This is a genomic window from Bartonella vinsonii subsp. berkhoffii ATCC 51672 (assembly GCF_902825225.1).
GTDB classification, from domain to species: Bacteria; Pseudomonadota; Alphaproteobacteria; order Rhizobiales; family Rhizobiaceae; genus Bartonella; species Bartonella berkhoffii.
Map to the genome: position 1 here is coordinate 1 of NZ_CADEAK010000007.1, position 57,671 is coordinate 57,671.

At 38.7% G+C, this 57,671-nt stretch carries 54 protein-coding genes, 1 tRNA gene and 3 pseudogenes (1 of these 58 running past the window's edge); 46 read left to right on the top strand and 12 right to left on the bottom strand.

Features of this window, described 5'->3' with window-relative positions; translation table 11 throughout:
• The 32 genes from J7R10_RS04635 to alaS form a co-directional block, all read left to right on the top strand.
• Nucleotides 1–86: EF-Tu C-terminal domain-related protein (locus J7R10_RS04635; RefSeq protein WP_483416251.1), on the top strand; the 86-nt coding region annotated here is incomplete at its 5' end.
• 64 nt (nt 87–150) lie between these two features.
• Nucleotides 151–459, top strand: a complete 309-nt coding sequence (rpsJ, locus tag J7R10_RS04640) for a 30S ribosomal protein S10 (RefSeq protein WP_004855744.1) — start codon at nt 151–153, stop codon at nt 457–459.
• Nucleotides 460–486: 27 nt separating this feature from the next.
• Complete coding sequence (gene rplC, locus J7R10_RS04645) at nt 487–1,227, top strand: 50S ribosomal protein L3 (RefSeq protein ID WP_010705106.1); 741 nt, start codon at nt 487–489, stop codon at nt 1,225–1,227.
• Complete coding sequence (rplD, locus tag J7R10_RS04650) at nt 1,227–1,847, top strand: 50S ribosomal protein L4 (protein WP_026501320.1); 621 nt, start codon at nt 1,227–1,229, stop codon at nt 1,845–1,847. Before rplC ends, rplD begins: the two co-directional genes overlap by 1 nt.
• Nucleotides 1,844–2,137, top strand: coding sequence for a 50S ribosomal protein L23 (locus J7R10_RS04655; protein WP_010705108.1), 294 nt, complete (start codon nt 1,844–1,846; stop codon nt 2,135–2,137). The genes rplD and J7R10_RS04655 overlap by 4 nt, the downstream gene beginning before the upstream one ends.
• 21 nt (nt 2,138–2,158) lie before the next feature.
• Nucleotides 2,159–2,992 carry a 50S ribosomal protein L2 gene (rplB, locus tag J7R10_RS04660; RefSeq protein ID WP_010705109.1) on the top strand — a complete coding sequence of 278 codons (834 nt, stop codon included), beginning with the start codon at nt 2,159–2,161 and terminating at the stop codon, nt 2,990–2,992.
• A 15-nt stretch (nt 2,993–3,007) separates the two neighbouring features.
• Entirely contained in the window at nt 3,008–3,286 is a 279-nt protein-coding gene (rpsS, locus tag J7R10_RS04665) for a 30S ribosomal protein S19 (protein WP_004855734.1), read from the top strand.
• Between the two features lie 2 nt (nt 3,287–3,288).
• A complete protein-coding gene (rplV, locus tag J7R10_RS04670; protein ID WP_010705110.1) occupies nt 3,289–3,678 on the top strand; it encodes a 50S ribosomal protein L22 in 390 nt (129 codons plus the stop codon).
• Nucleotides 3,678–4,388 carry a 30S ribosomal protein S3 gene (gene rpsC / locus J7R10_RS04675; protein ID WP_010705111.1) on the top strand — a complete coding sequence of 237 codons (711 nt, stop codon included), beginning with the start codon at nt 3,678–3,680 and terminating at the stop codon, nt 4,386–4,388. The genes rplV and rpsC overlap by 1 nt, the downstream gene beginning before the upstream one ends.
• A 36-nt stretch (nt 4,389–4,424) precedes the next feature.
• On the top strand, nt 4,425–4,838 hold the full coding sequence (rplP, locus tag J7R10_RS04680; protein WP_010705112.1) for a 50S ribosomal protein L16: 414 nt from the start codon (nt 4,425–4,427) through the stop codon (nt 4,836–4,838).
• A gap of 13 nt (nt 4,839–4,851) precedes the next feature.
• Nucleotides 4,852–5,052: a 50S ribosomal protein L29 gene (gene rpmC, locus J7R10_RS04685; RefSeq protein ID WP_010705113.1), complete on the top strand. Its 201-nt coding sequence runs from the start codon at nt 4,852–4,854 to the stop codon at nt 5,050–5,052.
• A gap of 11 nt (nt 5,053–5,063) precedes the next feature.
• Complete coding sequence (gene rpsQ, locus J7R10_RS04690; protein ID WP_010705114.1) at nt 5,064–5,303, top strand: 30S ribosomal protein S17; 240 nt, start codon at nt 5,064–5,066, stop codon at nt 5,301–5,303.
• 145 nt (nt 5,304–5,448) lie between these two features.
• A complete protein-coding gene (gene rplN / locus J7R10_RS04695; protein WP_004859184.1) occupies nt 5,449–5,817 on the top strand; it encodes a 50S ribosomal protein L14 in 369 nt (122 codons plus the stop codon).
• Between the two features lie 12 nt (nt 5,818–5,829).
• The gene (gene rplX, locus J7R10_RS04700) at nt 5,830–6,144 is read left to right on the top strand and encodes a 50S ribosomal protein L24 (protein ID WP_010705115.1); all 315 of its coding nucleotides are present in this window, start codon (nt 5,830–5,832) and stop codon (nt 6,142–6,144) included.
• Nucleotides 6,137–6,694, top strand: coding sequence for a 50S ribosomal protein L5 (gene rplE, locus J7R10_RS04705; protein WP_010705116.1), 558 nt, complete (start codon nt 6,137–6,139; stop codon nt 6,692–6,694). Before rplX ends, rplE begins: the two co-directional genes overlap by 8 nt.
• A 24-nt stretch (nt 6,695–6,718) precedes the next feature.
• Entirely contained in the window at nt 6,719–7,024 is a 306-nt protein-coding gene (gene rpsN / locus J7R10_RS04710) for a 30S ribosomal protein S14 (RefSeq protein WP_010705117.1), read from the top strand.
• A gap of 14 nt (nt 7,025–7,038) precedes the next feature.
• Nucleotides 7,039–7,437, top strand: coding sequence for a 30S ribosomal protein S8 (gene rpsH, locus J7R10_RS04715; RefSeq protein WP_010705118.1), 399 nt, complete (start codon nt 7,039–7,041; stop codon nt 7,435–7,437).
• A gap of 38 nt (nt 7,438–7,475) precedes the next feature.
• Nucleotides 7,476–8,009 carry a 50S ribosomal protein L6 gene (rplF, locus tag J7R10_RS04720; RefSeq protein WP_010705119.1) on the top strand — a complete coding sequence of 178 codons (534 nt, stop codon included), beginning with the start codon at nt 7,476–7,478 and terminating at the stop codon, nt 8,007–8,009.
• Between the two features lie 12 nt (nt 8,010–8,021).
• A complete protein-coding gene (gene rplR, locus J7R10_RS04725; RefSeq protein WP_010705120.1) occupies nt 8,022–8,384 on the top strand; it encodes a 50S ribosomal protein L18 in 363 nt (120 codons plus the stop codon).
• A 107-nt stretch (nt 8,385–8,491) separates the two neighbouring features.
• The gene (rpsE, locus tag J7R10_RS04730) at nt 8,492–9,040 is read left to right on the top strand and encodes a 30S ribosomal protein S5 (RefSeq protein ID WP_010705121.1); all 549 of its coding nucleotides are present in this window, start codon (nt 8,492–8,494) and stop codon (nt 9,038–9,040) included.
• Nucleotides 9,041–9,071: 31 nt separating this feature from the next.
• Nucleotides 9,072–9,278, top strand: a complete 207-nt coding sequence (gene rpmD, locus J7R10_RS04735; protein ID WP_010705122.1) for a 50S ribosomal protein L30 — start codon at nt 9,072–9,074, stop codon at nt 9,276–9,278.
• Between the two features lie 20 nt (nt 9,279–9,298).
• A complete protein-coding gene (rplO, locus tag J7R10_RS04740; RefSeq protein ID WP_010705123.1) occupies nt 9,299–9,766 on the top strand; it encodes a 50S ribosomal protein L15 in 468 nt (155 codons plus the stop codon).
• Between the two features lie 166 nt (nt 9,767–9,932).
• Nucleotides 9,933–11,279, top strand: coding sequence for a preprotein translocase subunit SecY (secY, locus tag J7R10_RS04745; RefSeq protein WP_010705124.1), 1,347 nt, complete (start codon nt 9,933–9,935; stop codon nt 11,277–11,279).
• The gene (locus J7R10_RS04750; protein ID WP_010705125.1) at nt 11,276–11,854 is read left to right on the top strand and encodes an adenylate kinase; all 579 of its coding nucleotides are present in this window, start codon (nt 11,276–11,278) and stop codon (nt 11,852–11,854) included. The genes secY and J7R10_RS04750 overlap by 4 nt, the downstream gene beginning before the upstream one ends.
• Nucleotides 11,855–12,032: 178 nt before the next feature.
• A complete protein-coding gene (gene rpsM / locus J7R10_RS04755) occupies nt 12,033–12,401 on the top strand; it encodes a 30S ribosomal protein S13 (RefSeq protein WP_010705126.1) in 369 nt (122 codons plus the stop codon).
• Nucleotides 12,402–12,526: 125 nt separating this feature from the next.
• Nucleotides 12,527–12,916: a 30S ribosomal protein S11 gene (gene rpsK / locus J7R10_RS04760; protein ID WP_010705127.1), complete on the top strand. Its 390-nt coding sequence runs from the start codon at nt 12,527–12,529 to the stop codon at nt 12,914–12,916.
• Nucleotides 12,917–13,008: 92 nt separating this feature from the next.
• A complete protein-coding gene (locus tag J7R10_RS04765; protein ID WP_010705128.1) occupies nt 13,009–14,022 on the top strand; it encodes a DNA-directed RNA polymerase subunit alpha in 1,014 nt (337 codons plus the stop codon).
• A gap of 32 nt (nt 14,023–14,054) precedes the next feature.
• Nucleotides 14,055–14,483: a 50S ribosomal protein L17 gene (gene rplQ, locus J7R10_RS04770; protein ID WP_010705129.1), complete on the top strand. Its 429-nt coding sequence runs from the start codon at nt 14,055–14,057 to the stop codon at nt 14,481–14,483.
• 272 nt (nt 14,484–14,755) lie between these two features.
• Nucleotides 14,756–16,150: a DegQ family serine endoprotease gene (locus tag J7R10_RS04775; RefSeq protein WP_010705130.1), complete on the top strand. Its 1,395-nt coding sequence runs from the start codon at nt 14,756–14,758 to the stop codon at nt 16,148–16,150.
• A gap of 8 nt (nt 16,151–16,158) precedes the next feature.
• Nucleotides 16,159–17,478: a replication-associated recombination protein A gene (locus J7R10_RS04780; protein WP_010705131.1), complete on the top strand. Its 1,320-nt coding sequence runs from the start codon at nt 16,159–16,161 to the stop codon at nt 17,476–17,478.
• A 245-nt stretch (nt 17,479–17,723) separates the two neighbouring features.
• Entirely contained in the window at nt 17,724–18,767 is a 1,044-nt protein-coding gene (recA, locus tag J7R10_RS04785) for a recombinase RecA (protein WP_010705132.1), read from the top strand.
• 194 nt (nt 18,768–18,961) lie between these two features.
• On the top strand, nt 18,962–21,625 hold the full coding sequence (gene alaS / locus J7R10_RS04790; RefSeq protein ID WP_010705133.1) for an alanine--tRNA ligase: 2,664 nt from the start codon (nt 18,962–18,964) through the stop codon (nt 21,623–21,625).
• A gap of 94 nt (nt 21,626–21,719) precedes the next feature.
• Here the strand turns inward: alaS and J7R10_RS04795 are convergent.
• Nucleotides 21,720–23,511 (bottom strand): annotated as a pseudogene (locus J7R10_RS04795) (glucan ABC transporter ATP-binding protein/ permease).
• 201 nt (nt 23,512–23,712) lie between these two features.
• On the opposite strand from J7R10_RS04795, the gene J7R10_RS04800 reads away from it, so the two are divergent.
• Together J7R10_RS04800 and J7R10_RS04805 are read left to right on the top strand one after the other, a co-directional pair.
• Nucleotides 23,713–24,696 carry an RluA family pseudouridine synthase gene (locus tag J7R10_RS04800; protein WP_010705134.1) on the top strand — a complete coding sequence of 328 codons (984 nt, stop codon included), beginning with the start codon at nt 23,713–23,715 and terminating at the stop codon, nt 24,694–24,696.
• A 1,342-nt stretch (nt 24,697–26,038) separates the two neighbouring features.
• Nucleotides 26,039–26,821, top strand: a complete 783-nt coding sequence (locus J7R10_RS04805; RefSeq protein WP_010705135.1) for an ATP12 family chaperone protein — start codon at nt 26,039–26,041, stop codon at nt 26,819–26,821.
• A 40-nt stretch (nt 26,822–26,861) separates the two neighbouring features.
• Here J7R10_RS04805 and J7R10_RS04810 read toward each other — a convergent pair whose 3' ends face one another.
• The 4 genes from J7R10_RS04810 to uvrA form a co-directional block, all read right to left on the bottom strand.
• A complete protein-coding gene (locus J7R10_RS04810) occupies nt 26,862–27,407 on the bottom strand; it encodes a hypothetical protein (RefSeq protein ID WP_010705136.1) in 546 nt (181 codons plus the stop codon).
• A 157-nt stretch (nt 27,408–27,564) separates the two neighbouring features.
• Nucleotides 27,565–28,974 (bottom strand): type I glutamate--ammonia ligase, encoded by a 1,410-nt coding sequence (gene glnA, locus J7R10_RS04815; protein ID WP_010705137.1) that lies wholly within the window; start codon nt 28,972–28,974, stop codon nt 27,565–27,567.
• Between the two features lie 61 nt (nt 28,975–29,035).
• Entirely contained in the window at nt 29,036–29,374 is a 339-nt protein-coding gene (locus tag J7R10_RS04820) for a P-II family nitrogen regulator (RefSeq protein ID WP_004861944.1), read from the bottom strand.
• Nucleotides 29,375–29,663: 289 nt separating this feature from the next.
• Nucleotides 29,664–32,576 carry an excinuclease ABC subunit UvrA gene (gene uvrA / locus J7R10_RS04825; protein WP_010705138.1) on the bottom strand — a complete coding sequence of 971 codons (2,913 nt, stop codon included), beginning with the start codon at nt 32,574–32,576 and terminating at the stop codon, nt 29,664–29,666.
• Between the two features lie 321 nt (nt 32,577–32,897).
• Between uvrA and ssb the strand changes: the two genes are divergently transcribed.
• From ssb to J7R10_RS04860, 7 genes and pseudogenes are all read left to right on the top strand, one after another.
• Nucleotides 32,898–33,416 carry a single-stranded DNA-binding protein gene (ssb, locus tag J7R10_RS04830; RefSeq protein WP_010705139.1) on the top strand — a complete coding sequence of 173 codons (519 nt, stop codon included), beginning with the start codon at nt 32,898–32,900 and terminating at the stop codon, nt 33,414–33,416.
• Nucleotides 33,417–33,632: 216 nt separating this feature from the next.
• Nucleotides 33,633–36,419 carry a DNA gyrase subunit A gene (gene gyrA, locus J7R10_RS04835; RefSeq protein WP_010705140.1) on the top strand — a complete coding sequence of 929 codons (2,787 nt, stop codon included), beginning with the start codon at nt 33,633–33,635 and terminating at the stop codon, nt 36,417–36,419.
• An 18-nt stretch (nt 36,420–36,437) separates the two neighbouring features.
• A complete protein-coding gene (gene coaD / locus J7R10_RS04840; protein ID WP_010705141.1) occupies nt 36,438–36,956 on the top strand; it encodes a pantetheine-phosphate adenylyltransferase in 519 nt (172 codons plus the stop codon).
• Nucleotides 36,946–37,539, top strand: a complete 594-nt coding sequence (locus tag J7R10_RS04845) for a peptidylprolyl isomerase (RefSeq protein ID WP_010705142.1) — start codon at nt 36,946–36,948, stop codon at nt 37,537–37,539. The genes coaD and J7R10_RS04845 overlap by 11 nt, the downstream gene beginning before the upstream one ends.
• 19 nt (nt 37,540–37,558) lie before the next feature.
• A complete protein-coding gene (locus J7R10_RS04850) occupies nt 37,559–38,077 on the top strand; it encodes a peptidylprolyl isomerase (RefSeq protein WP_010705143.1) in 519 nt (172 codons plus the stop codon).
• Nucleotides 38,078–38,841: 764 nt separating this feature from the next.
• Nucleotides 38,842–39,960 (top strand): tRNA guanosine(34) transglycosylase Tgt, encoded by a 1,119-nt coding sequence (tgt, locus tag J7R10_RS04855; protein ID WP_010705144.1) that lies wholly within the window; start codon nt 38,842–38,844, stop codon nt 39,958–39,960.
• Between the two features lie 687 nt (nt 39,961–40,647).
• Nucleotides 40,648–41,827 (top strand): annotated as a pseudogene (locus J7R10_RS04860) (MFS transporter).
• 64 nt (nt 41,828–41,891) lie between these two features.
• Here J7R10_RS04860 and J7R10_RS04865 read toward each other — a convergent pair.
• The 3 genes and pseudogenes from J7R10_RS04865 to J7R10_RS04875 all read right to left on the bottom strand — a co-directional run bounded on the left by J7R10_RS04865 (nt 41,892) and on the right by J7R10_RS04875 (nt 45,487).
• Nucleotides 41,892–43,318, bottom strand: a pseudogene (locus J7R10_RS04865) (MFS transporter).
• A 120-nt stretch (nt 43,319–43,438) separates the two neighbouring features.
• On the bottom strand, nt 43,439–44,653 hold the full coding sequence (locus J7R10_RS04870) for an NADP-dependent isocitrate dehydrogenase (RefSeq protein WP_010705146.1): 1,215 nt from the start codon (nt 44,651–44,653) through the stop codon (nt 43,439–43,441).
• Between the two features lie 759 nt (nt 44,654–45,412).
• Nucleotides 45,413–45,487 (bottom strand) — tRNA-Glu (locus J7R10_RS04875).
• Between the two features lie 834 nt (nt 45,488–46,321).
• Between J7R10_RS04875 and J7R10_RS04880 the strand changes: the two genes are divergently transcribed.
• Together J7R10_RS04880 and glpX are read left to right on the top strand one after the other, a co-directional pair.
• A complete protein-coding gene (locus tag J7R10_RS04880) occupies nt 46,322–47,632 on the top strand; it encodes a homoserine dehydrogenase (RefSeq protein ID WP_010705147.1) in 1,311 nt (436 codons plus the stop codon).
• Nucleotides 47,633–47,779: 147 nt separating this feature from the next.
• Nucleotides 47,780–48,766 carry a class II fructose-bisphosphatase gene (gene glpX / locus J7R10_RS04885; protein WP_010705148.1) on the top strand — a complete coding sequence of 329 codons (987 nt, stop codon included), beginning with the start codon at nt 47,780–47,782 and terminating at the stop codon, nt 48,764–48,766.
• A gap of 140 nt (nt 48,767–48,906) precedes the next feature.
• Here glpX and J7R10_RS04890 read toward each other — a convergent pair whose 3' ends face one another.
• Complete coding sequence (locus J7R10_RS04890) at nt 48,907–50,013, bottom strand: branched-chain amino acid aminotransferase (RefSeq protein ID WP_010705149.1); 1,107 nt, start codon at nt 50,011–50,013, stop codon at nt 48,907–48,909.
• 301 nt (nt 50,014–50,314) lie between these two features.
• Between J7R10_RS04890 and J7R10_RS04895 the strand changes: the two genes are divergently transcribed.
• The gene (locus J7R10_RS04895; RefSeq protein ID WP_010705150.1) at nt 50,315–50,608 is read left to right on the top strand and encodes a hypothetical protein; all 294 of its coding nucleotides are present in this window, start codon (nt 50,315–50,317) and stop codon (nt 50,606–50,608) included.
• A gap of 168 nt (nt 50,609–50,776) precedes the next feature.
• Here J7R10_RS04895 and J7R10_RS04900 read toward each other — a convergent pair whose 3' ends face one another.
• From J7R10_RS04900 to J7R10_RS04910, 3 genes are all read right to left on the bottom strand, one after another.
• Nucleotides 50,777–53,251, bottom strand: coding sequence for an SPOR domain-containing protein (locus J7R10_RS04900; RefSeq protein ID WP_026501324.1), 2,475 nt, complete (start codon nt 53,249–53,251; stop codon nt 50,777–50,779).
• A gap of 150 nt (nt 53,252–53,401) precedes the next feature.
• Entirely contained in the window at nt 53,402–55,159 is a 1,758-nt protein-coding gene (gene argS, locus J7R10_RS04905) for an arginine--tRNA ligase (protein WP_010705152.1), read from the bottom strand.
• A gap of 30 nt (nt 55,160–55,189) precedes the next feature.
• Nucleotides 55,190–56,392, bottom strand: a complete 1,203-nt coding sequence (locus J7R10_RS04910; RefSeq protein WP_010705153.1) for a deoxyguanosinetriphosphate triphosphohydrolase — start codon at nt 56,390–56,392, stop codon at nt 55,190–55,192.
• Between the two features lie 110 nt (nt 56,393–56,502).
• On the opposite strand from J7R10_RS04910, the gene erpA reads away from it, so the two are divergent.
• Both erpA and J7R10_RS04920 read left to right on the top strand, forming a co-directional pair.
• A complete protein-coding gene (erpA, locus tag J7R10_RS04915; protein WP_010705154.1) occupies nt 56,503–56,826 on the top strand; it encodes an iron-sulfur cluster insertion protein ErpA in 324 nt (107 codons plus the stop codon).
• A gap of 61 nt (nt 56,827–56,887) precedes the next feature.
• Nucleotides 56,888–57,671 carry the 5' portion of a carboxypeptidase regulatory-like domain-containing protein gene (locus J7R10_RS04920; protein ID WP_245257366.1) on the top strand. The gene runs 197 nt beyond the window's last position, so the window shows 784 of its 981 coding nt (coding positions 1–784); its start codon is at nt 56,888–56,890; the stop codon falls past the right edge of the window.

Sequence of the window (57,671 nt, forward strand, 5' to 3'; positions counted from 1 at the left end):
TTGCCATGGAAGAAAAGCTTCGTTTTGCTATTCGCGAGGGTGGTCGTACTGTTGGTGCTGGTATCGTTTCTAAGATCATTGAGTAAGGAATGGTTATGAAAAACGTCTTTGTTGTAAGAGGCGTTTTGCGTGACAAGGAAATAAAAGAGCATGAACAGTCAAAATATCCGCATTCGCTTGAAAGCATTTGACCACAGAATTCTTGATGCGTCGACACGTGAGATTGTGTCGACTGCTAAGCGTACTGGTGCAAATGTCCGTGGTCCTATTCCGCTGCCAACGCGGATTGAGAAGTTTACAGTCAATCGTGGGCCGCACATCGATAAGAAGAGTCGTGAGCAGTTTGAAATGCGTACGCATAAGCGTCTTCTTGATATTGTTGATCCAACACCGCAAACAGTGGATGCGCTTATGAAGCTCGATCTTTCTGCTGGTGTGGATGTAGAGATTAAGCTCTGAGGTTTGAGGACAGAAGGAACAGACCCGATGCGTTCAGGTGTAATAGCACAGAAGCTGGGCATGACCCGTATTTATAATGAAGCTGGTGAGCATGTGCCGGTAACAGTACTTCGTTTGGAGAATTGTCAAGTTATTGCTCAGCGTACAGTTAAGAAGAATGGTTATACTGCTGTTCAATTAGGTGTAGGCTTTGCCAAGGTTAAGAATACTACCCAAGCTCTTCGTGGGCATTTTGCTAAGGCTTCGGTTGAGCCAAAAGCCAAAATAGCGGAGTTTCGTGTAAGTCCCGACAATCTTCTTGATGTCGGTACTGAGATTACAGTGGAACACTTTGTTCCAGGGCAGAGGGTTGATGTGACAGGTACGAGTATCGGTAAAGGTTTTGCTGGTGTTATGAAGCGGCATAATTTTGGTGGACATCGTGCTTCTCATGGTAACTCAATCACGCATCGTGCTCATGGTTCGACAGGACAGTGTCAGGATCCGGGTAAGGTGTTTAAAGGTAAAAAAATGGCTGGCCATATGGGACAGGTCCGTGTAACAACACAGAATATTGAGGTTGTTTCTACGGATGTTGAACGTGGTTTGCTTTTAGTGCGTGGTGCCGTTTCTGGCTCTAAGGGTGCTTGGATTTTGGTGCGGGATGCCGTAAAAAGACGTCTTCCTGATAATGCACCTAAGCCTGCTGGTATTCGCCATCTTGCGAAAGAAAAAACAGAAATGGTTGCTCCAGTGATGGAAACCTCTGAAACTGAGGGAGCCGAATGATGGATCTTATAGTTAAAACCCTTGATGGTAATGAAGCTGGTAAGTTAAAGGTTTCTGAGGGTATTTTTGGTCTTGTTCCGCGTGAAGATATTTTGCAACGTGTCATTCGTTGGCAGCTTGCGCGTCGTCAGCAGGGAACGCATCAATCACAGGGGCGGTCTGATGTGTCACGAACAGGGGCAAAGATGTTTAAACAAAAGGGTACTGGGCGTGCTCGACATTCATCTGCTCGTGTACCGCAGTTTCGAGGTGGTGGTAAGGCGCATGGTCCCGTTTTTCGTAGTCATGCATGCGATCTTCCTAAAAAAGTTCGTGCACTCGGAGTGCGTCTTGCATTGTCAGCAAAATTAAAGGCAAATGATTTAATTGTTGTTGATGATCTGAGCGTTAAGGATGCTAAAACAAAAATGCTTGCTTCCAGTTTTTCTAAGCTTGGATTCAATAATGCTCTCTTAGTTGGTAGCAAAGAGATTGATGTTAATTTTTCTCGTGCAGCATCTAATATTCCTAATATTGATGTTTTACCAATTCAGGGGATTAATGTTTATGATATTTTGCGTCGCAGCAAACTTGTTTTATCAAAAGCAGCTGTCGAGGCTCTTGAGGAGCGTTTTAAATGACAGATCTTCGCCATTATGATATAATTATTAGTCCAGTTATTTCTGAAAAGTCGACTATGATTTCTGAGTATAATCAAGTTGCTTTTAATGTTGCGCCGAAAGCAACAAAGCCTGAAATCAAAACTGCTGTTGAAGCGCTCTTTAGCGTTAAAGTGAAAGCAGTTAACACGATAGTCCGCAAGGGTAAAGTGAAACGTTTCAAAGGCATTGTTGGTCGGCAGAGTGATGTCAAAAAAGCGATCGTAACATTGGCCAGTGGTCAGTCTATCGATGTTTCGACAGGTCTTTAAAGAGGCTCGGAGATAAGAATAATGGCACTTAAGTACTTTAATCCTACTACACCCGGGCAGCGTCAACTTGTTATTGTGGAACGTTCTTGTCTTTATAAAGGTAAGCCTGTAAAAACCTTGACTGAAGGTTTATCATCAAAAGGTGGGCGTAATAATCGTGGTCGAGTTACTGCTCGTTTTCAGGGTGGTGGCCATAAACGTAGCTATCGGTTTGTTGATTTTAAGCGTCTTAAACATGATATGACTGCAAAAGTTGAGCGTTTGGAATATGATCCAAATCGAACTGCCTTTATTGCATTAATTCGCTATGAAGATGGACAATTAGCTTATATTATTGCACCACAGCGTCTTGCTGTTGGCGATTCGATTATAGCTGGTTTAAATGTTGATGTTAAGCCAGGGAATGCTATGCCACTTGATAATATGCCGGTGGGTACAATTATTCATAATGTTGAAATGAAACCGGGCAAGGGTGGTCAGATTGCTCGTTCAGCTGGTACTTATGCGCAGTTGGTTGGACGAGATCAAGGCATGGCCATTCTTCGACTGAATTCTGGAGAGCAGCGTTTGGTTTCTAGCAGCTGTTTTGCAACTGTTGGTGCTGTTTCAAATCCTGATCATGGGAATATTAATGATGGTAAAGCAGGTCGGTCACGTTGGCGTGGTAAACGCCCACATGTTCGTGGTGTTGCTATGAATCCAGTCGATCATCCACATGGTGGTGGTGAAGGTCGTACTTCAGGAGGGCGTCATCCAGTGTCTCCTTGGGGTAAACCTACAAAAGGGAAGCGTACGCGCTCCAGTAAAGCCACTGATAAGTTTATTATGCGTACGCGTCATCAGCGCAAGAAATAAGAGAGGTAGTCTGAGGTGGTTCGTTCAGTTTGGAAAGGTCCGTTTGTTGACGGCTATCTTCTTGGAAAAGCAGAAAAGGTCCGTGCAAGTGGGCGCAATGAGGTTATTAAAATATGGAGTCGTCGCTCCACCATTTTACCGCAATTTGTTGGCTTAACTTTTGGTGTTTACAACGGCAATAAGCATATTCCTGTTTCTGTTTCTGAAGAGATGGTTGGGCATAAGTTTGGTGAGTTCGCTCCCACCCGGACTTATTATGGGCATGGTGCAGACAAGAAAGCGAAGAGGAAGTAGGAATGGGAAAAGCTAAAGTTCCGCGCCAGCTTAAGGATAATGAAGCAAAAGCTGTCACACGGACGATTCGTGTTAGTCCGCAAAAGCTTAATTTGGTTGCTGCGATGATTCGTGGTAAAAAAGTGAATATGGCACTAGCTGATTTAACATTTTCACGTAAACGTATTGCTAGAACGGTGAAAAAAACTCTTGAATCAGCGATTGCAAATGCAGAGAATAACCACGACCTTGATATTGATTCGCTCATTGTTGCAGAAGCCTATGTTGGTAAGTCGATAGTGATGAAGCGTTTCCATGTTCGTGGACGTGGGCGTGCTAGTCGGATTGAACGTCCGTTTTCGCATCTTACTATTATTGTTCGTGAAGTTACCGAAAAAGTGGAGGCCGCATAATGGGTCAGAAGATCAATCCAATAGGACTTCGTCTTGGAGTTAATCGGACCTGGGATTCTCGTTGGTATGCTGATAGTGGTGAGTATGGACGTCTTCTTCATGAGGATTTAAAGATTCGCTTATATGTGCTTGAAGAGTTGAAACAAGCAGCTATCTCTAAGGTTGTTATCGAGCGTCCTCATAAGAAATGTCGTGTAACAATTCATTCGGCGCGTCCGGGCTTGATTATTGGTAAAAAAGGTGCTGATATCGAAAAGCTTCGTCGTAAGCTTTCAGAAATGACAAATGCTGAGACGTCATTGAATATTGTGGAAATTCGTAAGCCGGAAATTGATGCTACGATTATTGCACAATCTATCGCTCAGCAATTGGAGCGTCGTGTTGCTTTTCGGCGTGCAATGAAGCGGGCAGTTCAATCAGCTATGCGTCTTGGAGCAGAGGGAATTCGTATCAACTGTTCTGGTCGTCTTGGTGGTGCTGAAATTGCTCGTATGGAGTGGTATCGTGAAGGTCGTGTTCCGCTTCATACCTTGCGTTCTGATATTGATTACGGTACAGCAGAAGCTAAGACTGCTTATGGTATTTGTGGTGTTAAGGTGTGGGTCTTTAAGGGTGAGATTCTCGAGCATGATCCGATGGCTTCAGAACGTCGTGCTACGGAGGCTGATCATTCTGGTTCTTCATCGAATCGTCGCCGCGAAAGTGCTTAGTTTTTGTGATTGAACTAGAATTTGGAGTAGAGAGCAATGTTGCAGCCAAAGCGCACTAAGTTCCGTAAACAGTTCAAAGGCCGTATTCACGGTGTTTCGAAAAGTGGTACCGATTTGAATTTCGGTGCTTACGGTTTGAAGGCTGTTGAGCCGGAAAGAATTACTGCCCGCCAAATTGAGGCAGCGCGTCGTGCCATTACGCGTTATATGAAACGTTCTGGTCGTGTGTGGATTCGTATTTTTCCGGATCTTCCTGTCACATCTAAACCAACTGAAGTTCGTATGGGTAAGGGTAAGGGAAGCGTTGATTATTGGGCTACACGTGTTGCGCCTGGACGTGTCATGTTTGAGCTTGATGGAGTTCCTGAAGATATAGCGCGTGAAGCATTAAGATTAGGTGCTGCAAAATTGCCTATTAAAACGCGTTTCGTAAAGCGTATTGCTGAATAAAAGAGGTTAAGCGATGAGAGCCACAGAATTACGGGCGCAAACGCTCGACCAAATGAAAGATGAATTGGCTAAGTTAAAGAAAGAGCAGTTTAATTTGCGCTTTCAGAAGGCAACAGGTCAATTAGAAAAGACTGCACGTGTTAGGCAGGTTCGTCGTGATATTGCGCGTGTTAAAACTTTTCTTCGTCAGAAGATAAACGAAAGTAAGGTTTAAGGAAACAAGAGATGCCTAAACGCATTTTGCAGGGTGTTGTCGTTAGTGACAAGAGCGATAAGACTGTCGTTGTTAAAGTGGAGCGCCGTTATTCTCATCCACTTCTTAAAAAGACTGTTCGGCAATCTAAAAAGTATAAGGCGCATGACGAGAACAACCAGTTCAAGATTGGGGATCAAATTTCTATACAGGAATCTAAACCAATTTCGAAAGATAAACGTTGGATTGTTGTTAAAAGCAGTGTAGCGTAGTTCATTAGGTTTATTGTTGTAAAATTTGACAGTGGATTTATTTCTACTGGTAAATTTAGGGCAATAGATTTATCGTTATTTAGCAGGCAAATCCGGGGTGTTAGAGACATGACCGGATATAAATGTTAAGAGAAGGTGGCCAGTCATGATTCAGATGCAAACAAACCTCGACGTTGCCGATAATTCCGGTGCTCGTCGTGTCATGTGCATCAAGGTGTTAGGCGGTTCAAAGCGAAAATATGCTTCGGTCGGCGACATTATTGTTGTTTCGGTTAAGGATGCTATTCCTCGTGGCCGTGTTAAAAAAGGTGATGTGATGAAAGCTGTAGTGGTTCGTACTGCTAAAGATATTCGTCGCGCAGATGGTAGTGTTATTCGTTTTGATGGGAATGCTGCTGTTTTAGTGGATAATAAGAAAGAGCCGATCGGTACACGTATCTTTGGACCAGTTCCTCGCGAACTTCGTGGTAGGAATCATATGAAGATCATTTCCCTCGCTCCTGAAGTCTTATAAGGAGTGTGTGTTATGCAAAAGATTCGAAAAGGTGATAAAGTCGTTGTTTTATCTGGTAAGGATAAAGGATGTAGTGGTGAAGTAATTAGGGTGAATCCAAAGGAGAATAAGGCTTTTGTTCGTGGTGTTAATATGATTAAACGTCATCAGCGTCAAACACAAAAGCAAGAAGCTGGAATTGTTTCTAAGGAAGCTCCGATTCATCTCTCTAATTTGGCGATTGCTGACCCTAAAGATGGTAAGCCTACGCGTGTAGGTTTTCGTATGAATGCAGATGGTAATAAAGTTCGTTTTGCCAAGCGTTCGGGAGAATTGATTAATGGCTGAGGAAAAACAAACGCCACGTATGAAGGTGCATTATTTTGAAGTGGTTCGTAAAATCCTTCAAGAGAAATTTCATTACAAAAATGTGATGCAAATTCCGCGGGTTGATAAAATTGTAATTAATATGGGGATTGGTGAAGCAACTGCCGATTCTAAGAAGCCTTCTATTGCCGCTGAGGATTTAGGATTAATAACAGGTCAGAAAGCTGTTGTTACCCGTGCGCGTAATTCTATTGCGACCTTTAAGGTTCGTGAAGATATGCCACTTGGCGCTAAAGTTACATTGCGTAAAGATCGTATGTTTGAGTTTTTGGATCGTCTTGTTACGATTGCGCTTCCGCGGGTTCGTGACTTTCGTGGTCTGAATCCAAAAAGCTTTGATGGTCGTGGCAATTTTGCTATGGGTATTAAAGAGCACATTGTGTTTCCAGAAATCAACTATGACAAAGTTGATCAAATTTGGGGCATGGATATTATCGTTTGTACGACAGCAAAAACGGATGATGAGGCACGTGAGTTGTTGCGTGCTTTTCATTTCCCTTTTCGTTCGTAACGGCAAACGTAGCGAGGTAAGATTATGGCCAAAATAAGTGCCGTTGAAAAGAATAAGCGTCGTGAATTGATGGTAAAGCGTTATGCTGCGCGTCGTGCACGCTTGAAAGCAATAGTTATGGATCAGAAGGTTTCTCTCGAAGAGCGTTTTAAAGCTTCTGTTCAATTGGCAGAGTTGCCACGTAATTCTGCAAAAGTTCGCGTCCGTAATCGCTGTAAGGTTTCAGGGCGTCCACGGGCTTATTATCGTAAATTAAAAATGTCGCGAATTGCATTGCGTGAACTTGGTTCAGTGGGCCATATTCCAGGCATTGTTAAGTCGAGTTGGTAAGAGGAGATTATTTAATGTCTATATCAGATCCTCTTGGTGATATGCTTACGCGTATTCGTAATGCACTTGGTCGTAAAAAAAATAAAGTGGTTACACCTGCCTCTAAGCTTCGTGCACGTGTTCTTGATGTTCTTCAGTCTGAAGGTTATATTCGCGGATATAATCAAATCGATTTGGGTGATGGGAAGTCTGAAATTGAAATCGAGTTGAAATATTTTGAAGGATTAGCAGCTATTCGTGAAGTTTCACGAGTTTCAAAACCTGGTCGCCGTGTCTATGTTTCTGCTAAGTCGCTTCCTCAAGTGGCAAATGGTCTTGGTATTTCCATTTTATCAACTCCTAAGGGAGTTATGGCGGATCATGAGGCGCGTGAACAAAATGTCGGTGGAGAGCTCCTTTGTCGTGTTTTCTAATCAGTGTTAAGAAAACAGAAAAAATGTAGGTTAGAACAATGTCTCGTATTGGTAAAAAGCCCATTTCAATTCCTTCTGGGGTTACCGCAACTGTTGAAGGACAGCTGGTTAAGGCAAAAGGTCCGAAAGGTGAACTGAGCTACGTCGTTAATGATGAAGTTTTAGTGAAGTTTGAGGAAAGTTTTATATCCGTTTCACCACGGGATCAGTCAAAAGATGCACGCTCTAAATGGGGTATGTCGCGTTCAATGATTGAAAATATTTTTTGTGGTGTGAAAGATGGTTTTGAAAAGCGATTAGAGATCAACGGGGTTGGTTATCGTGCTGCTTTGCAAGGTAAGGATGTTCAGCTATCGTTGGGTTTTTCTCACGATGTGATTTATAAAGTCCCATCTGGGATTACTGTAACGATTCCTAAACCTACAGAAATTGTGATTTCTGGAATTGATAAACAGCAAGTTGGGCAAGTTGCAGCAGAAATTCGCGAATATCGTAGGCCTGAGCCTTACAAAGGTAAAGGCATTAAACATGCAGATGAGCGCATCTTTCGTAAAGAAGGTAAGAAGAAGTAAGGATTTTGTATTATGGTTTCATCTAAGGACATTATCCAACGTCGTGCGCGGCGTGTGCGACGGAGAATCAAAATGGTTTCTAGTGATCGTCCGCGGCTTAGCATTTATCGTTCAAATCAGAATATCTATGCGCAAATTATTGATGATTTACGTGGGTGTACACTTGTTTCGGCATCTACACTTGAGGGAGATTTAAAAAAAGTGTTAAAAAGTGGTGCCGATAAAGAGGCGGCTTTTGCCGTTGGTAAGTTAATTGCTGAGCGTGCAAAGCAAGCTGGTGTGAATCAGGTGGTTTTCGACCGTGGGGCATATGTTTACCATGGAAGAGTAAAAGCTTTGGCTGAAGCTGCTCGTGAAGGTGGTTTGAGTTTCTAAAATGCCTTATTTTATTTAATAAGGTAGTGGGGCTGTTTCGTATGAGTTCCTCTGGTTTATGATGGAACTTTATTGGCGTGCTTCCGGAAAAGAAAAAGGAATGAGGAATGGCACAAAAAGAACGTGGTGAGCGAGAAGAACGTGAAAATGAATTGGTCGATAGACTTGTTCATATCAATCGTGTCGCTAAAGTTGTAAAGGGTGGTCGACGTTTTGGTTTTGCCGCTCTTGTTGTTGTTGGAGATCAAAAAGGTCGTGTGGGTTTTGGCCATGGTAAAGCACGTGAAGTGCCAGAGGCTGTGCGTAAAGCTACAGAAGCAGCAAAGCGTGGAATGATTTATGTTCCGCTTCGCTCTGGACGTACATTGCATCATGATCTTGAAGGTCGTCACGGGGCTGGTCGTGTTTTGTTGCGTTCAGCTTCTGCTGGTACTGGTATTATTGCGGGTGGACCGATGCGTGCTATTTTTGAAACTCTTGGTATGCAAGATGTTGTTGCAAAATCGTTGGGGTCATCCAATCCTTATAATATGGTGCGTGCAACATTTGATGCTTTAGCGCATCAAATGCATCCTAGAGATATTGCAGCTCAACGTGGTATCAAATATTCAACTTTACAGGCACGTCGTCGGCATTTAGTCGATGTGGAAGGGTAGTTTCTGAGATTATCAGAAAAGGAATTAGAAAATGGTTCAGAAAAAATCTCAGAGTGGCAAAACTGTGACGGTAGAACAAGTTGGAAGTCCGATTCGGAATTCGCAGATTCAGCGTGCAACTTTAAAGGGTCTTGGATTAAATAAAATACGGAGACGGCGTGTTTTAGAAGATACACTTTGTGTGCGAGGTATGATTGCTCGTGTTCGGCATCTTGTTCGCGTTATAGATGAAGATTAAAGATTGCGGGAGTATAAAATATGAAACTCAATGAACTGCATGATCGCGAAGGTGCAACAAGAGATCGTAAACGTGTTGGACGTGGTATTGGTTCGGGTACTGGTAAGACTGGAGGTCGTGGTGTAAAGGGACAGAAATCACGTTCTGGTGTTTCACTTAATGGTTTTGAAGGTGGGCAAATGCCTATCTATCGTCGTTTGCCGAAACGTGGATTTAGGAACTTTTTTGCCAAAACTTACAATGAAGTTTCACTGGGACGTATTCAGTTGGCAGTTGATGCAGGGAAATTGAATATTGAAAAACCTATTGATATTATTGCCTTGAAAGAAGCTGATATTATTCGTCGTGTGAAGGATGGGGTGCGTCTTCTTTCTGGTGGTGAATTAAAAGCAAAAATTATCGTTCATGTTTCTGGTGCTTCTGAAGCTGCTCGTGTTAAGGTTGAAAAAGCTGGGGGGCAGGTTACTTTTCTTGAATCTACTCGGTGAGCTTATTTTGATATGAATGATATTCTAGGCAAGTTTTTATGCTTCCTTTAGAGTATCTTTTATGGAGAGTTGTTTGAGTTCTGCATTTTTTTATGTATAACGATATGGGTTTTAAAAGTTATATTTCTGTGCTTTAAAGAACTGGAGTGTGGATGGGAGAGGTTTTATGGCATCAGCAGCAGAGCAATTTGCTTCCAATATAAACTTTAGCACTTTTTCACGTGCAACTGAATTGAAAAAGCGCATTTGGTTTACCCTCGCGGCTCTTCTTGTTTATCGCTTTGGTACTTATATTTCCCTCCCCGGTATCAATATCGATTCTTTACGGCAAACATTTGAACATCACGCATCAGGTGTTTTGGGATTGTTTAATATGTTTGCTGGAGGTGCTGTTAGCCGCATGGCAATTTTCGCATTGGGAATTATGCCTTATATATCGGCATCAATTATTGTGCAGTTGCTAACTTCAGTTATCCCTTCGTTGGAAACTCTTAAAAAAGAAGGGGAACTCGGTCGTAAGATTATTAATCAGTATACTCGTTATGTAACGGTAGTGTTGGCAATCCTGCAGGCATTTGGTATCGCGGTTGCACTTGAATCTGGTATAGGAACAGGACTCCAAATTGTTGTGGAGCCGGGTCTTATGTTCCGTATTTCTTCTGTCATTACGCTTGTTGGCGGGACAATGTTTCTGATGTGGCTTGGTGAGCAAATTACGTCACGAGGTGTCGGTAATGGGGTTTCTCTTATTATTTTCACAGGTATTGTTGCTAATCTTCCTTCCACTTTTGCTCAACTTTTGACTGCTCATAGTCAGGCTGATTTATCAACTTTTTTATTAATAGGAATCGTTTTTATTGCAGTTTTTGTTATCGGAGTTATTGTTTTTGTAGAGCGTGCGCAACGGCGAATTCTTATTCAGTATCCGAAACGGCAAGTTGGTAATCAAATTTTTCAAGGTGATATGTCACATCTTCCTTTAAAGTTGAATACCGCTGGTGTTATTCCACCAATTTTTGCTTCATCTTTATTGTTGTTGCCTGCAACTGTTAATAATTTTTCTGACAAAATGCCCCAATGGGTTCAAGCTATCTCGTATTCGCTTGGTCATGGACAGCCCCTTTATATGATTGTTTATGCATTTTTGATGGCATTTTTTTGCTTTTTTTATACGGCTATTGTGTTTAATCCAAGTGATACAGCTGATCAATTAAAAAAGCATTCTGGTTTTATTCCTGGAATTCGTCCTGGTGAACGTACAGCTGAATATATTGATTATGTTTTGACGCGCATTACTGTTGTAGGAGCAATTTATATTATTTTAGTTTGTTTGCTCCCTGAATTTATGATCTCTGCACTACAGGTTCCTTTTTATCTTGGGGGAACGTCCTTGTTGATTGTTGTTACTGTGACACTTGATACAGTTGCTCAAATTCAGGGATATCTTGTTGCACACCAATATGAAGGATTGATTAAAAAGTCAAAACTTCGTGGAGGTAGAAGGAATCGATGAGAGTTATTCTTTTAGGACCTCCTGGAGCAGGAAAAGGTACACAAGCTAAAATGTTAGCTGAGGAGTATCGTATCCCTCAGTTATCGACCGGTGACATGTTGCGTGAAGTTATTACCAGAAAAACGGAAGTTGGCAAAAAAGCTAAAGCTATTATGAGCTCTGGTGCTTTGGTTTCCGATGACATTGTGAATCAAATTGTATCAGATCGGATTGATGAAAGTGATTGTGCAAACGGTTTTGTCTTGGATGGATATCCACGCACTGTGGGACAGGCAGAAGCATTGCAACAGATTTTGCAATCAAAAAATATGCAGCTTAATGCTGTTATCGAGTTGCGTATTGATGAAGGTGCGTTGATTGAGCGAATGAAGAAGCGCGTTGAGGAAACAATAGCAGCCGGTGAGCAGGTCCGTTCAGATGATAACCCTATTGCATTTGCAAAGCGATTAGTGGAATATCGTGAAAAAACAGTTCCCTTATCAAAATTTTATTCAAAGAAGGGGTTATTGAAGATAGTTGATGGAATGGTTGATATTACTGAGGTGTCACGTGCAATTAGAGAGCTTCTTCAATAAGGATTTTTTTTAGAAATAAATGAAAAGTGTTGACTTTTTCTACAAAATCTATCAAAAGAACTTTAATTTATTTCAGTGAAGTAATGGGATTCGGAATATGTTTATGCCGGATCGTTTTTTCTATAAGGTACATCAGGTATTTTATGGCTAATCGTCAATATAACCAAGGAGAATAGGCGTGGCTCGTATCGCTGGCGTCAATATCCCGACAAATAAGCGTGTAGTTATTGCGCTTCAGTATATCCACGGGATTGGACCAAAATTTGCCCAAGAAATTACTAAAAAGGTTGATATCCCCATGGGGCGTCGTGTGCATGAGCTTTCAGATGCAGAGGTATTGCAAATTCGCGAGGCGATAGATCAAGGCTATCAAGTTGAAGGGGATCTTCGCCGTGAGGTTGCTATGAATGTTAAGCGTTTGATGGACCTTGGTTGCTATCGTGGTTTGCGTCATCGCCGTTCTTTGCCTGTTCGTGGGCAGCGTACACATACGAATGCACGCACACGTAAGGGGCCAGCTAAGGCAATCGCTGGTAAGAAAAAATAAAATTCTTTTTTGAATAAAGGCTTTTATTTTTTTGGTATTCTGTTTCTTATTGAGTTTTTTTGATAAGAAAAAGAAGGTGGAGCTGCTGGTGTTACGGCAGTGAAGAGATCGTTGAAAGGAAGATTATGGCAAAGGAAGCCACACGTGTTCGTCGTCGTGAGCGCAAAAATATTTCATCAGGTGTTGTTCATATCAATTCAACATTTAACAATACAATGATTACGATTACTGATGTCCAAGGAAATGCCATTGCATGGTCGTCTGCTGGTGCTCAGGGGTTTAAAGGTTCGCGTAAATCTACACCTTTTGCTGCTCAGGTGGCTGCAGAAGATTGTGCTAGAAAAGCGCAGGAGCATGGTATGCGTTCGTTAGAAGTTGAGGTTTGTGGTCCTGGATCGGGGCGTGAGTCCGCTTTGCGTGCATTACAGTCTGTTGGTTTTGTTATTACTTCCATTCGTGATGTAACACCAATTCCTCATAATGGATGTCGTCCGCGAAAAAGACGGCGTGTTTAATTGGGTGTTTTTTTGTTGTCAGAGCTTTCTCTGATGTTCACATTGGCCGTTACGATTGAATGGTAGCGGAACTAAAGAACGGGAATAAAAATATGATCCAGAAAAACTGGCAGGAACTGATTAAACCCAATAAGGTTGAGTTTTGTGTACATGATAATCCAAATACTTTAAGCGTGATTGCGGAACCTCTTGAACGTGGTTTTGGCTTAACGTTAGGGAATGCACTTCGTCGTGTGTTATTGTCATCACTTCGTGGTGCTGCGATTACTGCTGTGCAGATTGATGGTGTGTTACATGAATTTTCGTCAATTCCAGGTGTTCGTGAAGATGTGACAGATATTATTCTTAATATCAAAGAAATTGCACTTCGTATGGAAGAAGAGGGACCTAAACGTGTTGTCATTTGTAAAGAGGGTCCTGGTGTTGTAAAAGCTGGAGATATCAATACTGTTGGAGATATGGAAATTCTGAATCCAGAGCATGTTATTTGCACTCTTGATGAAGATGCTGAGATTCGTATGGAATTTATTGTCAATACAGGGAAAGGTTATGTTCCTTCTGATCGTAATTGTGTTGATGATGCACGAATAGGTCTTATTCCAGTTGACAGTCTTTATTCACCAATTCGTAAAGTATCTTATAAAGTAGAGAATACGCGTGAAGGTCAAGTGCTGGATTATGATAAGTTAACGCTCACTATTGAAACGAATGGTGCTGTTAATGGAGAAGATGCGGTTGCTTTTGCCGCACGTATTCTTCAGGACCAATTATCATTATTTGTTAATTTTGAGGAACCGCAGAAGGAAGTTATTGAAGAAGCTGATTCGGAGCTTGCTTTTAATCCTGCACTTCTCAAGAAAGTCGATGAGTTAGAACTTTCGGTCCGTTCTGCAAATTGTCTTAAAAATGATAATATTGTCTATATTGGTGATCTTATCCAAAAAACAGAAGCTGAAATGCTTCGGACACCGAATTTTGGACGGAAGTCGTTAAACGAGATTAAAGAAGTTTTGGCATGTATGGGATTGCATCTTGGTATGGAAATTTCTGCATGGCCGCCCGAAAATATTGGTGATCTTGCTAAACGTTATGAAGATCAGTATTAAAATTTAAAATTTGAAATTTAAGGAGAAGACTCATGCGCCATAGTAAGTCAGGTCGCAAGTTGAACCGGACTGTCAGTCACCGTAAAGCGATGTTTGCTAACATGGCGGTTTCGCTGATTGAGCATGAGCAGATTGTGACGACCCTTCCAAAGGCTAAAGAAATTCGTCCGATTGTTGAAAAGCTCGTTACACTCGGTAAGCGTGGAGGTTTGCATGCACGTCGGCAAGCAATTGCAGCGCTTCGTGATTCCGGTAAAGTTGCAAAATTGTTCGATACACTTGCGTCGCGTTATGCATCGCGCAAAGGTGGGTATTTGCGTATTATGAAAGCAGGGTTTCGTGCCGGTGATAATGCACCCATGGCTGTTATAGAGTTTGTTGATCGGGATGTTGATGCGAAGGGCGCTGTAGATCGTGTACGCACGGAAAGTGCTGCAAATGAAAAAGAAGCTTCTTCATAAAGATAATATATTTTCTTTCTGTTAAGTTTTAAAGAGCCGCCTTTTAAGGGCGGTTTTTGTATGAGTCTTTCTGAATTTGTTTTTCTTAAAGAATAAATACAGGATGAAGATTATAAAATATTGAATTATTTTGTTTTTATAATATTTACTGTTCAAATAGTTGTTTTTCTTCTTTATTGTAAATATTAATAAAAACTCTTAACTTATTGAGAATGAGAGGAATCCTTATCTTATTAATATATAAGAGTGGTTTATTTTTTTAGGAGTGCGTTATGAAGTATTCTCTTTTGATGGGGCTTTTTTTTGCTATTATGACACAGACATCTTTTCGTTACGCGTGTGCTCAAATTCCTCAAACACAAAAAGAAATCACTCTTTCATTTGCTCCTTTAGTTAAAAAGACTATTCCGTCTGTTGTAAATATTTATGCAGCGCGACAAATCAGAGCGCGTTCACCTTTTGAAGGAGATCCATTTTTTGAGCAATTTTTTGGTCGCTTCCAAAATAATCGTCCCTTGCGTAGACAATCATCATTGGGGTCAGGGGTGATTGTTGATGCACATGGTTTGATTGTTACCAATTACCACGTTATTAAGGATGCAGATGAAATTAAAGTTGCTCTTTCTGATGGACGAGAGTTTGAAAGTAAGGTTAAGTTAAGAGATGAGGAAACAGATATTGCTGTTCTTGAAATTGATGCAAAAGGTGCACAATTTCCTATTCTTTCTTTGGGAGATTCTGATGCCGTTGAAGTTGGTGATCTTGTCTTAGCAATTGGGAATCCTTTTGGTGTTGGTCAAACAGTTACAAGTGGTATTGTTTCAGCGCAAGCACGTACACGGGTTGGTATTTCTGATTTTGACTTTTTTATTCAAACAGATGCTGCTATTAATCCAGGGAATTCTGGTGGAGCTTTAATTGATATGAAAGGGCAGTTGATCGGGATTAATACGGCTATCTATTCGCGTTCAGGTGGTTCTGTAGGGATTGGTTTTGCTATTCCATCAAATCTTGTAAAAGTGATGCTTGATACTGTTAAACGTGGTGGAAAATATTTTGTACCACCTTATATTGGTGTATCTTTTCAAAATGTTACACCTGATATTGCCGGTGGTTTAGGTTTAGAACGCCCCTATGGTGCTCTTATTATTGAAGTTATCAAAAATAGTCCTGCTGGGAAAGCTGGTCTGAAGGTAGGTGATGTTATTTTGAGTGTGCAGGGAGTGCGTGTTGATAGTCCAGATGGTCTTGGATATCGTTTGATGACAGCTGGTATTGGAGATAATCTTGTTTTAGAATATTTACGAAGTGGAAGGATTTTAAAAACACAAATAACTGTTTCATCAATACCGGAATCTGCATTTTTGAAATCCGAAAAAATTATTGGTGAAAGCCCTCTTGCTGGTGCTGAAATATTGGATTTAACACCACAAAATAGTCGACGTTTTCGTCTTCCTCTCTCTGCACGAGGTGTTGTGATTTCCAATCTTGATGAAATGAGCAATGCTGCTGGAATTTTTCGCCCAGGAGATATCTTGCGTGTTGTTAATGGCCATAAGATCCAAACAGTTGGTCAGTTGAAAAAGATTTTGATGCAAGGCCACCCAAATATTTGGCAATTAGAATATGAACGTGATGGTATGTATATTCGCCAGTTTATTCGCTGAGGTTTTTTTTGAATAAAGATTTTTTTACTTCGTCTTTTGATCACCAAGTTCATAAAAAACAACCACTTGCAGAAAGAATGCGTCCTCATTCTCTTCATGATGTTATAGGACAAAATCATTTGGTTGGAGAAAAGGGATTGCTTTCACGTATGCTGGAAGCCGGTTCAATGCATTCTATGATTTTTTGGGGACCTCCAGGGACAGGAAAAACAACGGTTGCACGCTTGTTAGCCATTGAAACAAATTTCGCTTTTGAGCAAATTTCTGCTATTTTTACTGGGGTTTCTGAACTTAAAAAAATTTTTGAAGGTGCTCAGGCTCGTTTTATGTCTGGAGTCCAGACGCTTTTGTTCGTCGACGAAATTCATCGATTTAATCGTGCGCAGCAGGATAGTTTTCTTCCTGTTATGGAAGATGGTACTATTATCCTTATAGGGGCAACAACGGAAAATCCTTCATTTGAACTTAATGCAGCGCTTCTTTCTCGTGCACGTGTTTTGACATTTCTTTCACATGACAATGAAAGTTTGCGTATGCTCTTGAAACGTGCAGAGGAAGTGGAAGGAAAACTTCTTCCTTTGGATGATGAGGCCAGAGATGTTTTGATCGGGATGTCTGATGGTGATGCACGAGCAGCGTTAACATTGGCAGAGGAAGTTTGGTGTACGTCGCAACCAGGGGAGATATTTGATGCTGTTGCGTTACAAAAAATCATTCAACGTCGTGCTCCAATTTATGATAAAGGGCGAGAAGGTCACTATAATCTCATTTCAGCATTGCATAAATCCGTTCGTGGATCTGATCCTGATGCTGCACTTTATTACTTAGCACGCATGTTTGATGCTGGTGAAGATCCTCTCTATATTGGGCGAAGATTGGTGCGTATGGCTGTTGAAGATGTTGGTTTGGCAGATCCGCAAGCTCTTGTCGTTTGTAATGCTGCTAAGGATGCTTATGATTATTTGGGATCACCAGAGGGAGAGTTAGCTTTGGCGCAAGCATGTCTTTATGTTGCGACTGCACCAAAATCAAATGCAATATATCTCGCGTATAAAGCAGCACTGCATTGTGTACGTAAAAACGGTTCTTTGCCTCCCCCTAAACACATCCTTAATGCGCCTACAAAATTTATGAAGGAAGAAGGGTATGGACATGGTTATCGTTATGATCATGATGAACCAGATGCTTTTTCAGGACAGGAATATTTTCCTGAAAAACTTGGGCGTCAGAGCTATTATAAACCACGAGAGCGTGGTTTTGAACGTGAGATTGCGAAGCGTCTTGAGTGGTGGAAGAAATTGCGCCAAAAACGGGCTCATCAGAAATAAAATTTAAATTGTTTCTTTTCTAGAGCAGAGATATAACTATACTAGGCTTTCCCCTTTATATGGGGGATTATGTTATAACATAAAGAATACGCCTTCTTTTTCTTATGGGGATGATATATTGGAGATACAATGTGAGAATGCAAATGGAAATAGTCTGTGAAAATCTCAATTCAAGACTTTAGTTAAGCTAAAATAACAGTGTACACTGAACACTGGATTATTGTGAATCGATTAAGGATATTATCGTGGATAAAGCAAAAGCTCTGGATGCAGCTCTCTCACAAATTGAACGTTCTTTCGGGAAGGGCTCAATTATGCGACTTGGGCAAAAAGAGCAGGTTGTTGAAATTGAAACAATCCCAACGGGCTCATTATCTTTGGATATTGCTTTAGGTATTGGTGGATTACCGAAGGGGCGTATTGTTGAGATTTATGGACCAGAGAGTTCTGGAAAGACAACATTGGCTCTTCATGCTATTGCTGAGGCACAGAAAAATGGTGGAGTTTGTGCTTTTATTGATGCAGAGCATGCGCTTGATCCTATTTATGCGCGTAAGCTTGGTGTTGATTTAGAAAATTTGTTTATTTCTCAACCAGATACTGGTGAGCAGGCATTGGAAATTACAGAGACACTTGTTCGTTCTGGTGCAGTTGATGTGCTTGTTGTTGATTCTGTAGCAGCTTTGACACCGCGTGCAGAAATTGATGGGGAAATGGGTGATGCTTTACCTGGGCTACAAGCGCGCTTGATGAGTAAAGCTTTGCGAAAACTGACAGCATCCATTTTTCGTTCTAACTGTATGGTAGTCTTTATTAATCAAATTCGCATGAAAATTGGTGTAATGTTTGGTTCTCCCGAAACAACAACAGGTGGGAATGCATTAAAGTTTTATGCTTCTGTGCGTTTAGATATTCGTCGTATTGGATCTATTAAAGATAGGGATGCAATCGTTGGTAATCAGACGCGCGTTAAAGTAGTGAAAAATAAACTGGCCCCTCCATTTAAACAGGTTGAGTTTGATATTATTTATGGTGAAGGCATCTCCAAAGTAGGCGAATTGATTGATTTGGGTGTTAAAGTTGGGATTGTAGAAAAATCTGGTGCATGGTTTTCTTATAATTCTCAGCGTTTAGGACAGGGGCGTGAGAATGCAAAGCAGTTTTTACGTGAACATGCAGAAATAGCTACAGAAATTGAAACAGCTTTGCGCCAAAATGCAGGTTTAATTGCGATTGAATTGTTAGAAAATGTAGGGTCAGAAAATATAGAAAGCGATGACATAATTTAAGTGTGATTTCTTTATGAGAAATTTTTTCTGTTTTTGTTTGTTAGAGTTTTAAAGTATAAGATCGCTTATTCTCCAACTTTTTTGAATAAACATTCCACTTTTTGATTAAATAAACTCTAAGAGTGCTAAAGGGGATATTTAATGAAGGAAGGGGATGCTTTTATAGTTTTGTGCTGTACTCTGCAGGTGTCAATATGAATAGCGTTAATAGCATACGGTCAACTTTCCTAGATTATTTTCATCTTAATGGGCATAAAGTTCTTCCTTCAAGCCCACTTGTTCCGCGCAACGACCCTACACTCATGTTTACAAATGCAGGAATGGTGCAGTTTAAAAATGTTTTTACGGGACTTGAACAGCGCTCTTATAAACAAGCAGCAACAGCACAAAAGTGTGTTCGTGCAGGTGGAAAGCATAATGATCTTGATAATGTTGGTTATACAGCACGCCATCATACATTTTTTGAAATGTTGGGGAATTTTTCTTTTGGTGATTATTTCAAAGAAGAAGCCATTTTTTTATCTTGGAATCTTTTAACAAAGGAATTTCGTCTTCCAAAAGAGAAATTGTTAGTGACAGTTTATCATAGTGATGATGTTGCTGCTGAATTATGGCGTAAAATTTCAGGTCTTCCGGATGAAAGAATTGTTCGTATTGCGACAGCTGATAATTTTTGGGCAATGGGGGATACAGGTCCTTGCGGTCCTTGTTCGGAGATTTTTTATGATCATGGTGATAAAATCTGGGGAGGACCACCTGGAAGTATAGAAGAAGATGGTGATCGTTTTATTGAGATTTGGAATCTTGTCTTCATGCAGTACGAACAGGTGGGTAAGGAAGAGCGTGTTGAATTGCCTCATCCTTCTATTGATACAGGCATGGGATTAGAACGCATTGCCGCTGTCTTACAGGGGGTTCATAATAATTATGACATTGATCTTTTTCGTGCATTAATACATGCTTCACAAGAGATAACAGGCGTTAAGGCAAGGGATGATTTTATTGTAAGCCATCGCGTGATTGCTGATCATCTTCGCTCATGTGGATTTTTGATTGCTGATGGTGTTCTCCCTTCCAATGAAGGAAGGGGATATGTTTTACGTCGTATTATGCGTCGTGCTATGCGTCATGCTCATCTTCTTGGCACTAAAGAACCCTTGATGTGGCGTCTTTTACCCGCTTTAATTCATGAAATGGGGCAAGCTTATCCTGAATTGGTACGTGCTGAATCTTTGATTTCAGAAATTTTAAAGTTAGAAGAAGTCCGTTTTCGTAAAACTCTTGAAAGAGGACTCGGTTTGTTGAATGAAGCAAGTACCAATCTTAAAGAAGGGGATTGTTTTAATGGTGAAATTGCTTTTAAACTTTATGACACATATGGTTTTCCGCTCGATTTGACGCAAGATGCTCTTCGGTGTCGTGGGATATCCGTTGATGTTGATGCTTTTGAGAAAGCAATGGAACGTCAGAAAGCAGAAGCGCGTGCCAATTGGTCTGGGTCTGGTGAAACGGTAATAGAAAAGATCTGGTTTTCTGTTCGTGAGAAAGTAGGAACCACAGAATTTTTAGGTTATGAAACAGAAAAAGCTGAAGGTATTCTTACAGCTCTTGTTCATGATGGTCATATTGTTGATCATATTTCTTCAGGGCAGAAAGCTGTTTTTGTTGTAAATCAAACACCTTTTTATGGCGAGTCCGGTGGGCAGATTGGTGATAGTGGTATCATTTCTGGTGAAAATTTTGTTTTTGAGGTGCATGATACTCAAAAAAAAGCTGATGGTGTTTTTGTTCATATTGGAGAAGTGAAGTCTGGGCAGGCAAAAACGTCTGATTGTGTAGAACTCATTGTTGATTCTGTTCGTCGTAAGAAAATTCGTGCGAACCATTCTGCTACCCATTTATTACACGAAGCTTTACGTCAAACATTGGGGGAGCATGTTACACAAAAGGGCTCTTTTGTGTCGCCGGATCGGTTGCGTTTTGATTTTTCCCATCCAAAACCCATTTCTTCAGAAGAATTGAAAACAATAGAAGATTTAGCAAATGATATTGTTTTACAAAATAGTGAGGTAACAACACGTCTCATGCTTGTGGATGATGCAATTTCTGAAGGGGCAATGGCGTTATTCGGTGAAAAATATGGTGATGAAGTACGCGTTGTTTCTATGGGAAACCAGCTTGAGCAGACAGGGTTAAAAAAGAATTGGTCAATTGAGCTTTGTGGTGGGACACATGTAGAGAGAACAGGGGATATTGGTTTGATTCATATCGTTTCTGAAAGCTCTGTAGCAGCAGGGGTTCGTCGTATTGAAGCTTTGACGGGTACAGCAGCGCGTCTTTATCTGAATCGCCAAGATGAAAGAATTTGCCGAATTTCTGGTCTTTTAAAAACTATTCCTGCTGATGCGGAAGAGCGTGTTAGCAAATTGCTCTCTGAGTATAATAGACTTTCACAAGGATTTATTGAATTACGTAAGAAAGTTGCTTTTCATCGTGAGGATGAGGCTATGACAGATAATGATATTACCGTCATCAATGGTGTTTCTTTTATGGGGCGTGTTGTGAGAAGTATTCTCCCAAAGGATCTTAAGGCGTTAGCGGATTCTGGAAAAAAACAAATTGGATCTGGGATAGTTGCTTTTATCTCTGTTTCAGAGGATGGCAAGGGGAGAGCTGTTGTTGGTGTGACTGATGATTTAACGCATAAATTGAATGCTGTTGATTTGGTGCGTATTCTTTCAGGTGTTCTTGGTGGTCAAGGTGGTGGTGGACGTCCTGATATGGCGCAGGCTGGTGGTCCTGAAGGGAAAAAGGCTACTGATGCACTTGCAGCGCTAAAAGATTTCCTTGAAAAATAATTTCTGATTTCTTCTTTGTATTTCTCAGCGTCTCTCTCTAGAGAAGAATTTTTTAGTTGAAACGGGATGTTTACTGAAAGAAGAAAAGCTCATTTTATGATGCTATAGCTTCGTGCAAGGAAATTACATTTTGATCATCCTCTTTTATCGTTGATTGATTGAATGGTAAACTACCAGTTTGTAAGAATTGATAGAAGCGGCCACCCTTATCGATCAATTCTTGAAAGCTTCCTTTTTCAATTAAGTGACCATGTTCTAGAAACAGCACAACATCAGCATTCCGTATTGTTGAAAGGCGATGTGCTATAATGAAAGTGGTACGATTGTGACTTATGCAATCAAGAGCATCTTTTACACGCGCTTCTGTTTCGACATCAAGAGCGCTTGTTGCTTCGTCTAAAATAAGAATAGGTGCATTTTTTAAAACAGCGCGCGCGATTGCTAATCGTTGCCTTTCTCCACCTGATAATTGGGTTCCTCGCTCGCCAACCATTGTGTCATAACAATCAGTTTTTTTTAGAATAAAATCATGGGTGGCGGCTATTTTTGCTGCTTCATAAAGTTCCTCATCTGTTGCGTTCGCTCTTCCTATTGAGATATTGTTGTAAATACTGCGGTTGAAAAGGCTTGCGTCTTGAAACACTGTCGCTAAAGATTTGCGTAAGGATTTTCGATTAACAGAGCGTATATTTATTCCGTCGATAGAGATATGTCCAAATGTTCGGTCATATACACGCTGCAACAAATTGATTAATGTGGTTTTTCCAGCACCTGTTGGTCCTATAATAGCTACAGTTTGTCCTGTTTTTCACTTCAAAGGAAATATCAAAAATACCTTGAGAAGAATTTGGGAATTTATAGGTAACATGATGAAATTCTATTGCTCCCTTAACATTCGGAAGAGAAGGGAGATTTGCAGGTTCATTGATATGAAAGGTTGCGTCTTCCATTACAAAGAATTTTTGTAATTTTGCTTGTGAGGATACGGTTAAATTAATAAAATTGCTCATTTGATCTAGACGGCTGATCATTAATTGTGCAAATCCGATAAAAGCAACAACTTCACCTATGCGTAATTGACCTTTTGCTACAAAAAAAGCTCCAAGAAGAAGGACACAAACGATTGAAATGATTGAAGCCATTCTGTTTAAGCCACTTGCAAGAACCCACCAATTGAGAACAGGATTTTGTGCTTTAAGAAGGTTGTTTGTATGTTGATGTAATATGGAAGTTTCTTCTTTTATTCGGTTATAACTTTGTACAATGGAAACGTTGGAGATTGAATCGCTAATATGTTTAAAAACATTATGATGATAGCATTCTACAGCGGGTTGTCCGTCTTTTGTTTTACGCATGACTAAACGTGCAATCAATACGTAGATGATGGCAAGTACAACCAAGACTGTTGAAAGACGCCAATTCATGTTAAAGGCTGTAGGAATGAGAACGAGTAACGCAACAAGAGTTGAAAGATGTTGACGCATAAAATCAAGCCATATGGTTGACATAGAATCTACAGCGCGCAAAAGTAATATGAAGAGCATTAGACGTTCCACGCTGTTGATGCCAAATGAGGGGCATGGCGATGATACGCTCAAAGGATTCAGTTAAAACAGCTAAGCGGCGTCTATGTGCTAAGCGATCAGCACTGCGGGCAACAAGAATATAAGCAATAATATGAGAAATACCAAAGCATACCCAAATCGTAAGGGTAGGGATAATAGCTAATTTTCTGCGATGGAGTCAATGACGCGTCCAAATAAAATAGGTTCTGCGATGGTAATAATAGCCAATATAACATTAGCAGTACAGATTAAAATAGATGTCTTTTTTTCTTTGTTTAGATAGTTGAGAATACGAGCATATGTTTTGAAAAGGACACAGATAATTATCTCCAATTAGCTTGCAAGCGTAAAGGTTACGATTTGTAATCGTTACACTTTGAGCTAATAAAATTTGAACAGTAAGAAAATGCAATTTTGGATACTTATTGTAATATGGTGTGATAAAGCCGTCGGTGGATTTTTGTATTTATAAAGATAGGGTGCAAAATTGGTAAATGAAATTATATTATTTAGGAAACTTTTATGGCAGGCGTAGAAATAAAAAAGATTGAGTCAGATGAAAATGGAATGCGCTTAGATCGCTGGTTTAAAGTGCATTATCCAGGACTTGGATTTGGATATTTACAAAAATTGCTGCGTTCTGGTCAAATACGGGTTGATGGTAGGCGTGTTAAAGCCGATACGCGCCTTCTCATAGGGCAATCTGTTCGTGTACCACCTTTACCTGTTGATGATAAGGAAAGCTTTCTTGTAACGGATAAAACACTTCGTGGACAGGATGATGGGACCGTTTTGAAAAAAATGCTGCTTTATGAAGATGCAAAAGTTTTTGTTTTTAACAAACCTGCGGGATTAGCTGTACAAGGAGGCTCTGGTTTAACACGTCATGTGGATGTTATGCTTGAGGTATGGCGCAATAAAAAAGGGGAAAAACCACGTTTGGTTCATCGTCTTGATCGTGAAACATCAGGTGTGCTTATTGTTGCGCGGTCAAGAGGAGCTGCTCAGGCTTTAACGGCTGCTTTTAGAACACGGGAGACGAAAAAGACTTATTGGGCATTGGTTCGGGGAGTTCCTAAAAAAAATCAGGATAAAATTTCAACATGGATGGTTAAGGAAAACACTGCACAAGGTGATAAAATGCGCGTTTGTGAACACGGAGAACCAGATTCTAGCCATGCAGTTTCTTATTATCGTGTTTTAGATACAAGAGGGAGAACACTTTCATGGCTTGAAATGGAACCCTACACAGGTAGAACACATCAGCTACGTGTACATGCCGCCCATATAGATCACCCTATCATTGGTGATCCAAAATATTTTTTTTCTGATAGCAATTGGAAGTTACCAGGAGGAATTCAAAACCGTCTTCATCTTCATGCACGTCGTATTCGTATTCCTCATCCTTCAGGAGGGATATTAGATATTGTCGCGCCTTTACCACCTCATATGGTACAAAGTTTTAATCTTTTGGCTTTTAATGAGAATGATGGTGAGACAGAATAAGAGAAAATTTTTACAATTTGTTCTGTTTGATTTGGCAAATTTTGTATAAAGATTGAAGAAGGTATAGCATCTGTTATGAAAAGAGCTTTTGATAAATTACCGTTATTCAGGACTTGTATTTTTTAGTTATAAATTTGCTGATATCTTTTACAAATTCTCTTATCTACAGTTTTTTATCATCGTTTAACCAAAAACGACCAGTTTCATATAAACCATCATTTTTACTGTAACCTAATCTTTAAATTTTTTTAATTCAGCACTAACAGGGTATGAATAATCTATAAGAAATGAATATTGTAAAAATTGACTTACTTCGTTAATGATTATCTTCAGGCGATTAAAGATCGGGTCTAAGGCTTTTTAATCCAGTGGACAAACACGAATAATATGGCCGTCGGGATCTTTGATTAGGAAGGTACGTCCAAATATGTCATATAGGGTTCCTTCAAGACATTTATCTTAACGGTGGTTTGCTCTTGCCATTCTGCATAGAGCTTATCTATGTCCTCTCCATGAGGCAACATAATGCCAATTTCGGAAAAACAAGGTACATTTTCCTCAGGCACACCGCCCCCAGATCAGATAGCAAAGAGTGCATCACCCGAAGAAGCAAATGCAACATAGCGTGGCGAGACGAATACAGGCTCTTTCTTGAAGATGAATTTGTAAAAAGCGGTAGAATACTCTACGTTTGATACATATACCAACTGTAGGTTTGGGATAACAGGATAAGTAGGGATATGACTCAGGAATTCTCCAATGATTTAACAGCTGTTGCCTGACATGATATACCTTATTAGAGACGATTACAACAAGAGTTTGTGATGCTTCCGTTCGCGGTGTGCTCTATTTATCCTATTATGCCCTAAAACATGGTCGTTTAGAGCGGTGATATAAGACACAGGAAAACTTTATACAGAAGGAATATGTTAGACGAAGAGTGGGGTACCTTTGTCGCTGTTTTTAGGTAAAGTGAGATGGTGAGTAAAATGCATTGCTTTATAGTTTTTTGGGTGGTGAACGTTTTTTTTCTTTAACATTCTGCTAGAAATGTTTTTTAAGCTGTTAATGCGTGATATACCACTATTGTAGGTAAATAATTTGCAAAGTAATGAACCTGTTCATCTTCACCATCAAATTCAATAGAATTCAATTTTTAAAAGAAGACAAATATTAAAAAATTGCTCTCATTGTTCTTGCTCAATATAAGAATAAGGCATTTACCATTGTCTTGTTTGTAAAAGGGACATGAAATATAGTCTTAAATCAGATTAATGCTGGTAAGATTTTTCTTTCTTTTAGGGTGGGAAGAAGGTCAATAAAAATATCAGAGGTCAACAATATGCGTGAAATTTTGAATCATTTTGATATGCCATTGAATAGAAATCATTCTGTTGAGAAAATTCAAAAACTTTCATGTTCGCCACTTCCCAAACGATTTTATAAAGAAGTAAAAGTTTTGTGTGAAGAAAGAGGCTTTTCTGTATTTTTGGATGGATGTCCGGTGAAAACACCGGCAAAGCGCTTTTTTATCGTGCCAACAGAAGCTTTTGCTATGTTAGTGGCAGAGGAATTTGAAAGCCAAAAGCAAGTTATTGATCCAGCAAAAATGCCGATTACACGTCTTGTTAACACTGTTATTGATGGCATAGCTGATGATATGCAGAGTGTTTTTGAAGATTTATTGCGTTTTGTTGCATCCGATATGATCTTTTATCGTGCACAAACACCAAAAGAATTGGTACAGAGACAATGTGAACAGTGGGATCCTTTATTGGATTGGGCAGAAGAAAAACTTGGTGCACGTTTTCATTTGACAGAAGGGTTTATGCATGTTGAACAACCACGAGAAGCTATTCAAGCGGTAAGCAGTTATTTGCGTAAAGTTGAGTCTCCTTATATGCTTGCTGCACTTCACGTCATGACAACTTTAACAGGATCAGCTCTTATTGCTCTTGCTGTTTTTGCTAAGAAAATTAATACAGATTATGCTTGGAATATTGCCCATTTAGATGAAGATTGGATGATGGAGCAATGGGGTAGCGATGAAGAAGCAATAGCGCGTCGTGCTCATAAGAAAATTGAATTTAATGCTGCTGCTACAATCATTACAACTTGTGTTTAAAGTTAAATTCCCTTTTATTTTACGTAGAGCTTTTTCTTCATCAGAGTATTTTTGTGATTTTCTGGTGATTTACTTTTATTTTTTCAAGTCCAGGAAATGCTTCACTGGTTATGTTTAAGATTGTCTCATCATTACCACGGATAAAATACCACTGGTTATTGTCAAAAAGCGCAATAACTTCAGTTTGAATAGAGCATCTTTTTCCAGCATTTGTTGTCGTTATAAACTCCACAGGTATAACAAAATAAGGAATACCATTATCAAGTTTTCCTTCACGTTTTTGTTTTTGGTCGATGTGGATGCTCTCAATTTTATAATTTTTTGCCAATCGTTCTATTTGGCTTTTCATGATTTGTTGGAATTGTGATTTACTAAGATTTTTTTTGGCAGTTAAAATGTTGATGATTTGGGGAGGGATAGCATTGAAGATGGCATTGGCATCGCCATTTTGAATTGCTTTGCTGTAAGCAAAAGCTGCTTTTTCAAGATCTACAAGTTTTTGATTTGCAACTGTATAATTCTGAATTGTTGGAAGAATAAAAGCAATACATAAAAGGATGGGGAAAAGAAAACGAATTTTCAGCATTAGAAGCCTTTTAAATTGATTTGAATGGATTCCAATTAAACTTATAAAGGAAAAGTACATAAGTAAAAAGCCGCCTATGCTCTTATATAAGAAGGATATCCACAAAAATGGAGGCGTTAGCCTCCATTTTTAAATCAAAAAGAATATTCTATTATTCTTAAACAGAATAGTACATATCAAACTCGACAGGATGAGGCGTTGTTTCGTAGCGCAAAACCTCTTGCATTTTTACTTGGATGAAGGAATTAATCTGATCATCATCAAAAACGTCGCCGGCTTTAAGAAAACTACGATCTTTATCAAGTGCTTCAAGCGCTTCACGTAGACTTCCTGAGACTGTGGGGATTTCTTTACGTTCTTTTAAGGGAAGATCGTAAAGATCTTTATCCATAGCATGTCCAGGATGAATTTTATTTTTAATACCATCAAGACCAGCCATTAAGAGGGCTGCAAATGCTAGATAGGGATTTGCTGTTGGATCTGGAAAACGCACTTCTACGCGTTTTGAATTTGGCGAAGAACTCATCGGAATACGGCAAGATGCAGAACGGTTACGTGCAGAATAAGCAAGAAGGACAGGCGCTTCATAACCAGGAACTAAACGCTTATAGGAGTTTGTGGATGGATTAGTAAAGGCGTTGAGTGCTTTTGCATGCTTAATAACACCACCGATAAAAAATAAGCATGTTTCTGATAGTCCAGCATATTCATTTCCCGCAAAAATTGGTTTACCATCTTTCCAAATAGATATGTGAACATGCATGCCTGAGCCGTTATCACCAAAAACAGGTTTTGGCATGAAAGTTGCTGTTTTTCCATAGCTATTTGCTATTTGGTGCACAACATATTTAAAAATTTGCATCTTGTCGGCTTCGCGAACGAGCGTATCAAAGCGAATACCCAATTCATGCTGTCCTGCTGCTACTTCGTGATGGTGCTTCTCAACGCGGACTCCCATATCTTTGAGTGCTGTGAGCATTTCAGAGCGCATATCTTGGCAAGAATCGATAGGAGGAACTGGAAGATATCCTCCCTTCATTCGTGGGCGATGGCCAAGGTTGCCTACCTCATATTCCGTATCATCATTGGAGGGTAATTCACTTGAATCGAGCTTAAATCCTGTGTTGTAAGGATCTGTCTTATAGCGTACATCATCAAAGATAAAAAATTCTGCTTCTGGACCGACATTGATTGTATCTCCGATACCTAGAGATTTCATATAGACTTCAGCCCTCTTGGCGATAGAACGAGGATCTCTGCGATAAAACTCTCCAGAAACAGGATCGAGCACATCACAAAATATGACCAAAGTAGATTGAGCAAAAAAAGGATCTATATGCGCCGTTTCGGGATCTGGCATTAAAACCATGTCAGATTCATTGATTGTTTTCCAGCCGGAAATTGAAGAACCATCGAACATAACGCCATCGCTAAATGTATCTTCACTGATTTCTGCGATATCCATTGTAACGTGATGCAGCTTTCCTCGTGGATCGGTAAAACGCAAATCGATAAAACGGATTTCGTTATCTGCAATCTGTTTGATAATATCTGAGGCGGTTGTCATATTCAATTTCCTTATGTGGGATTGAGGTGGATAAAAGAGATAAAAATTTGATTATTATTTGTTAAAGGGCATCAATTCCGGATTCATCAGTGTCGATACGAATGGCATCATCAATGGAAAAAACAAATATTTTTCCATCTCCGATATGTTTTGTTTGAGCCGCTTTACGTATTGCATCAACGGTTTGTTCCAACTTTTCATCGGCAACAACAATTTCAATCTTTACTTTAGGTAGAAAATCGACAACATATTTAGCACCGCGATAAAGTTCTGTATGCTCTTTTTGTCGGCCAAAACCTTTGGCTTCTGTTACTGTAATACCATGTAATCCAATTTTTTGAAGCGCTTCTTTCACTTCATCAAGTTTGAAAGGTTTTATAATAGCTTCAACTTTTTTCATGCTGAAATTATCTCCAACGTTATTTTGTCTTTTTAGACTACATCACATTATATTGGCAACTGTGAGATGACCAACAGATACTTTGTGCACAAAAAGGCAAAAGTTATATGATTCAATATTTTTTGCAAAGTTCCTCTTATGCCATAAAATGAAATGCTATTGTTCTTTGAGTAAGATCTTACAAGTTTTTTAGAATAAAAAATAATACAATGAATTAAGGGATATTTGGGAATAAGGGTTTTTTAGTTTTCTTTTTTCTTATTGCGCTATACCAATTTTCTATTCTACTTTAGGAAGAATTATATAAAGGTCGGCGCAGTAAAATTTCTTTCAAAAATTTTCCCGTGTAGGAAGCGGGAACTTGAATAATATCTTCAGGACGCCCAACCGCCACAACTTCACCACCACGATCCCCGCCTTCTGGTCCTAAATCAATAATCCAGTCGGCTGTTTTTATAACTTCAAGATTATGTTCTATGACTACAACTGTATTGCCTTGCTCGACGAGTTCATGCAGCACTTCAAGGAGTTTAGAAATATCATGGAAATGCAAACCTGTTGTTGGTTCATCCAAAATATAGAGTGTACGCCCCGTTGTTTTGCGTGAAAGTTCTTTCGCAAGTTTTACACGTTGGGCTTCACCACCGGAAAGTGTTGTGGCTTGTTGTCCTACTTTGATATAGCCAAGACCAACTTTAATGAGAGTCTTCATTTTGTTGTGGATGCTGGGAACAGCTTGGAAAAATTCTTCAGCTTTTTCGATTGTCATATCCAAAATATCGGCGATGGACTTTTTTTTAAATTTTACTTCCAACGTTTCTCTATTATAACGTTTTCCTTGGCAAACATCACAAGTAACGTAAACGTCAGGTAAAAAATGCATTTCAATTTTGATGACTCCATCTCCTTGACATGCTTCACAGCGTCCTCCCTTAATATTGAATGAAAAGCGTCCTGCTTGATAGCCACGCGCTTTTGATTCTGGAAGTTCAGCAAACCACTCACGGATTGGGGTAAATGCACCTGTATAGGTTGCTGGATTTGAACGTGGAGTGCGTCCAATAGGCGCTTGATTGATCTCAATGACTTTATCAAGAAACTCTAATCCTTCAATTTTGTCATAGCTTGCTGGGCTATGATGACTTCCCATGATAGAGTGTGATGCAGCTTTGAAAAGAGTTTCAATAAGAAATGTTGATTTGCCACCGCCTGAAACTCCAGTAACACATGTGAAGGTTCCAAGAGGGATATCAGCACGAATATTTTTCAGGTTATTGCCTCGTGCACCAATAATTTTCAGTGTTTTTGATTTTGATATTTTGCGTCGTTGAACAGGCACTGGAACAGCTATTTTCCCTGAGAGGTATTGACCTGTGAGAGAGGAGGCGTTTTCTATAATTTCTTGCGGTGTACCTTGTGCTATGATCTCTCCCCCATGAACACCTGCGGCAGGGCCCATATCGACTACATGGTCTGCAGTAAGGATAGCATCTTCATCATGTTCTACAACAATAACGGTATTGCCAAGATTACGCAGATGGTGCAGCATTTTCAGAAGGCGTTCATTATCGCGTTGGTGTAGACCAATAGATGGCTCATCTAAAATATAAAGGACTCCTGTAAGACCAGAACCAATTTGAGAAGCTAACCGAATACGTTGGCTTTCTCCCCCTGAAAGGGTGCTTGAACTTCGAGATAAGGTGAGATATTCGAGTCCTACATGATTTAAAAAAGCAAGGCGTTCACGAATTTCTTTTAAAATACGTACTGCGATGTTTCGTTGTTTTTCAGTGAGATATTGGTGAATATTGGCAAACCAATCATCTACTTTTAGGATAGAAAGTTCTGATATTTGTCCAATATGCATTCCATGGATTTTGACAGCGAGCGCCTCTGGTTTTAGCCGATAACCATGACAAGCTGGACAGGGTGTGGAAGACATATAACGCTCAATTTCTTCACGTGACCACGTAGAATCGGTTTCTTTCCATCTTCTCTCCATATTGGGGATGATTCCTTCAAAAGATTGAGTCGTTTTATGCGAACCGGAATCATTTTTATAAATAAAGGAGATTTCTTTGCTTTTTGTACCATAGAGAATGGCGTGTTGCGCCTCACTTGAAAGGACACACCATTTATCTGTTAGTTTAAATTCGTAAACTTTCCCCAATGCCTCTAAGATTTGGCTATAATAGAGTGAAGACAATTTAGACCAAGGAGCAATTGCACCATCCTTTAACGTAAGATTTTTATTTGGCACGATTTTTATCGGGTCTACAGCCTTTTTAATGCCAAGCCCATCGCAAAGAGGACAAGCGCCAAAAGGATTATTGAATGAAAAGAGACGCGGTTCAATTTCAGGGATAGAAAATCCAGTGATGGGGCAGGAAAATTTTTCTGAAAAGATAAGCCGTTTGTGTGTTTCATTTTTCGATTTATGAGCAGACTCTTTTGTGGTTTCTTTTTGTGCTAAGGGGTGGTCAGCCATTTCAGCAACTGCAAGCCCATTTGCTAACCGTAGACAGGTCTCTATACTGTCCGCTAGGCGAGAGGTGATGTCATTATGGACAACAATGCGGTCCACCACGACATCTATGTCATGTTTATATTTTTTATCAAGAGGAGGAATATCAGGAATTTCATAGAATATTCCATCAACTTTGGCGCGCTGAAATCCTTTTTTTAAAAGCTCCATGAGCTCTTTTTTATATTCTCCCTTTCGTCCTCGGACAAGAGGTGCCATAATGAAAATCCGCGTACCTTCTGGTAAGGACATAATTTGATCAACCATTTGGCTTACCGTTTGGCTTTCAATAGGAAGTCCTGTAGCTGGAGAATGAGGGACACCAATACGTGCAAAGAGAAGACGCATATAATCATGAATTTCAGTAACAGTTCCTACTGTTGAACGAGGATTACGGCTTGTTGTTTTTTGTTCAATAGATATCGCTGGAGAAAGACCATCTATTCGGTCGACGTCTGGTTTTTGCATGACTTCCAAAAATTGACGTGCGTAGGCAGAAAGACTTTCAACATAGCGGCGTTGACCTTCAGCGTAAATCGTATCAAAAGCTAAAGATGATTTCCCTGATCCAGAGAGTCCGGTGATAACAATCAGCTTGTCACGAGGGAGATCGAGGTCAATATTTTTAAGGTTATGTTCACGTGCACCGCGAATGGATATGTATTTTTGATGAGCCATATTTTATCCTTGGCATATGTAACAAAATTAATCCCTAACGTAGAATAAAACTGTTTTCTAGAATTACAACGTTTAACAGGGATAAAGAGTACAAGTTTTGTGAAAAGAAAAATATAAAAAAACAGCTTTTTATTCTCTGATGACGGAATAAACTATGCGTGATTATGATCTTTTGTTATAATTGTACGATATGACATTTTAGAAGAGGTAGCAAAATCCACATTGAAGGTCAATTGCAGAGATGCAAATGATAAGGTCAAGAAAGTAATGACCGCTATATAATAAAGGTTGTTTACAAGTTAAAATTTTGGAGTTTATGCGATGGCTGGTAGCCTTAATAAAGTTATTTTGATTGGTAATCTTGGTGCAGATCCTGAAATTCGCCGTTTGAATTCTGGCGATCAAGTGGCAAATCTGCGTATTGCTACTTCAGAAAGTTGGCGCGATCGTAATACAAATGAGCGTAAAGAGCGCACAGAATGGCATAGTATCGTTATTTTTAATGAAAATCTTATCAAGGTTGTGGAGCAATATTTAAAAAAAGGCAGCAAGATTTATATTGAAGGTCAATTACAAACACGCAAATGGCAAGATCAAAATGGCAATGATCGTTATACAACAGAGATTGTTTTGCAAAAATACCGTGGTGAATTGCAAATGCTTGATGGGCGTGGAGCTGCTGGTGGAGAGCATATGCAAGGAGCCAATCAGTCGAGTGGTAGTTATGAGAGTGGTGGTTTTGGTAACAATAATTCAGATCAGAGGGATGGTTTTGGTCAAAATAATAATCAAGTAAGAGAAGATTTTTCGCACAAATTAGATGATGATATTCCTTTTTGATTCTCCTTGGTAATATTCTTCTTTTTTCTTTTTAGTTGTTTTTTTAATTCACAAAAGTCAATCTTGTTTATTTTATTATGTATTTTGAATACATATAAATAACATGTTGAAAATAATTGTTAAATTTCTTCCTTTGTTGTGGATGAGAAATTAGCATTTTGATGTTTTTTTCGATATAAAAGAGCAAAGTGATTCTTTATTGAAAGTCTTGAAGCTGTGACCGATCTTACTCCACACCCAGAACGTGATGTGCTGGCCGGTATTGAGCCCATCAGCATTGTTGATGAAATGCAACGCTCTTATCTCGATTATGCGATGAGCGTGATTGTTTCACGTGCACTTCCCGATGTCCGTGATGGACTCAAGCCCGTTCATCGGCGTATTCTTCATGCCATGAATGAGATGGGGCTTTCTTTTAACAAGTCTTATCGAAAATCTGCGGGTGTCGTTGGTGAGGTTATGGGAAAATTCCATCCTCATGGTGATGCTTCAATTTATGATGCGTTGGTGCGTATGGCACAGGACTTTTCTTTGCGAAATCCATTGATTGATGGCCAAGGAAATTTTGGTTCTGTTGATGGTGATCCGCCTGCGGCGATGCGCTATACAGAATGTCGTTTAGAAAAAGTTTCTGAAGAGCTTTTAGCGGATATTGATAAAGATACCGTTGATTTTCAGGATAATTATGACGGACGTGAGCATGAACCCGTAGTTCTACCAGCGCGTTTCCCTAATCTTTTGGTTAATGGGTCAGGTGGTATTGCTGTGGGTATGGCAACTAATATTCCGCCCCATAATCTTGGTGAAGTCGTTGATGCTTGTATCGCCTTGATTGATCATCCGGATATTACGCTTGATGAGATCATTCAAATTATTCCTGGTCCTGATTTTCCTACAGGCGGTATTATTCTTGGCCATTCGGGTATTCGTTTGGCTTATGAAACAGGGCGCGGTCCAATTGTTATGCGTGCTAAAGTTGATATTGAAGAAATTCGTAATGGTCGACAAGCAATTATTGTCAGTGAAATACCTTATCAAGTTAATAAAGCAACAATGATTGAAAAAATGGCCGAATTGGTACGTGATAAACGTATTGAGGGAATTTCCGATTTGCGTGACGAGTCTGATCGTGATGGGTATCGCATTGTTATTGAGCTTAAGAAGGATGCTGTTGCAGAGATCGTTTTGAACCAATTATATCGTTATACGCCGCTGCAAACTTCTTTCGGTTGTAATATGGTTGCGTTGAACGGAGGAAAACCTGAACAAATGACGTTGCTTGATATGCTTCGCGCATTTGTTTCTTTCCGAGAAGACGTCGTAAGTCGACGAACAAAATATCTTTTGCGTAAAGCGCGTGAGCGTGCTCATGTTTTGGTTGGTCTTGCAATTGCTGTTGCCAATATTGATGAAATTATAGCACTTATTCGCAAAGCTCCTGATCCACAAACAGCACGTGCACAGTTAATGAAGCGGCGCTGGCCAGCTTTTGATGTGGCACCTTTGATTAAACTTATTGATGATCCCCGTCATGTTATTCATCAGAATGGTACTTATAATTTATCTGAAGAGCAGGCGCGTGCTATTTTGGAGTTGCGTTTGCAGAGGTTGACTGCGCTTGGGCGAGATGAAATTGCTGATGAATTGAATAAAATTGGCGTGGATATCACCGATTACCTTGATATTTTGGCATCTCGTTCACGTATTATGGGGATTGTGAAGGATGAACTGAGATCCCTTCGTGAGGAGTTTGCAACGCCTCGACGCACAGTATTTGGTTTTGGTAGCGCTGAAATGGATAGCGAGGATCTTATCGCTCCAGAAGATATGGTGGTCACAGTTAGTCATAGTGGCTACATTAAGCGCGTTCCTCTCAATACATACCGTGCGCAACGCCGTGGTGGTAAGGGGCGTTCTGGTATGTCTACGAAGGATGAAGATTTTGTAACGCGTTTGTTTGTGGTTAATACACATACACCCGTTCTTTTTTTTTCATCGCGTGGAATTGTTTATAAGGAAAAAGTTTGGCGTTTGCCACTTGGTACGCCGCAATCGCGTGGACGCGCTCTGATTAATCTACTTCCCTTGCAACAAGGTGAGCGCATAACAACTATTATGCCTTTACCAGAAGATGAAGCAAGTTGGAGTGCATTGGATATTATGTTCGTAACAACACGTGGAACTGTGCGTCGTAATAAATTATCCGATTTTGTTCAGGTTAATCGTAATGGCAAAATTGCAATGAAACTTGATGAAGAAGGAGATGAAATTCTTTCAGTTGAAACCTGTACAGAACATGATGATGTTGTTTTAACAACGGCTAATGGACAATGTATTCGTTTTCCAGTTGTTGAGGTTCGTGTTTTTGCAGGGCGTAATTCTGTAGGAGTGCGTGGTATCAATTTGGCTAATGGTGATAAGGTCATTTCGATGACAATCTTAGAACATGTTGAAACCACCTCGATTGAACGTTCTGCTTACGTTAAACGCGTGATTAATGAACGGCGTGCTGCTGGTGTTGATGCTGAAGATATTGTAACTCTTGATGAAGAAGATGGAGGAGCAGAAACAGAGTTGACAGAAGAGCGCTATGCAGAACTTAACGCCCGCGAACAAATGCTTTTAACAGTGAGTGAATTTGGTTATGGAAAGCGATCTTCTTCATACGAATTCCGGATTTCAGGACGTGGTGGAAAAGGAATTCGTGCAACAGATCCTTCTAAAACAGCTGAAATTGGTAAATTAGTGGCAGCTTTTCCAGTGAAGGCGCAAGATCAAATTATGTTGGTATCAGATGGGGGACAGCTTATTCGTGTTCCGGTTGATGGAATTCGTATAGCTGGTCGTTCAACAAAAGGCGTAACGATTTTCAATACAGCTGAAGGCGAGAAAGTCGTATCGGTTGAACGTATTTCTGAATCTGAAGATGATGATAACCCATTAGATGATGAAGCTGGAAAACATTCTGATAGAGTTGATGTGAGTACGGAGAAATCATTCTAAAGGGTTTGGAGTAAAACAATGAAAATTGCTCTTTATGCGGGTTCCTTCGATCCTTTTACAAATGGTCATCTTGATATTTTACAAGCCGGTCTTGTTTTGGTTGACAAAGTGATTGTGGCTATAGGTGTACAGGCTAATAAAAAATCACTTTTTAGTTTTGAAGAGCGTGTTGATTTAATTATTGAAGCAGGAAAAGATTTGTTAAATGTAGGTCCTGATCGGTTGCAGGTTATTTCGTTTGATACGCTTTTGGTTAATAAGGCTCGTGAAATGAGTGCTTCATTGTTTATTCGTGGATTACGTGATGGTACGGATCTTGATTATGAAATGCAAATGGCAGGGATGAATAGTATCATGGCTCCTGAATTGCAAACTGTTTTTTTACCAGCAAGTCTTTCTGGACGTGCAATCACTTCTACGTTGGTACGCCAGATTGCCTCTATGGGTGGGGATATAGACCCCTTTGTACCTTCAAATGTTGCTAGAGCTTTGCGCTTAAAATTTCAATCTTCACAGGAGCGTGATTGTGTATCTTAGATTTTTTGCTGTTTTGACATGTCTTTTTTGCTTTTTTTCATTGAATGCTATAGCTGACGTTTCTCACACAGCTGGTGATTCTGATATTCTTGTCTTATCTCTTAAAAATGGAGATGTGGTTATTCGTCTTCGTCCTGATCTTGCACCAAGACATGTTGTACAAATCAAAAAGTTAACAAAGGGAGGTGCTTATAATAATGTTGTCTTTCACCGTGTTATTCCAGGTTTTATGGCACAGACTGGTGATGTGCAGTTTGGAAAAAAGGGGAGTGCAGATTTTGATGTAAAACGCGTTGGTACTGGAGCTTCAAATTATCCTAATATTCCAGCGGAGTTTTCAAAGCAGCCCTTTAAACGTGGTACTGTTGGGATGGCACGTGCACAAGATCCAAATTCTGCCAATTCTCAATTCTTTATTTGTTTTGATGATGCTTCTTTTTTAAATGGTCAGTATACTGTTGTTGGAGAGGTCATAAAAGGAATGGACGTTGTCGATAAAATTAAAAAAGGCACTTCAAGTAATAATGGATCTGTAAAAGATCCTGATGTTATTAATACTGCCACTTTACAAGCTGATAAATAAATCAAAGGAGTTTAGCTGTATGGCCGAGATTAAAGATTTAGAGAACACCTTAATTCTTGAAACAACAAAGGGCAGAGTCGTTATTGGACTTTTTGCTGATTTAGCCCCTTTTCACGTTGCGCGTATTAAAGAGCTTGTGCGTGAAGGTGCTTATGATAATGTTATTTTTCATCGTGTTATTGAAGGGTTTATGGCTCAAACGGGGGATGTGCAATTTGGAAAAAAGAATGGTGCAGAGTTCAATTTGTCACGTGCCGGTATGGGAGGGTCAGCGAAGCCTAATTTGACGGCAGAGTTTTCAAATCTTTCTCATAAGCGTGGCATAGTTTCTATGGCACGGAGCCAGAATCCAAATTCTGCTAATTCACAGTTTTTTATTTGCTTTGCGGATGCTCCTTGGCTTGACCGTCAATATTCCATATGGGGACAAGTTGTTGAAGGTATGGAAAATGTCGATAAAATTAAGCGTGGTGAGCCTGTTATAGAACCTGATACAATCATTAAAGCTGCAATTGCTGCCGATGTGAAGGAATCGTGATATCGGTTTTAACTTTAAGAGCATCAAGTAAAAATAGCGCTGTCTTTTTGTTTTCTTAAACAGGGTGAAGGTTCATTGTTATGGTTTGAATGCATAACAGTATGCTATTGTATACGTTTGTTTTCTGCACCAAGTTTTATTTATAAATTGCATAGATTTATGGCATGTTGTTTGTCGTTGTTTCTCATAGGTTTTTTATGCTCGAATTTGGTACCTCGTAGTTCGATTGCTTATTCATAACGACAGGCGTGAATAACCAATTTAACTTATGTTATTAAGTCTTATGGGATTCATTGCTTCTTACAGTTGTTTTACATTTGATGTTTGTTGGTCTGTGTCTTATATTTTTGTGTAAGTATAATTGGGGGAATACTTATTTAGTGTCATACTTTGCATTGCGGCTTATTTCTGTATTCAAAATATTAAGAAATTCCTTTTATAGGAAGCCAAATTTTCTAGGAATTATTGGTGATAAAAGCATGTGAAAATGAGATCGTTGTTGGTGGAAAGAACGGCTTTAAAATTCTGATAGGCGAGTATATCTTGTTCAATATATCGGTTATTTTGTGAAATAAGTCTGTTGCTTTATTTATGATGATTATTTGATAACAAAATTGCATTTACGCTATTTAATTTTTTTATGCTGGTTACAATATTAGGCGAATCAGAAATCAATCCATAAAGTTTGTGACGGTACCATAAGGAAAGTTATAGCTTTTCTTTCTATGGTGCTATGAGTTTGTAGAATCAAAAAGACGAGAGTGATGATAAAGACATTTCATTATAGAAAAATTGCTCAAGATGGTTGTGCGCGTCGTGGTGAAATTATAACGGGTCGTAGATGTATTCGTACACCTGCCTTTATGCCAGTTGGGACAGCAGGGACTGTTAAAGCTATGTATATGGATCAGATACGTGCTCTTGGTGCAGATATCATTTTAGGCAATACTTACCATTTAATGTTGCGTCCGGGAGCAGAGCGTGTCGCTCGTTTAGGAGGTCTACATGAGTTTTCGCGTTGGTCTGGGCCTATTCTAACCGATTCTGGTGGATTTCAAGTTATGTCATTGGCGGGAATTCGTAAAATTACAGAACAAGGTGTTATTTTTCGCTCTTACATAAATGGTGCGTACTATGAAATGAGTCCTGAGCGTTCTATCGAAATTCAAGGGCTCCTTAATGCAGATATCCAAATGCAATTGGATCAATGTATTGCACTTCCTGCAAGTGAAAAAGAAATAGAAGCTGCTATGGAACTTTCATTGCGGTGGGCACAGCGCTGTAAAACAGCTTTTGGTGATCAGCCAGACAAAGCACTGTTTGGGATTGTTCAGGGTGGTGATAATATGAAATTACGTGAACATTCTGCTCAAGCTTTAAAAGAGATGGATTTGAAAGGCTATGCTATTGGAGGGCTTGCTGTTGGCGAACCGCAGAATGTTATGACAGCTGTGCTAGATGCTACTTGTCCGATTTTGCCAGAGGATAAGCCACGTTATCTCATGGGGGTGGGAACGCCTGATGATATTTTACAAAGTGTTGCCCGTGGTATTGATATGTTTGATTGTGTTATGCCAACACGTGCAGGACGCCATGGTTTAGCTTTTACACGTTTTGGAAGAATTAATTTGCGTAATGCGCGTTATGCAGAGGATCCACATCCTTTAGATCCACAGTCGCTTTGTCCTGCTGCATGTGATTATAGTTGTGCTTATTTGCACCATTTGATCAGATCTGGCGAATCTCTTGGTGGCATGTTGTTAACTTGGAATAATCTCTATTATTATCAACAACTTATGCAAGGGATTCGTGATGCCATTGAAGAAGGATGTTATACAGATTTTTGTGCTGAAACACGTGCTTTGTGGAAGCAAGGCCGTTAAAGCGCTTGATTGTAAAGTATAGCTTTTGCTTTTATTAAATTGCTTAATTTATTTTCATCAAGAGCTTTTACTAAAAACAAAGTTCAAATGTTTTTTAAAAACGTAAAATTATACTGAACTAAAGAGGAATATGCAATTTTATGGGTCTCTATTTTTTTTGTAACTGTAAGAGTAAACAGAAACTGTTACTCCGGTACGCGCTACCTGATCCGGAGAAAAACAGTTTGTTTCTGTTTCTGGTGACTATTTAGATCAACAATGTTAATGAGGAGTTATCGGACCCTTAAAGAAGTATGAAAATTGCATTTTTATAGGATAATTTGTATTTTTTTCGTTAAATAGTGAAACTCTCACAAAAGTTGTCTCATGTAGGAGTAGATAAGACTGTAATTTGATCTCAATTGAAGGTTTAGAGAACACAAACGATTGATACTTTAAAGTGCGAATCTTATTTTTGCTAGTAACGGTATTTTTATAAATGAAGTTTCATTTAAATGATAAAATATTGTAAATTCTTCCATGCTGTTTAAAAAATCTATGACAAAGAAAATGAAAACTGTTGATATTTTCATTTTCTTTTTAAAAGATGTTTTAATGTTTCATTGAGAAATGCTTAGGCATAGACAGAGGAAGATTTTGAACTCATTTAGGGCCATATTACAGATTTTGCGATGAAGGTATCACTCAATGATGACAATGAGGAATTCTCATGGAAAAACATTCTTGCTCTAAGAATTGATTTGAGAACACGGTGTTTAGCAACTTTAGCTTTTGCAGTGGGAGGTTTTTCTATTGGTACTGCAGAGTTTGTTGCCATGGGTTTACAGCTGGAGATGGCACGAAGCTCGTCTGTTGATATTCCTACAGCTGGTCAATATATTTTGCTTATGCATTGGGCATTGTGATTGGAGCACCTCTTTTAGCTGTTGCAACAGCTCAGTTATCACGTAAAACTGTGTTGATAGGATTAATGTTTTTTTATGCGCTAGCAAATATTGCAAGTGCTCTTTTTTCTGATTTTAGCATATTGGTAGCATTGCCGTTTATCAGTGGTCTTCCACATGGTGTCTATTTCGGTCTTGCAACTATGGTTGCTGCTTCTATGGTAGAAACGCATGAACGTTCCAAAGCTGTTGGATATGTTATGCTTGGTTTAACAATTGCAACCGTTTTGGGAGCACCAGGAGCGACTTGGATTGGACAACTTGTTGGTTGGCAGATTGCTTTTGTGCTTGTAGGTGCTCTTGCTTTATTGTGTTGTTTGCTTATTTGGAAATTTTTGCCTTCTCTGGTTTGGAGATGCAAAAAACAAATCCTCTGCGCGAACTTGATGCATTAAAACAAAGGCAGGTATGGTTTCTTTTGATGATGGTTTCAGTTTGAGCATCAAGATTATTTTCTGTTTTCACTTATATTAAGTCAACATTAATGCATATTTCTGGTGTTTAGCTTGATTTTGTAACATTTATTATGCCGTTAGTTGGATTAGGGATGGTGGTTGGAAATTTTTTAGGACCTAAATTTGCTGTTAAAGTTGGAACTTCGCTAATGATATTTTTTGCTATGCTTTGGAGTACATTCGTTTTTTTTCTTTTTATCTCATACTCCTTTAACAGCAGCATTAGGATACTTTTTTGTTGGCACTTCTTTCGCAGCTATGCCTTCTATACAAACAAAGATTATGGATGTTGCTCTCCATGGACAGATTTTAGCAGGAGCGTTAATGCAATCTGCTTTTAATATTGCTAACGCTCTTGGAGCAGAATCTGGAGCATGGGTTTTGAAATGGGGCTATAGTTATGAATATACTGCTGTTCTTGGGGGTATCTTAACTCTATGTGGTTTACTGATTTTTTGTTTCTTATGATATTTGGAAAAGCGTAACTAATATTGCTTTTTTCTCTTGAGAGAAAAAATATCTTTTCGTTTATTTAGTTATTTGATTGTCCTGTTGGGTTTTTAAATATGTTATAAGAAACACGTAGAGCAAGCGGAATGCCAAGACAAAATAAAAGACTGATGAGTACTGCAAGAAGAGTTTTTGCGGCTAAAATCATTCCTACTATTCCTCCAGGATTTAAAAGACCCGAAAAATTGGTAATTGTTCCTGCAAGGGTTGCACTTAATGCTGCTGAAAATAGCTGTACAGAGGTAATGGATTCGCTAGCGCGTAGGGCATCTTCATTATTTGCACATTGTAAGATCCGAGTTAATAAATGCGGCCATGCTATACCAGCGCTCATCCCTATAGCAAACAATGCTAAGCAAATGATAACGATATGTCCAGATGTGGAATCTGTTATTGGAACGAGCCATAAAAGACCGCTTATACCCAAAAGACTTAATATGGGGGAGTATACAATGATGCTATGAATTTTTTTGCATTTACACCAGCACTTGATAAGGAACCACATGTCCATCCGAAGCTCATGAGTGACGCTATATAACCAGCAATAAGTGGTGCTTGTCCATGAAGCTCTTGAAGAAAAAGTGGAAAATAAAGCTCTATACTATATACCACAGTCGTCATAACAAGTATCAAAGCATAAATAGAAAAAAACTCAGAAGAGAAGGAAAAGGATTTATGCGGCAACATGCGGTGAAGTGTGGATGATTCGATTTTTGCTAGCACAAAGAGAAGACTCAATCCGATAACTAATCCACCAATTTGCGTAATGGTGGTATTTATAGCTCCACCAGCAGAAATGATTATAATCAAAAAGATGAGTATGAAGAGTTGTAGAAGAGGAAGTGGGGATGATGGAACAGTGTTTTCATTTTCTTTTGGTAAAACTTTAAGGGCGATGAGCAAGAAGATTATAGCTAAGACACCGATAACCCAAAAGGATGCTCTCCATATACCATAGTGTACAGAAATACCACCGATAGCTGGTCCTAATAAGGTTGATATTCCCCACATTCCTGAAATAGTACTCAATGCATATGACCATACAGGTGGACTGAGAACAATACGAACCATAGAATAGGATAAGGATAGTAAAGAACCGCTTCCGAAGCCTTGAATAAAACGTCCTATTAAAAATAATGGCATAGTCGAAGCTATGGCGCACATGAAGGTACCAACGGTAAAAATACAGCCAGAAATCAAATACGCTTTGCGAGGGCCTATTTTCTCTAATATTTTCGTTGCAAGCGAAGTACCAAGGAGTGATGCTGTAATAAAGACGGTTGCTGCCCAAGAATAACAAAGCTCCCCGCCAATATCACTCATAAGAGAAGGCAAAATAGTAATAACAACATAAATGTTGGTGGCGTGTAATACAACACCACCCGTAAACGTTAAAAAACGAATACCATTTTTACCCAATAAAAGCGCAGACCAGTTTTGTTTGTTCACTGTTTTTGCTATTTAGTAAAGAGTTGACCTCCTTTATTTATAAGACAGTTATTTAAATTTGCCAAGAGAAGATTCAAAGCTCTCCTTTCGCAGAGCTTTGAGATTTAAATGAAGTGATAACTAATTATTCATTGCTTGTCTAAGATTTTCATTAATTTTATCGAGGAAATCTGTTGTAGAAAGCCATTTTTGTTTCGGTCCAATTAAAAGTGCGAGATCTTTGGTCATAAAGCCTTCTTCAACAGTTTTAATACAAATTTCTTCTAATGTTTTGGCAAAGTTTTTTAATTTCTCATTATTATCCAGTTTAGCACGGTGTGCTAGTCCTCGTGTCCATGCAAAAATAGATGCAATAGAATTTGTTGATGTCTCTTCACCTTTTTGATGCTGACGGTAATGACGTGTTACTGTACCATGTGCTGCTTCGGCTTCAACAATTTTACCGTCTGGTGTCATGAGAACAGATGTCATAAGACCAAGGGAACCAAAGCCTTGAGCAACAATATCAGACTGGACATCACCATCATAGTTTTTACATGCCCATACATAGCCACCTGACCATTTAAGTGCAGAAGCAACCATATCGTCAATAAGGCGATGTTCGTAATATAATTTATGATTTTCAAATTCAGTTTTAAATTCTGCATCAAATATTTCTTGAAAGATGTCTTTAAAACGACCATCGTAAGTTTTCAAAATGGTATTTTTTGTTGAAAGATAGACTGGAACATTTCGTTGTAGCCCATAATTAAAAGATGCTCTGGCAAAATCACAAATTGATTCATCAAGGTTGTACATAGCCATAGCAACCCCTGCGCTTGGAGCATCAAAGACATCATGTTTGATAATTTGATTGTCCTCTCCGACAAATTTAATACTTAATTTTCCTTTGCTAGGAAATTTGAAATCCGTTGCTTTATATTGATCACCAAAAGCGTGCCGTCCAATAATAATTGGTTTTGTCCAGTTAGGAACGAGGCGTGGGACATTTTTACAAATAATAGGTTCACGAAAAATAACGCCCCCTAAGATATTACGGATCGTGCCATTGGGTGATTTCCACATTTTTTTAAGGTTAAATTCTTTAACCCGCGCTTCATCTGGTGTGATGGTTGCACATTTTATACCAACCCCATATTTTTTGATAGCATTGGCAGAATCAATAGTTACCTGATCATCGGTTGCATCTCGATTTACAACGGAAAGATCGTAATATTTAAGCTCAATATCAAGATAGGGATGGATCAATTTATCTTTGATATATTTCCAGATTATACGAGTCATTTCATCCCCATCGATTTCAACAACGGGGTTTTCCACTTTGATCTTTGCCATGAGAAATCCTTTTTATTTAAATGATATTATTTTTTATAGCATTTTCAAGTTTATGATGAAAAGTAAAAACAAGGATGATAGAATGTAACCATTAAAACATATATTATCAATATGTTAAGAATTATTACTAAACTGATTCATTAAAAAGATAATATTATTTCTTTCGTATAATTATTGTATAGTTGATAAAAAGCTGATGCAAGAGAAGGATTAAGTGAAATTTACTACAAAATGTAGAGAATTTTATTTTTTGTAAGATGTTTGATTTAATTATTTGATAAATTTATATTATTATGGTGTTCGCTACGATTTTTAGAGATATTATGTTCGAGAAATAAATTGAATGTGATAGACAAGGAGCCATAATCAAAAAGGGGAGGCATAAACCGAGTCTTGAATCAGCCCCTTAGAGTAGTCTTGGACATTGTTTTTAAAGCTCTTCTGGGAACTCAATAGAGTTTTATAAAGAATAAAAGCTGCATTTGCTAGAAAATACAGTTTATGTATTAGTATGCCTTACAAATTTTAAATATTACGAAACAACACTATCCCATAGATCTATATTTAATCCATTTTCTTTTTCTTACAAGCATAAGTGATGTAGCATTCTCTTGGAAGAAAAATCACTCACATAGAAATATCGGCAATTCTCTCCACAGGACAATTATGAAAATCCTATTCCCTAACCTTTATTCACGCATCCCGAATCTTAAAAAAACATATATTAAATCAATGAGTTATATGAGATAAAAAAGGACCTGGTACGCCCAAGGGGAATTGAACCCCTGTTTCCGCCGTGAAAGGGCGGCGTCCTAACCTCTAGACGATGGGCGCGAACCAATGATGAGGCTTATAGAGAGGATCTTTTTACTTCGCAAGTCCTCTGCGTAATTTTTTTTAAAAAAACATATTTTATTGCATTATTTTGGATATGTTATTGTCACTCTTGGCTGGATTATTTTATTCTCTAGAGTTATATGTGAAAAAATAGAGAGCATAATTCATAAGTGATAATTTTTTTATGTTAGCACCGTGATAATCAAATGATATTTTTCGTACTTACTTTTTTGAGAAATAAAAAAATAATTAAATCAGTATGTTAAATGGTTTTGAGTTTTTCTATTGTTGTTTTTCTGGAATATATGCTTGGTGTTTTACTTGTTCAAAGGTCCTCTATGAAGGAGAATAATCATCTAAGATTTTCGGAAAAACCAAAAGCGATTATAAACCACAAGCGACTATAGAGCAATTATTCTGAAATAAAACAATAAACATATCATTAATAAGCTAAAAAATGATACGAATCATATAAGATTGTTTTTGCAATTAGATATAGTTTTCTTATCGTTTAATAAAATGTTTGCCATCAAAATGAAAAAAATATTGCAACAAATCCAAAGTAAAACGGAATTTAATAATCATTTTTTCATATACTTATTTAAGCTTTACTCTTTGTAGTAGTGGTTTAAGAAGGATATTACTCTTCAAAAGAGATAAATTTTGTATTCTGAGAGATTTTGATTGAATGAGCAGTTTTGTTGTAAAAGAGGACAAATTGAGTTGAATAGAGTAGGGGATTTCTTTAGATTATATTTGATTATATGCATCGGTTTCATTGGATTTGCACATAATAAATTTTTTTCAAAAAGAGGGATAAGCAGTTAGATAATGGCAGAAGCTTTAAGAGTTGGCATTGCGGGCCTTGGTACGGTTGGTACTTCAGTTATAAGAATTCTGCGTGAAAAAGCGAGTAGTTTAGCTTACCAATGTGGACGATCAATCGAAATTGTTGCTGTTAGTGCACGTGATAGAAACCGTAAGCGTGGAATTGATCTGAGTGATATAAAATGGTTCGATTCACCAGAGGAGTTGGCTTCTTCTGATGAGATTGATGTTTTTGTGGAATTAATTGGAGGTGAATTAGATGTTGTACATCAAGCTGTTAAGAAGGCGCTTGAGGTGGGGCATCATGTTGTTACTGCCAATAAAGCACTTCTTGCACGACACGGGGTAGCACTTGCTGTGAGTGCAGAAAAAAAAGGCGTTTTTTTTCATTTTGAAGCTGCTGTTGCTGGGGGAATTCCTGTCATCAAAGCGATGAGAGAATCACTTTGCGGTAGCCGTATATCGCGAATTTATGGTATTCTCAATGGAACCTGCAACTATATATTAACACGTATGTTTAATGAGGGCCTTTCATTTAAAGATTGTTTGACGGATGCACAGAGACTTGGTTATGCTGAAGCTGATCCAACTTTTGATATTGGGGGAAATGATACCGCTCATAAATTGGCTTTATTGACAAGTTTAGCATTCGGAACAGCCATTTCGTTAGATGATGTTTATGTTGAAGGAATTAGTAATATTTCGCAGATTGATATCCGTGCAGCTGATGAATTGGGTTATCGGATTAAGCTTTTAGGGGTCGCATTAGAAACCGATTCCGGAATTGAGCAACGTGTTCATCCAACAATGGTACCAACATCATCGATGATTGCACAGATTCATGGTGTGACAAATGCCCTTTCTATTCAAAGTGATTTATTAGGTGAATTGCTCTTTTCTGGTCCTGGTGCTGGAGGAGCGGCAACAGCATCAGCGGTTATTGGTGATTTGGCTGATATAGCGAAAGCACATACTGGTTTTCAGTATGCACCTGTTTTAAGAAATCCAGCATTGGGGCTTGCTCCTCATAAAAAAGCACGTATTTCGCATCATACTGGTGGGTATTTTATTCGTTTGAATGTTCATGATCGTGCTGGTGTTTTTGCTGCAGTAGCACAGCATATGGCTGATAACCACATTTCATTAGAGTCGATTGTTCAAAAAACTTTTGTAGAAAGCCAGATTGTAAAAACAATTATTTTAATAACGCATGAAACAACGGAGGTGAATGTACGAAAAGCGCTTGCAGCAATTGAAAAAGATGGTCATCTTGTTGCAAAATCTCAATTCATTCGTATTGAACCTATGGCATAGAATTGAGAGGTTGTTTAATGATAAAGAAAAAATGTGAGTGTTTTTTTCTTTTGTGGAGAGTTTTTATCTTTACCAAAAGCTTTCTTCTTAATGTTTAACAATAAATGCTAATGCTTTTTTTAATACTCATTCGGTAGGATTTTTTATATGCCCGCATCTCAGAAAAATTTAAATGGACTTGATCGTATTCTAACACTTGAATTGGTACGTGTCACTGAGCGTGCTGCTGTTGCAGCTGCACGTTGGTGTGGACGGGGTGATGAAAAGGCTGCTGATCAGGCTGCTGTGGATGCAATGCGTCAGGAGCTTAATCGGTTGCCTATTGATGGTACAGTGGTGATTGGTGAAGGGGAACGCGATGAAGCTCCTATGCTTTATATTGGAGAGAAAGTAGGACTTCAAGAGGGGACAGCGATTGATATTGCACTTGATCCACTTGAGGGAACGACAATTTGTGCTAAAAATCTTGCTAATTCTTTAGCTGTGGTTGCAATTGCTGAAAGAGGTAATTTACTTTACGCTCCTGACGTCTATATGAAAAAAATTGCTGTTGGTCCTGGTTATCCCAAGGGAATTGTTGATATAGATGCTTTGCCTGCTGATAATATTCATGCCCTTTCAAAAGCTAAAGGGGTAGCTGTAAATCAGGTAACTGTTTGTATTATGGATCGGCCTCGTCATGAAAAACTGATTGGGGAAGTGCGTGCAACGGGAGCATCAATTCGTTTAATTGGTGATGGAGATGTCGCGGCTGTTATTGATACAACAGATCCAGATGAAACGGGTATTGATATCTACATGGGGATTGGTGGAGCACCAGAGGGTGTGTTAGCTGCTGCAGCTTTGCGTTGTATTGGTGGGCAGATGCAAGGTCGTTTGCTGCTTGATACAGAAGAAAAAATCGCGCGTGCAGCAAAAATGGGAATTGATGACCCCAATAAAGTTTATACAATCGAAGAAATGGCAAAAGGGGATGTGTTATTTTCTGCAACAGGTGTAACGGATGGCAATATGCTTTCAGGTGTTAAATTTACGCCTCGTTATATTCAAACAGAAACACTTGTGATGCGTTCACATACCGGTACAATCCGTCATATTAAAGCGCAGCATAGAGATTATTCAAAATTTGATTAAAATAATGCTTTCTTTTTAGCGGTATCTGTTAAGAAAGTGAAAAAGTATCATTTGGGGAGAGATTGTGCTTCCATAAAAACGCTAAGAGATGTTTTCATGGAAGCATTGATAGAGTGATTTGTAGAAATATCTTCTTATTGTTATGAGAGCTGCACAGTGTGTACCCAGCCATTTTTATCTTCTATATTGCCTTTTTGAAGGTCAACAAGTTGTGTGCGAAGCTGTCTTGTAATTTCACCAATTGTTTCATTTCCGATAATGACTTCGCCATTTTTGTATTTAAAACGGCCGATTGATGTAATAACGGCTGCTGTACCACAAGCAAAGACTTCCTTAAGATGACCATTTTGTACATCTTCTTTGAGCGATTCAAAAGAATAAGGACGCTCTTCTATCGTTAGCCCCATTTGTTGGGCCAATTGTAAAATTGAATGGCGTGTTATTCCCGGAAGAATGGTGCCACTCAGTGCAGGTGTTACAAGTGTATTATTTGCCATAATAAAGCAAACATTCATGCCGCCAAGTTCTTCAATCCATTTATGTTCAATCATATCAAGGAAAAGCACTTGGCTACAATTATTTTGTACTGCGCTGCTTTGTGCAAGTAAGCCTGCTGCATAGTTGCCACCACACTTGGCAGCACCTGTGCCTCCTGGACCAGCACGGCTATAATCTGTTTCAATCCATACGCTAACAGATTTTTCTTCTCCTTTGAAATATGATTCAACTGGAGAGGCTATGATACAAAAAAGATATTCTTTAGAAGGGCGAACGCCTAAAAAGCTTTCATTGCCAAACATGAATGGACGTATGTAGAGGCTCGCATTGGGAAGTCCTGAAACCCATTTTTGATCAATTTTTACCAACTGATTAATTGCATCTAAAAAAATCTCCTTCGGTAATTCTGGCATAGCTAAACGCTTCGCTGATTCTATAAAACGTTGTGCATTGGCTTCAGGGCGGAATAACAAAATACGCCCATCTTTTGCGAGATATGCTTTTAAACCTTCAAAAATTTCTTGCGCATAATGCAAAACGGTACTTGCTGGGCTAATCTCTAAGGGTTTATATTGAGAAATAACAGCGTTATGCCAACCTTTATCTTCAGTCCATTGGATGGTACACATGTGGTCTGTAAAAAATTGACCAAAACCAGGACTTTTTAGAATTTCTTCACGTTTCTGATCTGGCAGAGGTGATGGATGTTTTTCTATTTTAAACGGAAGCGATGATGTAAGGGATTTCATAACTAAGACCTTTTAGGGTATACTTTGTTTCTGTGTAGTTTTTATTATAAGAAAAATAAAATAGTTTTATTACAACTTTTTTTTATTTTTAGCAAAACATTCATGTTAATGTTTCAGCATAGAATTAAAAGAAAAGACTCTTAAGAGATATTTTTGTTTTTATGTTTCTTTTTGTCAATTTTATCAAGTTATCGGGAACCTTTAGGAATATTTATCGTTTTCCAAAAGTAAGTATCTGAATAATTTCATATATGTATATTTTGTAACTTAAAGGTAGGGGAATTGAGAAAAGGAATTCACTATGATTGATAGAAATTACCACACATATGACAAGCGTATAGCTGCTGAAAAAAAAGAGCGCGAACAGCTTAATTCAATTGGTAGAGGTATCCTTGCTATTCTTCTTGGAGTTTTTATTATTTGGTTTGTTTTTGGCTTTTTAGGATCTTTTTTTGAAAAAAAACCTGAATATATATCACATTATAGTACGACAGAATCAAATCAAACGATAACAAGCCCTAGAAAAGATTTAAATTCGACATCTCCAATACCTTATATCTATAAAAATACAACGTCCTCTTTCCCCCATGAGTAATTCCTCAGATAAAAAATTTCATGAGGCAGAGATTAAGATATAAAGTTTTTTCAAATATATAAGCTTAAAAAATTGAGGCGATTTTAATTCCTGAAATTAATCAATAAACCAAATCATCAGTATTAAAATAAATCATGCAGCCGTTATTAAAGCGGCTGCATGATTTATTTAGCGTGTGATAAAACAATTTCCCCCAGAGCTTTTGATGTCTTCACAGAGGCTTACAGCGTCATTCCGATTTTGCGTCTGTATACGAACACGATAATAGGTTCCTTTACCTGGTATGAGTGCAGATTGAATATTTAAAGGACGAGTGCCAATAAGGAATCCAAATCTAGACTTTATGTTTTTCAAAGAATCTTTGGCTAGCGCATGGGTTGGTTGGGATGCAAGCTGTACGTAATAACTTTCTGTATTTTGTGTGACTATTCGGTTTGGTGAAGTGGTGCGAGAATCAGCATGCCGTTGTCTTTCTGAATTTCTTTCTGCATATGAAGGAACAGGTATAACTTTTTCTTCAATCTTAGAGGGAGAAGTGCTTTCAGCTATTATTTTATCAATAGCACTCGTGAAATTATGTTCTGTTTCTTTATTATTATTTATATCGGAATCCTGAGAAGAAACAGGCGAAAAATCTTGAGATTGATCTGTAGTGGTTTGATCAGTTGTTTCTTCGGGCTCGTCAGTAGCTTTTCTCTCTGTTTCACGCATTGGTGCCAGTACAACTGTGCCATCTTGGTTTACAATAACAGTTTGCACTTCTCGTGTTGGAATGGTGTGATTGATAGCTTCTGTTACTGCATCTTCAACATCAGATTCATGAAGTGAAGAGGATGAAAAACTTGTAGTTTCTTGTTGGTTTAATTCTGTTAAGTCTTCAGGTTGTTCAGAATTATCAATAAGCGATTGCTGTGTATTTTCTTGTTTTTCATTTTGTTCAGTTGTTTGTTTATAAATATCTAAATTATGTGCAACGTCATTCTTTGTTTCTGTTGTTTCTTGTTTAAATTTGAAAGGTGTATTGTCAGCGTGGATAATGGGCACATTTCCATTTTTTTGTGATGGCATAAAGAAATGAGAATAACTGAAGAAACCCATTGTTACTAAGATGAGAAGAACAATAGTTTTAGTAAGCGTTTTACCAACAATAGAACTTTTTATGGAAGGGGAAGGTGATGCATGCGTGGGGATTTCATCTATACCTTTGTATAATGCATTCTCTGTAGAAAAGGAGGAGTTGTATCCTATATTGTTGGTAGGAGCATAGTTGGCATTTTGATCTTGTGAATTTGTATATGCATCTTCTTTTGGAATATCCATGGTTTGATGAAAGATTTCATTGAAGACTTCACTTTGCTGTTGTTGTCGCGAAAAATTTTCTGCTGAAACATTTCCTACATTGAATATATCAGCAAATTCTTCTTTTAAATCATCAGTCGGTACATCATATTCTGGGGCTTCATACGGGACTTCAGGAACCATAATGGGCCCAGTTTTTTCTACGATTTCCTCTGCAAATTTATAAGTATCAACATTTGGAGGAGGAGTATCCCTGTGCGTATAGTTATGAGCAAAAAAGCTTTCTCTTTGTTGTGTGCTAAGAGGTTCTGATGAGGGGTGCATATCATTTAAATTATTTTGATACGACACTTCTTTATTATTTTGCTTGGAGTTATTTTCAGCGCTGTTGATATATTGGTTTTGAGCGTCACGATATTCTGGAGTTGTTCCAGTATAAGCTTCTTGTTTTGCGGATTCCTTTTCATAAAACTGTGGATAATCGGCAGTATAATGCTCCTGTGAAAAGCCTTCTAAATAAGACTGTTTGTCCATTTGTGTTGAATTGAAAGATGACGGAAAGCCACTTATTGTTTCATTTTTTGCAATATCTTTTTTCTCTGGAATAAGGTCAGAAGATGAGGAAAATACGTTCGTATCCATAGAGGAGGAGACATTATTGTAATATTCTGTAGGCCAATCCTCTTGATCCGCTGAAACTTTATATGGGTGGTTTATGGGAGTGTCGTGAAAGCTTTGATTGTCATCATAATTTTGCTTTATAGGAGTATTTCTTTGTTGCGAGATTGTTTGTGGAAAAGGGCTAGTTTTTTCAATGGGTTCTGGTGTGATTTCTCTATTATCGTGTTTATCCATTTCATCGAAAAAGAAATTTTCTGATTGTGCGTTAAAATGACTTTTTTCAAAAAAAGGATTAGCACTGATGGGGGGAGTTTTCTTTTGAGATGATTGATTCTTTGGGATAGGTAATGGAGAAAGTTCATCTAAAATTTGCTCTTCATCATGATTCAGAGCTGAAGAGTGTGGCTCTTCAGACGAAAAGTTGTTTTGTTCTGATTTGTTGAAAAAAGGTGTCGGTCCAGCATTTGATGTTGGTTCATTTGGCAAGTCATTTGTTAAATTATTTTCAAACTCTGCTTCTAGAAAGGACAAATCAAAGTCATCTTCATAGGATGAAGCTTTAGGAGCGTGAGGTATCGATTGATCAGTCTGTAAAGAAGATTGATCATTTTGATGTCCGCTTTGTTTATTCGGATTAAAAATGCGCGTAAGCCTCTCTAAAGGATCCTTGTGTTCATGATCTTGTTTTATTTCGTGCGAATTTTTGCGATCGTTATCGCTCATAGCTTTTCTCACATGATGATTTGCATCTGCATGCAATAAATGGTTCATTTAAATTTGTTGTATTTTAAAATTACAAACTTCCCCCTTTTGCGACAAGGATATATGAAAAATATCAACAAACTACCCATTTTATGTATTTATAGAACTTTTTCAACGCATTTCTGTTGGTGCTTCGACTCCTACAATTGTAAGCCCTGATGATAAAATATTCATGATAGCTTGTATCAAGCCCAATCTGGCAAGTGTGAGGTCTTTATCATCAGGCTGGATGAAACGTAAAGCAAGATTACCGCTCCCTTTATTCCAATGAGCATGAAAGCTGGAAGCAAGGTCATAGAGATAAAATGCTAATCGATGTGGCTCTTTATGAATTACGGCTTGTTCAATGATACGTGGGTATTCACAAAGTTTGCGTATGAGGGATATTTCATTATCGTCTATTAATCGGTTGAGGTATGCAATCATTATATCATTTGAAAGATTTTCAATATGCAGGGCTTCTTGTGCTTGACGAAAAACAGAGTGACAACGTGCATTTGCATATTGTACGTAAAAGATGGGGTTATCTTTTGATTGCTCTGTTACTTTGGCAAAATCGAAATCAAGTGGTGCTTCGCACTTGCGGTATAGCATCATAAAACGCACTGGATCACGGCCAACTTCCTCTACAACATCCCGTAGAGTCACAAATGATCCTGCTCTTTTCGACATGCGCACAGGTTGTCCGTTGCGAAAGAGCTTTACAAGTTGACATAAGAAAACACTCAATTTGGCTTTATCACCAGAAATTGCTTTTGCCATGGCTTCTAAACGTTTTACATAACCAGCATGATCAGCACCTAGAATATAAATCATTTCATCAAAATGACGATTAAATTTATCGCGAAAATAAGCAACATCCGCCGCAAAATAAGTATAAGAACCGTCAGATTTAACTAAAACACGGTCTTGATCATCTCCAACATCCGTTGAGCGGAACAAAGTTTGTTCGGTTGCTTCCCAGTCTTCTGTATTTTGCCCTTTTGGCGGTGGGAGCTTTCCTTTGTAGATATAACCACTTAAAGTGAGATCATTAATTGTATTACGAATAGCGCGCGCATTATCTGCATAAAGCATCCGCTCAGAGAAAAAGACATCATGATAAATATTAAGAGCTGCCAAATCTTTTCGAATCATTGTCATCATGGCATGAATTGCACGCTCTTTCACGATAGATAAAACTTCATCTTTATCCATAGTGAGTAATTGGTCACCAAATTCTTGAACAAGCGCTTGACCCAATGGTATTAGGTATTCCCCTGGATATAGCCCTTCTGGAATTGCATGAATTTTTTGGCAGAGAGCTTCACGGTAGCGTAACAATACGGAGTGGGCAAGCACTTCGATTTGTTTTCCAGCATCATTAATGTAGTATTCTTTCGTAATATTATATCCGACGAATTGCAACAAATTACAGAGAACATCTCCAACAACAGCTCCTCGGCAATGTCCTACATGCATTGGTCCTGTTGGATTTGCTGATACATACTCAACATTGATACGCTTTCCTTGTCCCATTGGAATACGACCGTAAGAGGTGCCTAATTCAAGAATGGATTTTATAGCATTTTGCCAAAATCGTTTTGTAAGTGTGATGTTGATAAATCCAGGTCCGGCAACATGAATACAGTCTATAGAGGGCTCATCTTTGAGAAGTTCTATGATCTTCTCTGCAAGCTCACGTGGATTAAGGCCTATAGACTTTGCAAGTACCATAGCCGCGTTGGTTGATAAATGGCCATGTGAAGAATCACGGGGGGGATCTACAGTAATTTTTGATAAATCTAGATCTTCTCCATTCTTCCCTTTTATATCAGATAATTCGAGTATTTTTTTAATTTTTTTCTCGAAGTTTTTAAAGACATTCATATTCAATTTCCATTATGTATTCAAAAGCAATTAAACGAAATTATCTGCATGGTCAAATAAACGGTGATATTCACGTAGAGCATAGTGATCAGTCATACCTGACAAAAAATCAGCAATGAGACGTGCTAACTCGTGATTTGTTAGGTGCGTTGTTTTGCTGTACCAACTTTCAGGCATGACTTCTGGTTTCTGATGATAACAGTCGAATAATTTTTGTACAATGCATTTTGCTGCATTACGACGATTGAGAACTTGTTCATGGTAATAAAGATTTTCAAAGAGAAAATCTTTTAGTTCTTTTTCGTAGACTGCCATTGCAGGAGAAAAGCTCACAATGGTTTGTTTTGCTTGGTGAATATCGTTTATGCTTGTTGGTGCAATGTGTACTAAATTTTTTTGTGATTGCTTAATAACATCCTCAACCATGATTGTTATCTGTTTGCGTACGAGTTCGTAGCCGCGCCGAGTTTGATCAAGTTGTGGATATTCTTTTTTTATATCTTCTAATAATGCTGCGGTGAGTGAAACTTGTTCGAATTGATCAATTGCTAAAAATTGTGAACGTAAACCATCATCAATATCATGCGCATTATAAGCGATATCATCAGAAATAGCCGCGCATTGTGCTTCTAGTCCAGCGAAGCAATCGAGTTCAAGATCTTGCTTTGCATTGTATTGTAGAATATCGATCGGGACCTCTTTTTTGTTCGCATAAGGACCGAAAAGAGGACCGTTATGTTTCACAAGTCCTTCGAGTGTTTCCCAAGTAAGGTTAAGCCCATCAAAATTTGCATAGCGTTGTTCTAGCTTCGTGACGATGCGTAATGCTTGTGCATTATGGTCAAAACCACCATAATGTGCCATTGCTTCATTAAGGGCATCTTCTCCCGCATGGCCGAAAGGTGTGTGCCCAAAGTCATGAACAAGGGCAATGGCTTCAGCAAGATCTTCATCAAGATAGAGCGCACGGGCTAATGTGCGTGCAATTTGAGAAACTTCTATTGAATGCGTCAGTCGTGTACGATAATGATCACTCTCATCAGCAATAAAGACTTGTGTTTTATGTTTGAGGCGTCGAAATGCATTAGAATGAATAATACGGTCTCTATCTCGTTGAAAAGGTGATCGTATAGGACTCATCGTTTCATGGAATAATCTACCACGGCTTGTTTGTGGATTGGCACTATAGGGCGCTCGAGCGTGGTAATTAAAATTAATATCGTTTATGTCCATTGCAAGCTGTCCATTCTCATCCTAAATTGAGAGAGGCTTATAGTTTATTTAATAAACTTCTCTTTTGCTGGGATACTCTTTCTTGATAGTTTAATGCAAGGATATATAAAATGGGTGTGAATATTTCAGATGTTGCGGCTAAGCGGATTGCTCAGATACTTTTGAGTGAACCTGATAAAATAGGGTTACGTATTTCCGTTGAAGGCGGTGGGTGTTCTGGTTTTTCTTATAAATATAGTTTGGTTTCTGAAATGAGTGAAGATGACCTCGTTTTAAAAAAAGATGGGGCAATTGTCCTTATTGATTCACTATCGCTTCCCTTCATGGTAGGAGCTGAAATTGATTTTGTTGATGATCTTATGGGACAGTCTTTTCAAATTCATAATCCTAATGCCGTTTCATCGTGTGGTTGCGGTGTGAGTTTTTCAATTTAGAGTGACGGCTTTAGTGATATTGTTTCTTGAAAAAATGTTCACTTTGGTCAACAATGTGAAAATGGGTATTCTTACAAAAATATTGCGCCGGTGGTTGTGGTTATGTGTGGCGCTTACTTTATTGATTTGGAATCATTGTGTCTTTTCTGAAGAAGGGAGAGAGCAGGATTATCACCAAAAAAATTTCACAAGTTTTCCTTCATACTCTCAAGATTTGGAAAAAGATTCTGAAAAAGAAAATTTGATTTCTAAACCCCAACTTATTTTGCATGCTCGGTTAACAAACAGCAATGAAAATATTACGAAAGGGCTTATATGGCGGGTTTATATACCTATCCTAGGAATTGATAATAAATTACCATTGGCTGAAATTTATGAGGGAGGAAGCGCACGTTTTGATTTAGATCCAGGAAGTTATCTTGTACATGTCTCATTTGGTCATGTGAGTGCGATGCACCATATAACTTTAGAAAGTGGGCAGAAACTTGTTAAAAAATTTAATCTTAATGCTGGTGGTGTTATTTTAAATGCTACACTGCTAAACGGTATGATCAATGAAAAGGAATTGCGTTTTACTATCTATGAAGATGAAAAAGAAAACGATGATACCGGTGTGATTTTATCCAATATTAAACCTCAGTCAATTGTGCGTTTGAAAGCTGGCAACTATCATGTTGCGTCTCATTATGGATCCATTAATGCTATTGTTCGTTCCGATATCCAAGTAGATGCAGGTAAAATTACTGAGGTAACTCTTGAACATCAGGCAGCTCAGATTGTCTTAAAGTTGGTCCGGCAAGAAGGAGGAGAAGCACTAGCAGATACAAGTTGGTCTCTTACCAATG

Coding starts and splice junctions, on each gene's coding strand:
- rplQ (WP_010705129.1), top strand. CDS start 14,055: ATGCGCCATAGTAAGTCAGGTCGCAAGTTGAACCGGACTGTCAGTCAC.
- rpsJ (WP_004855744.1), top strand. CDS start 151: ATGAACAGTCAAAATATCCGCATTCGCTTGAAAGCATTTGACCACAGA.
- rplO (WP_010705123.1), top strand. CDS start 9,299: ATGAAACTCAATGAACTGCATGATCGCGAAGGTGCAACAAGAGATCGT.
- rpsH (WP_010705118.1), top strand. CDS start 7,039: ATGTCTATATCAGATCCTCTTGGTGATATGCTTACGCGTATTCGTAAT.
- rplX (WP_010705115.1), top strand. CDS start 5,830: ATGCAAAAGATTCGAAAAGGTGATAAAGTCGTTGTTTTATCTGGTAAG.
- rplF (WP_010705119.1), top strand. CDS start 7,476: ATGTCTCGTATTGGTAAAAAGCCCATTTCAATTCCTTCTGGGGTTACC.
- J7R10_RS04820 (WP_004861944.1), bottom strand. CDS start 29,374: ATGAAAAAAGTTGAAGCTATTATAAAACCTTTCAAACTTGATGAAGTG.
- J7R10_RS04810 (WP_010705136.1), bottom strand. CDS start 27,407: ATGCTGAAAATTCGTTTTCTTTTCCCCATCCTTTTATGTATTGCTTTT.
- alaS (WP_010705133.1), top strand. CDS start 18,962: ATGAATAGCGTTAATAGCATACGGTCAACTTTCCTAGATTATTTTCAT.
- coaD (WP_010705141.1), top strand. CDS start 36,438: ATGAAAATTGCTCTTTATGCGGGTTCCTTCGATCCTTTTACAAATGGT.
- J7R10_RS04765 (WP_010705128.1), top strand. CDS start 13,009: ATGATCCAGAAAAACTGGCAGGAACTGATTAAACCCAATAAGGTTGAG.
- rplB (WP_010705109.1), top strand. CDS start 2,159: ATGGCACTTAAGTACTTTAATCCTACTACACCCGGGCAGCGTCAACTT.
- rplV (WP_010705110.1), top strand. CDS start 3,289: ATGGGAAAAGCTAAAGTTCCGCGCCAGCTTAAGGATAATGAAGCAAAA.
- J7R10_RS04880 (WP_010705147.1), top strand. CDS start 46,322: ATGGCAGAAGCTTTAAGAGTTGGCATTGCGGGCCTTGGTACGGTTGGT.
- glpX (WP_010705148.1), top strand. CDS start 47,780: ATGCCCGCATCTCAGAAAAATTTAAATGGACTTGATCGTATTCTAACA.
- J7R10_RS04805 (WP_010705135.1), top strand. CDS start 26,039: ATGCGTGAAATTTTGAATCATTTTGATATGCCATTGAATAGAAATCAT.
- J7R10_RS04655 (WP_010705108.1), top strand. CDS start 1,844: ATGACAGATCTTCGCCATTATGATATAATTATTAGTCCAGTTATTTCT.
- J7R10_RS04775 (WP_010705130.1), top strand. CDS start 14,756: ATGAAGTATTCTCTTTTGATGGGGCTTTTTTTTGCTATTATGACACAG.
- rpsE (WP_010705121.1), top strand. CDS start 8,492: ATGGCACAAAAAGAACGTGGTGAGCGAGAAGAACGTGAAAATGAATTG.
- J7R10_RS04800 (WP_010705134.1), top strand. CDS start 23,713: ATGGCAGGCGTAGAAATAAAAAAGATTGAGTCAGATGAAAATGGAATG.
- rplE (WP_010705116.1), top strand. CDS start 6,137: ATGGCTGAGGAAAAACAAACGCCACGTATGAAGGTGCATTATTTTGAA.
- erpA (WP_010705154.1), top strand. CDS start 56,503: ATGGGTGTGAATATTTCAGATGTTGCGGCTAAGCGGATTGCTCAGATA.
- uvrA (WP_010705138.1), bottom strand. CDS start 32,576: ATGGCTCATCAAAAATACATATCCATTCGCGGTGCACGTGAACATAAC.
- J7R10_RS04750 (WP_010705125.1), top strand. CDS start 11,276: ATGAGAGTTATTCTTTTAGGACCTCCTGGAGCAGGAAAAGGTACACAA.
- J7R10_RS04890 (WP_010705149.1), bottom strand. CDS start 50,013: ATGAAATCCCTTACATCATCGCTTCCGTTTAAAATAGAAAAACATCCA.
- rplD (WP_026501320.1), top strand. CDS start 1,227: ATGGATCTTATAGTTAAAACCCTTGATGGTAATGAAGCTGGTAAGTTA.
- J7R10_RS04895 (WP_010705150.1), top strand. CDS start 50,315: ATGATTGATAGAAATTACCACACATATGACAAGCGTATAGCTGCTGAA.
- rplR (WP_010705120.1), top strand. CDS start 8,022: ATGGTTTCATCTAAGGACATTATCCAACGTCGTGCGCGGCGTGTGCGA.
- rpsN (WP_010705117.1), top strand. CDS start 6,719: ATGGCCAAAATAAGTGCCGTTGAAAAGAATAAGCGTCGTGAATTGATG.
- rplC (WP_010705106.1), top strand. CDS start 487: ATGCGTTCAGGTGTAATAGCACAGAAGCTGGGCATGACCCGTATTTAT.
- rpsQ (WP_010705114.1), top strand. CDS start 5,064: ATGCCTAAACGCATTTTGCAGGGTGTTGTCGTTAGTGACAAGAGCGAT.
- argS (WP_010705152.1), bottom strand. CDS start 55,159: ATGAATGTCTTTAAAAACTTCGAGAAAAAAATTAAAAAAATACTCGAA.
- J7R10_RS04900 (WP_026501324.1), bottom strand. CDS start 53,251: ATGAGCGATAACGATCGCAAAAATTCGCACGAAATAAAACAAGATCAT.
- rpmD (WP_010705122.1), top strand. CDS start 9,072: ATGGTTCAGAAAAAATCTCAGAGTGGCAAAACTGTGACGGTAGAACAA.
- rpsK (WP_010705127.1), top strand. CDS start 12,527: ATGGCAAAGGAAGCCACACGTGTTCGTCGTCGTGAGCGCAAAAATATT.
- rpmC (WP_010705113.1), top strand. CDS start 4,852: ATGAGAGCCACAGAATTACGGGCGCAAACGCTCGACCAAATGAAAGAT.
- J7R10_RS04910 (WP_010705153.1), bottom strand. CDS start 56,392: ATGGACATAAACGATATTAATTTTAATTACCACGCTCGAGCGCCCTAT.
- rplN (WP_004859184.1), top strand. CDS start 5,449: ATGATTCAGATGCAAACAAACCTCGACGTTGCCGATAATTCCGGTGCT.
- secY (WP_010705124.1), top strand. CDS start 9,933: ATGGCATCAGCAGCAGAGCAATTTGCTTCCAATATAAACTTTAGCACT.
- glnA (WP_010705137.1), bottom strand. CDS start 28,974: ATGACAACCGCCTCAGATATTATCAAACAGATTGCAGATAACGAAATC.
- J7R10_RS04870 (WP_010705146.1), bottom strand. CDS start 44,653: ATGGCAAAGATCAAAGTGGAAAACCCCGTTGTTGAAATCGATGGGGAT.
- ssb (WP_010705139.1), top strand. CDS start 32,898: ATGGCTGGTAGCCTTAATAAAGTTATTTTGATTGGTAATCTTGGTGCA.
- tgt (WP_010705144.1), top strand. CDS start 38,842: ATGATAAAGACATTTCATTATAGAAAAATTGCTCAAGATGGTTGTGCG.
- J7R10_RS04850 (WP_010705143.1), top strand. CDS start 37,559: ATGGCCGAGATTAAAGATTTAGAGAACACCTTAATTCTTGAAACAACA.
- rpsC (WP_010705111.1), top strand. CDS start 3,678: ATGGGTCAGAAGATCAATCCAATAGGACTTCGTCTTGGAGTTAATCGG.
- rplP (WP_010705112.1), top strand. CDS start 4,425: ATGTTGCAGCCAAAGCGCACTAAGTTCCGTAAACAGTTCAAAGGCCGT.